The organism is Bradyrhizobium sp. AUGA SZCCT0158 (genome assembly GCF_018130065.1).
Taxonomy (GTDB): Bacteria; Pseudomonadota; Alphaproteobacteria; order Rhizobiales; family Xanthobacteraceae; genus Bradyrhizobium.
Window position 1 is genome coordinate 1 of sequence record NZ_JAFCME010000038.1, and the last position, 50,548, is coordinate 50,548.

Below are 50,548 nucleotides of genomic sequence, written 5' to 3' on the forward strand. Positions count from 1 at the left end.
GCCCCTCGTCATGACGACGGCCGACGCCCCTCTGAATGGGACGGGATGGCTATTGATGTGCAGGTGATTTGGGGTCGAAGGGAAGAGAAATATTTTTGATTTTCGGAAATTTGGGACTTGACACGATTTCCGAAAACAGGAACTGATTTGCCCGTCGGGTTGATTTGTCGCAGGCAAACCCGCAAGATTGCGCTTGCGCCTGAAGCACCCCAATCGGGTTTTGCAATTCATCCGGAAGGAAACTACGGTGGAAGATAATGCAATCAGCCGTGGTCGATTTGGATGAATGTTGTTGGTCGGATCGAAAGCGTTTGGCGCTATCCTGTGAAGAGCATGCGCGGCGAAATGCTGCCGGAAGCCTATGTCAGCTTCTCCGGAGTTTTGGGCGACCGCCTTTACGCGGTCCATAACTCGGCCGCGCCCACGGCATTTCCGTACCTGACGGCACGGGCTCGCCCGGATATGCTGCTGTATCGTCCGTTTTTCCGCGAGCCGGCGCGTTCGGTGCTGCCGAGCAACCTTGCGGAGGCCGAGGCGCGCGGACCTGGCATCACCCCGCTTTTTCCGGGCCTTGAGGATCTCGCCGTCGATGTCGCGGCACCGTCGGGAGAAATTTTTGGGGTTGATGATGACAGATTGCTCGGCGCGCTGACCGACGAATCGTCGCCGGGCACTCTGACGATGCGACGGTCCGATCGCGCGATTACGGATTGCCGGCCGCTGTCGTTGCTTGCGACCCGGACGATCGACGGCATTGGCCGCGCAGTGGGCCTGAGGCTCGACAAGCGCCGCTTTCGCGAAAACCTCTATGTCGATCTCAACTCCGGCGAAAGCTTCGCCGAAGACGCCTTCGTCGGCCGGCGGCTGCGGATCGGTCCGAAACTGACGGTCCACATTCTGGAACGCGACATCCGTTGCCGCATGATCAACATCGATCCGGAGTCGCTCGAAGAGAACTCCGAGATTTTGCAATATGTCGCCAAGAACCATGACAACAGAGCCGGCGTCTACGCCGCTGTGCTGGTGGAGGGTCTGGTTCGACCGGGTGACGAGATCGTTGTTGAGGATTAATCACGGCGTAGTTCTCTTCAACCGCTGATCGATGCGAGATGGCGGATTAAAGGGAATCCGCCCAGTTCCAGCCAATAGGCACGTGGTCTTGATTTCGGCCAAAGAGATGCCGAAGTTTCGCAGGCATCAACGTCTAGGAATGAATCATATGGCCACCCTTTATCCTGATCCCCGGAGGCTGGCAGGGCGGCTGGGTCTACCAACAGGTGGCCGAGATACTTGCCGCGCACGGGCACAAAGCCTTGCCGATCACGCTTTCAGGGCTCGGCGATGCTCCCGCCCCGATGGCGAATCTTGAAACCCACATTGGTGAGGTCGTCAGTGCCGTGAAGTCGCAGCAGGGCGACGTGGTCCTTGTTGGGCAATCCTACGGCGGGATGGTCGTGAGCGGCGCGGCCGATGCTGCGCCATCGCAAATCCGGGCGCTGGTCTATGTGGACGCCTATGTGCCTGACACCGGCGACTCCGTCTGGTCGCTGACGACGCCGCGTTTTCGCGATCTCTTCGTCGCGGGCGCGAGGGCCGACGGACTAAACTGCGCGCTGCCTCCCACCCTTGATCCGCGATGCCGGCCGCATCCGATGGGGACGTTTCTGCAATCCATCAATCTCAGCGGACGCTGGCGCGAAGTGCCGCGCAAGACCTTCGTCGGGGCGCATGGCTGGGAGGGCAGTCCGTTCCTCGACCTTTATCAACGCTTGAGCGGCGAGCCGGAGTGGTCGACCTTTGCCCTCGATTGCGGGCACAATGTAGCGCGGCTGCAGCCCGAGGCTTTGGCCGAGATATTGCTGGCTCAGGTTTGAACGAGCAGTGAGTGCAATCCATCCGAAGCGGATTAAACTCTACGGCCCTGTTGCCGTAATTGGATGTTTTTGGATAGACCAAAAATTGCTTTCACCATAGCTGGCGGCAAGCCGGTGGCGGCCAACCTTTAGGTTGCGCCCCATGTAACTCTTTGCCTAATATCAACCATTAGCCGGGGGGCTTTGTGGCAATGTCTATTTTTCTTTCAGACCTAAGAAGCAAAATTGGAAGTCGGCTTTCCGGATTTAACAGCCCGGTGCGACTAGCGATCATCGCGATCGCCGTTGTAATCGTGTCGATCGTTTTACTGTGGCTTTTCAACCAGCTGTTCTATTACTTGCTGGCGAAGAGCTACACGGAAGAACTTTCACAGGCGTACAATCTCAATAAGGGATTCACCAAAGCACTGGTCTGGGCAAGCTTCGCAGCCATTGTTCTTTTCGCCGGTTGCACTTTCTCATTTTCAAAACACAAACGAAACGTTGGATACGTAGGAATACTTGGATTGCTAATTGGGCATAGCGTCTTGCTGGGAATGCGCGACGCCAATTACGACGGTGATGGCAAAACACAGAAGTGCTACGTGCTGACTCGGGACGGAATTAAGATCCTAAATCACGTCGGCGTTGATCCCGACACCGGTCGCGAATGCAAACTTCTTACTCCGCAGATGACCGAAAAGTATAATGCTTACAGAAATGGCAAGCGCCCGCAGATTGTCACAGACACGAACCCAGCCTTCTTTGATCCTGTTAGCGGGGAGCCAATCGTCTGGTTCGCAAAGGCAGATTCAGGCCGCATCGAATTATTCGATCTGATGGGTTTTCACCCGCAGACCGGCGAGGAATTGAAGCCGGTTGACAAGCCAGTCGTTGACGAATGGCGTAGACAATCGTCAAAGGTCGTTCGAAGGATGCCTAACCGGGTTCCAGACCCCGACAAGTATGGCTTTTTCGATGCACTCAGCGGCAATCCAAAGGTTTGGTTCTGGGCGTCGGAAGCCGGTGAATACGAGTTCTTTGATGGACCCGGTTTCCACCCAAGATCCGGTGAGGAATTTAAGATCGTCACGCGGGACAAAATAGCGGCTTGGCGGCAGTCCATTGAGGCCGCTGCAGAGCGTACGAGAAAAGAGCAGGAACAGCGAGCCCAGGAAGCCCGCGATCGCCAAGCACAGGAACTTGCGGCAAAGCAGGCAGCACTGGACGCCAAGAATCTTGCAGAACGTAAAGCTACCGAGGAATTGCAGAAGCAACAGCAGGCTGGTTTGGATTGCGATCGGCTGGCGGCAAATCCTACCGATATTCGTCGCAAGGCTGAAGGCGCGACCTTTGATGTTCTAAGGGGGCAAGCGGACCAGGCGATCGAAGTTTGCAGCAAGGCAGTCCAGCAATCGCCTTCGGAATTGAGGTATCAATATCAGTTAGGCCGAGCGTACCAGTTCAAGGACAGGCGAAAGGCATTCGACATCTTTGTCACGCTTGTCAGAGCCGATTATCCCGCAGCATTTGATAATCTCGGAGGCATGTACCTCGGGAAGGACAACGAAAAGGCGCTTCAACTTTTCTTGCGCGGGCGCGACCTTGATGACGCGGATTCGATGGTAAGTTTGGGTGATATGATCGACAAAGGCACGTATACAACAGACAATCCGCTTGCGATGAAGCTTGCTCTCTTAAAGCGTGCCGCCGACCTCGGTCATGCGGGCGCTCAGAGGGGGTTCCCTCTTGAACTCGCAAAGGCGCAGCAGGCACAGTCAAATCAAGAAACCCAGCGTCAGATGTTGGAAATCTTCGGGCAAATCGTAGCCGGTGCCATACGCAGATAGGTATCGTCCGAACGTCTCGAATTCCGCTCTAAGCTGCCTGAGCCCACAATGCGAACGACCCAACCGTCCAAAGTGGACGCGCTGGCCTTGCTATGGGGGCCGATCGCCTGTGCGTTTGAGGCTGCCATAACGGAAGGCATCCGGTAGATTCCTGCAGATGCCCGCGGATGTCCCGATGCCGTCCCCCTATCCTTCCTTCACAAGAGGATGGAACGCAACATGCGCGCCTTCGTCGCGAAGAGGCAGGCAGCATCATCGCTCCAAAAAAATCCGCCGGAGAAATCTCCGGCGGATCGTTGTTGTTGCGTAGCCTGAGGCAGTCCTACGCCTTCATGTTCGCCTTCACCGCCTCCGCCGTGATCGGCAGCGCGCGGATGCGGGCGCCGCAGGCGTTGAAGATGGCGTTGCCCAATGCTGGTGCGATCACGGTCACCGCCGGCTCGCCGACGCCGGTCGGCTTTTCGCCGTTGGCGATGACGTTGACGGCGACTTCCGGCACCTGGCTCATCCGCAGCGGCGTGTAGCTATCGAAGTTGGTCTGCTCGATACCGCCATCCTTCAGCGTCGCCTTCTCATACATCGCGAGCGAAAGGCCCCACAGCGCCGCACCCTCGACCTGGGCGCGGATGTTGTCGGGGTGCACCTGCATGCCGACGTCGGTGGCCACGGTCAGTTTCTTGACCTTGACCTCGCCGCTTGGCGAGACCGCGACATGGGCCACACAGGCGGTCCAGCTGGCCGTCGCCCGTTCCTGCGACGACACGCAGGCCACGCCCATGCCTTCTCCCTTGGGGAGTTTGACAGTGCCGTAGCCGGCCATGCCCATCGCCGCGAGCAGGGTGCTGCGCAGACGCTGCGCGCCACCATCGTTCTTGCCTTTGCCGTCGAGCAGGGAGATCCGGTACTCGGCGGGATCCTTGCCGGCGGCGTGGGCGAGTTCGTCGATCATGCTTTCGACCGCCCAGAAGGTCCAGCCCGGTGCGACCGACCGCAGCTGTCCCGACGGGGTGGCGTTATGCGCCATCTCGTTCTTGATGGCGCGCACATTGTGATTGGGCACGGAATAGAAGAAATCCGCGCCGTTCACGGTGAACGCATCCAGCGGCCCCTTCTTGTCGACCGAAGGCGACAGGAAATCGGGGATACCCCAGCGCTGGGTCGGCCACGCGCTGACCACGTCGTGATTGAGCGCGATCAGCTTGCCGTCGCCGTCGAGGCCCGCCTTGACCTTCTGGAAGGTCAGCGGCCGCGAATAGTCCATGGTCATGTCGTTTTCGCGGGAATAGATCACCTTGACCGGCTTGCCGACGGCCTTCGCCGCCTGCACCGCGGGCACCATCATGTCGGCGTCGAGACGCCGGCCGAAGCCGCCGCCCAGCCACATCTGATGCATCACGACGTACTTTGGATCTATACCGGCGGCGCCCGCCGCGATCGCGCCGGAGCGCGTCGCGAACTGGTTGCCGGAATAGATGTTCAGGATGTCGCCCTTGAACTCCGCGGTGGCGTTCATCGGCTCGAGCGGCGCATGGATGTTGATGCTGGTGGTGTACTCCGCCTCCAGCACCTTCGCCGCCGTCCCGAAGGCGGCCGCGGTATCGCCGTCCTTGACGAAGAACTGTCCGGAATCATCCAGTTTCTGCAGCCGCTTCGCCTCATCGAGCAGCGACTCGCTCGACAGCTTGGCGTTCGGACCATTGTCATAGGCGATCTTCAGCGCTCCCGCCGCTTTCTTCGCATTGGCATAGGTATTGGCTACCGCCACCACCCAGCCAGTCGTGCTGCCGGTCTTGTCGTCGAGCGTCACCGCCTTGATGAAGCCCGGCACTTTCTTGGCTGCGGAATCATCGACCGATTTCACCGTGGCGCCAAAGCGCACCGGCGGGGTCACCACAGCGCCGTAGACCATGCCCGGCACATTGACGTCGATGCCGTATTTGGCCGTGCCGTTGCTCTTCGGGGGAATGTCGAGCTGCGGCACGGAAACGCCGACCATGGTGTATTGATCTGGCGTCTTGAGCTTGATCGCCTTGAGCTCATCCGGCGTGAAGGTTCTTGTAATCTTGCCGCTCTTGACGATGTCGGCGAAGCTCATCGACTTCTTCGACTTCGGATGCGACACGGTGGAGTCGCGCACTACCAGTTCGCCGGCGGGAACGCCCATGATCGTGGCCGCCGCCTGCGTCAGCGCGATCCGCCCTGCGGCGCCCGCGCGGCTCATCGCGTCGAAGTTCATCATCGTCGACCAGCTGCCGCCGGTGATCTGCGCGCCCAATACAGGATCGTTGAACTTCGGGTCATTGGAGGCGAGCTGAACCCGCATGTCCTTCCAGGACGAGCCGAGTTCTTCGGAAACGATCTGCGCCATGGTGGAAGCGATGTGCTGGCCCATATCGGCCTTGCCGCACGTCACGGTGACCAGGCCATCAGGCCCGATCGAGTACCAGACGCTGGGATCGAACTTGGCCGGGGCCGCCAGCGCCTGATCGGCGCCGAGCAGGCCGGGGACAGCGGAGTAGCCGAGCGCGAGACCTGCTGCGGCGGTGCCGACGAGGAAGGAGCGGCGGCTGAGGTCGGCCGGTTCGCGGTCCAATTTTTCCTGTGCGATCTTTTTCACGTGCGTATTCATGTGGGCCTCCGCTCGGTGCCGGCGCTGGACGCGGTGCGCATGTCGGCGGCGGCGCGCAGAATCGCCTTCTGGATGCGGGAATAGGTCATGCAGCGGCACAGATTGCCGTCCATATGCGCAACCACTTCTTCCTTGGTCGGATTGGAATTCTTGGACAGCAGCGAAGCCGCCTGCATGATCTGGCCGGACTGGCAGTAGCCGCATTGCGGAACCTGCTCGATGATCCAGGCCTTCTGCAGCGGATGATCGCTCTTGGGGCTGAGGCCTTCGATGGTGGTGATCTTCTTGCCGACGGCCTCGCTGACCGGAGTCTGGCAGGACCTGACGGCTTCGCCGTTGACGTGAATCGTGCAGGCGCCACAGAGGCCGGCGCCGCATCCGAATTTCGTACCGGTCATTTGCAATTGTTCGCGAATGACCCATAGCAGCGGCGTATCGTTCGCCGCCTCGACGGACATATTCCGCCCGTTGATATTCAGATTTGGCATTTGCGCTCCCCTTCCGGTGTTGGAAGCCGCTTACGGCGGCAACTCACTGTTGGGCATTTGCTGACACCCACCGGGTCGATGTCAGTCGGCGCGCAGAATGATACCGATCGGAATTAGAGGCAATGCAATTTGGAATCGTTCGAAGGGAATAAAATTTTGAAAAATCTGGTTGTGCGCTGCGGCAAGGTCTTGCGCGTGCCATAGATTTGGAATGCCCGCGGCGTGGGCACGGTCCGCCATTTCCGCATTTCCCAACCGCTGGCGGATCGCGCTAGGATGCCGAAATTACGCATGATTGTTTTGGGAAAATCGCAATGCCGAAGATCAACCGTGGCGGCGTCGACATCTATCACGAGGTGCATGGCAGCGGCCCACTGCTGCTGTTGACCCACGGTTATTCCTCGACCTCCGGGATGTGGCGGGGCCAGATCGAGGCGCTGTCGAAACATCACAAACTCGTGTTGTGGGACATGCGCGGCCACGGCCAGTCGGATTATCCCGATGATCCCGCAGCCTACAGCGAAGCGCTGACGGTGGCCGACATGGCGGCATTGCTCGACGAAGTCGGCGCCGACAAGGCCATCATCGGCGGGCTGTCGCTTGGCGGCTACATGTCGCTGGCGTTCTATCGCAGCTACCCGGAGCGTGTGCGGGCGCTGCTGATCATCGACACCGGACCCGGCTTCAAGAAGGACGATGCGCGCGAGGTCTGGAACAGGCGCGCCCATGACACCGGCGACCGTTTCGAGCGCGATGGACTGGACGTTCTGAAATCCGCCAGCCGCGAACGCTCCGGCGTCAGCCATCGCGACGCGTCGGGACTGGCACGGGCCGCGCGCGGCATGCTGATCCAGCGCGACGCGCGCGTGATCGAATCGCTGCCCGACATCAAGGTGCCGTCGCTGGTCGTGGTCGGCGCCGACGACACGCCGTTCCTGGCCGCGTCCGATTACATGGCGGCAAAAATTCCCGGCGCGAAGAAGGTGGTGGTTCCGGCCGCCGGCCACGCCGTGAACATCGATCAGCCGCAGGCTTTTATCGAAGCGGTGCTGCCGTTCCTCGGTGGTCTCGATGTAAAGGCGAGCGCGAGGGCCGCGTCATGAAGGCCATTGCCGCGGCTCTGCTTCTCGTCGCCAGCGCCGCACCCGCGCTCGCGCAGAAGCTGCCGCCGTTCGGCGGCCCCTACCCGCCCCCGTTCACCGAAACCCTGTCGAACACCATACCATTGGAGTTCGGCATGGATGCGATGGAAGCCGAACGCGCGCTTGGCACCCCGCTCAATTACGTCAAGGGTCGGCCGGGCAATGAGGTGTTCCTCACGTTCCGCGATCTCGGCGGCAGCGGCTTGTTTCCCAGCAAGCACCGGCTCTATCTGCAATTCCGCAAAGGCCGGCTGGCGGGCTGGAAGGGCGACTGGGGTCACAACTGGATGTGGCAATAACCGCCGCCTTCCCTGCAACAGGCTTCGTGCAACCACTTCAACGAAAAGCAACCCTTCAACAAAAAGGATTGAAACGTGGGACAGGATATTACACTGACGGCTTCGGACGGTTTCAAACTCGGCGGCTATCGCGCCGATCCGGCGGGCGCGCCCAAGGCGGCCATCGTGGTGATCCAGGAGATCTTTGGCGTCAATCACCACATTCGTTCGGTGTGCGATCGCCTCGCAGGCGCCGGCTATGTCGCGATCGCGCCGTCGATCTTCGACCGCATCACACCCAATTTCCAGAGCGGCTATTCGCCGGACGAAGTCGCGAACGCGCGAAAGTTCGTTGCCAATCCGGATTGGGCGGCGATGCTGCTCGACAGCCAGGCCGCGATCGATGCGGTCAAGAGCGTGGGTCCGGTCGGCATCATCGGCTTCTGCCTCGGCGGCAGCATCGCCTTCGCCGCCGCGACCAAACTGACGGGGCTATCGGCCGCGGTCGGCTATTACGGCGGCGCCGTCGTCCGCTTCGCCGACGACATGCCGAAAGTGCCGACGCAATTGCATTTCGGTGAAAAGGACGCCGGCATTCCCTTGACCGACGTCGAGACCATCAGGACCAAGCGGCCCGACGTCGAAGTCTATGTCTATCCCGGCGCGCAGCACGGCTTTCACTGCGACGAGCGGGCCAGCTACGACAAGACCAGCGCCGACATCGCCTGGCCGCGCAGCCTCGATTTCTTTGCCAGGCATTTGAAGTGACGACAAAGGCGTCATACTCCACTGTCGTCCCGGCCTTGAGCGCAGATGCGCAATTGCGCATCGGGGGACCCATAACCACCAGCGGCAATTGGCTTACACGCTGGTCGTTATCTTCCGTTTTCAACAACACGGGCCGCGGCGTATGGGTCCCGGCTCAAGGCCGGGACGACGGATAAATTGTAGCCGCGCTCTCGCCCGTCTTACTCGCCCTTGACGCCGGTGGCTTTCACCACATCCGCCCAGCGCGCGGAGTCGCGGCGCAGGGTGGCTGCGAAGGTTTCCGCCGAACCGCCGACCGGCATCAGGCTGACCGTCTCGAGCCCTGCTACTCCCTCGGGGGATGCGATGATGCGGGCCAATTCCGCGGACAGTTTCGTGACGATGTCCTTGGGCGTTGCAGCGGGCACGAAGACACCGACCCAGCCTTCGGCCTCAAAGCCCGGGAAACCGAGTTCGGCGAGCGTCGGCACGTTCGGCAGCTGGGTCCTGCGCTTTTCGCCGCCGACCGCCAGCGCCCGGACCTTGCCTGCCTGGATTTGCGGGCCGGCCGTGGTCAGGTCGACGAAGCCTGCGGTCACCGTGTTGTTGAGCAGATCGTTCACCAGCGGCGCCGCGCCACGATAGGGAACATGGGTCATGTCGATGCCCGCGTTCTTCTTCAGGAGTTCGCCGTAGAGATGTGACGTCGTCGCGTTGCCGAACGAGCCGTATGGCACCTTGCCGGGGTTCGCCTTGGCGTGATCGATCAGTTCCTTGACCGTCTTGATCGGCTGCGCCTCGGGGACGGTCAGCACGATCGTCGAGAGCCCGACCTGGGTCACCGGCGCGAGATCCTTGAAGACGTCGTAGGGCAGTTTCGCAACCAGGCTCGGCGCCTGGATGATCTGGGTGATGGCGACCAGCACGGTGTAGCCATCGGGCTGCGCCTTGGCGACGTAATCATTGCCGACCACACCGCCGCCGCCCGACTTGTTTTCGACGACGACAGGCTGCTTCCACGCTTCCGACAGTTTGTTGGCCAGGAGGCGCGCCGAAACGTCGGTGGCTCCGCCCGCGGGATACGGCACCACGAAGGTTATGCGCCGCTCCGGATAGGACTGCGCCGCCGCCCGATCGGCGGACACGCACACCGCCGTCATCGCAATGCCTGCGATCATGGCAGCTGAAAGGGCGGTGCGCACGAGCTTGATTGGCAACCGGATGCTCATCTTATCTCCAAGTGATTTTGATAGGTTGATTTCGCTGGATTGCGTTGACGGCGGCTTATGCCGCCGGCCTGTGAGAGGCAAGTTCCGATCCGGCGCCTGACGCCGAATGCGCTGATTCACCACAGCCGGCCATGACAATGCCGCTGCACGGAATTCTCCGACCAGCACCGCCGTTAGATTTGCGGCTAGAACCAGCGCTCGCCGACCAGCACCGTATCGCCCGGGCTGATCGAGGTGCCGGGCGGCACGATGTAGCGCGCGGTTCCCGAAGCGTCGGTGTGCGTGACCGTGACCCGGTCGCGCCGCGCGCGGGGCGAGAAACCGCCGGCAATCGCCACCGCGCTCTCGACGGTCATGTTGGGCACGTAAGGATATTGTCCGGGCGCCGCCACTTCGCCGAGGATGAAGAACGGACGGTAGGCTTCGATCTCGACCGCAACGGAGGGATCACGGATGAAGCCGGCGCGCAGCTTGGCTGCGATCTCGGCCGCGAGACCGGCGGGCGTGCGGCCGCGCGCCGGCACCGAGCCGATCAGCGGTATCGTGATCGAGCCGCCGGCATCGATCGCGTAGGTATTGGTGAGGCCTTCCTGGCCGTAGACCACGACGCGCAGCCTGTCGCCGGCATCGAGATGATACGACGTGTCATAGCGGACCGGTTCGGCATAGGCGACGGGCGCTGCGACAACCACGGGCGCGGGCGCGTAAACCGGACGCGGCGTTCTGGCAAAGGACGCGCGCATCGCGCTGATGGCGCCGCCGCCGCTATTGTCCACGACCGCGACCGGCGCCGGCGCCGCGCCATAGGTCATGGCGTCGAGATCGGCTTGCGGCGCGACCGCGACGGGTCCGGCCGTGCGCATGCACCCCGACAGAGCGAGCGCGGCCATCATCGCAGTGATCGACAATCGAAACGCGCGCGCAACTCGCACCGGAGCATCCCTCAAAGCGAGACAGCTCTAGTCTTGCACCGGTTATGGTTAACAAAACGTTTTTTTGGGTGGGGTCCTCAACGGAACACAGCGAGCAGACCACCGTCATTGCGAGCGCAGCGAAGCAATCCATCGCCGCAAAAAGAAAGAATGGATAGCTTCGCTTCGCTCGCAATGACGGGGCTAGGCGGCGCTCACACCAACGCCGATCGGGCACGAAACGCCGGTGCCGCCCAGCCCGCAATAGCCGGCCGGATTCTTGGCGAGATATTGCTGATGATAGTCTTCGGCAAAATAGAATTCGCCTGACGGCGCGATCTCGGTGGTGATGGCGCCAAGACCCTTGGCTGCCAGCGCCTTCTGGTACGTCGCCTTCGACGCATCGGCGGCTTTGGCTTGCGCATCGCTGCGCGTGTAGATCGCGGAACGATATTGGGTGCCGACATCATTGCCCTGGCGCATGCCCTGCGTCGGGTTGTGATTTTCCCAGAACGTCTTCAGCAGCGCCTCAAAGGAGATCTTCTTCGGATCGAACACGACTAGCACCACTTCGGTGTGACCGGTGCGGCCCGAGCAAACTTCTTCGTAGGTCGGATTGGGCGTGTGGCCACCGGCGTAACCGACGGCGGTCGCAAAGATGCCCTCGCCGAGTTGCCAGAACTTGCGCTCGGCGCCCCAGAAACAGCCGAGCGCGAACACCGCCTGCTCGAGACCGTCAGGATAAGGCGGCTGCAGCTTGCGGCCGTTGACGAAATGGGTTGACGCGGTCGGGATCGGCGTGGCGCGGCCCGGCAGCGCTTCGGCGGCACTCGGCAACGCGGTGGTCTTGCGCATGAACAACATGGATTGCCTCCAGGCGGAACATCGGCTGGCGCGCAAACGGCGGCAGCGGGCTCACTTCTATATAAGGCTTTACGCGGGTTGCCGCAGCCCTGTTACGCAAGCCTCCTTAGATTAAGCCTTGGCAACGCCGGCCTTGCCGAACCAAAGCCTGTCAGTCCCGCGAATAGCCGATCAGCGGCTTGCGGGGCCGGAACAGGATCATCAAGAGAATGCCGAACACGCCCAGCACCGCGAACACCGGCTGGTCCAGCAGGACCTTGATGACGCTGTTCCAGAGCCAGGGCGCGGCACTCTCAACCGAAGTGCGAAACGCCAGCTGGCTGGACTGGTGGATGTCGTTCCAGAACTGCCCGAACCGGGTGAAACGCAGAGTCTGGTCGGCGACATACCGTGCGCCGTCATAGACCATGAAGATGAATCCGCCGGCCAGGAGCAGCAGGCCAATTAGCCGGAAGAAACCGCGGATCATGCGTCACCTTATACCTGTCGGGCCCGGAGGGCCTTCAGCCCAATACCGGGCCCCCCTAATAAATTCAACCTCGTCAGCACCTTATGCGCCATTTCCGGCCGGATTTTCCGGTTTTGGGGGGGCCGGAAAGCGTTGACGGTGCAGAACCAGCCCTCTATAAGACCCCCAATGGCGGCGGGCGCAATCCCGCCGCCGCTGTTCTTTGAGCCGCGCCGCGGTGGGAGCATTTTGGCTCCCGAGCATGGCGACCTCAAGGACACCTTGAAACACACCAGCGCAATTTGAACGGCCGGCGCGCTCAAGCCCGACCACCCGAGCGATGACAGCCGAAGGATAGTTGAGAACATGGCCAATACCACTTCCGCCAAAAAGGCGACCCGCAAGATTGCCCGCCGCACCATCATCAACAAGTCGCGCCGCACCCAGATGCGTGGTGCGGTTCGCACCGTCGAAGAAGCCATCGAGAGCGGCGACCGCGATGCAGCGTTGAAGGCGATGGCGCGCGCGGAACCGGAACTGATGCAAGCCGCGCAGCGCAACATCATTCACAAGAACAACGCGAGCCGGAAGGTGTCACGCCTGACGCACCAGATCGCCAAGCTTGCGAAATGAACTGACGGAAAAAAATATTCGTCAAAAAAGCCCGGCCCTGGCCGGGCTTTTTCTTTTTTCCAATTCGATTGTCCCGTTGCTGCACAGTCGAGCGCGTGTCATATTTCTTCGGCCCCGTAGTTTTACGCGGTGCAGTTTGTTGCAACGGCAATGCTGTGCGCAGACGCGAGATGCACAGCACGTTTTGCTGCGCGAGATTCAAGTTTTGTTGCGCGGGGTTCAAAAAGATTCCCGCGGTTTACCCGCAACAGCCGCGCGAGAGTTACCCTAAAAAAGAATCGCGAAAAACTTCGTCTCGCTAACCACTTATCCACATAGCGACTTCAAGCGGTTTGAAAACCGGTCCGCGCAAGCGCGATTGTAACGGTTTCTTAAAATTTTTCTCGAGTGCGTCGAAAATTGTCACGATGCGCAAGCGCGCGCGATTCTGTTCACGAATCCAAAAACTTGCTTTCGAGTGTCACAATTGCAGCGCGGCCACACAGCCGAAGACTCGGTCACGCACGTCGATTCACGGATTGTCAGAATTTCCGCTTGGTGTACATCTATGGTCGTTCGCGACGCCCACGGCTCTCCAGACCAGCGCGGTTTGAGACCCAAGGGTGGACGTGCAAATCGGCGGCGGTGTGCGCGTTAGCGACGCTTTCCAAGCGATGCTAAGTTGGTAACTCATAGCAATATGAGAATGGTTGTTCTGTGTCTAAATTTCTCAGGCGTGGCGTGCAGGTTTCGCGTGTCGATGACTAGGGAGATAAGGCAGGTGTTGGCAACCGCATCGTTGGGAACGCGTAGCGCGTGAACGTGTTGAAGACGACAGACTGAGGTTACGCGGCGGCGCAGCGCCGGGCATTCGATGTTCGGTAGCGGCAGACTGACTTTGAAAAACACTTTCGACATGACAACTCGCCGCGCGCTTTCGCGGCGAGAGGGGGAGGCACTATGCTTTACGGAATCGCGGCATTAGACGGACGCATTTCACAACAGACCGTATTGGTTTCTCCAGCCTTCTTTTCCAACCATTCCTCGGTGCGAACTCCGGATGGACCGTCGAGTACGCGCTGACCTCACGGGAAACCTTCTTCTCCAACCGACAATCTGACCAGCGGCGGTTCGCGCCGAACGGTCGATCCATGTCCGGAGTTGAAGTCCCGTTTGAGGTCGCGCCTTGCAGCACCCCTGTTGGCAGGAACCCTGCAAGGCGATTTAGCAACGAACATTACTCTTTCAGAGAAGTTATCAGGCAATGACGAATATCGAACAGGATCGCTGGTCGCGGGTGAAGGGTCGGTTGCGGACGACGGTAGGCGAAGACGTCTATACGAGCTGGTTCGCGCGCATGGATCTGGAAGGCGTGCAGGACGAGAACGTCCATCTGTCGGTTCCGACCCGGTTCCTCAAGAGCTGGATCCAGGCGCATTACGCCGATCGCGTTCTCGCCTGCTGGCAGGCCGAGATGCCCGAAGTGCACCGGATCGACCTCACCGTGCGCACGGCGATGCGATGCGCCGCACCCGCGAAGGAAGCTCCCGCGCCGGCCGATCAGCGCCGCGTCGAGCATGCCAACGGCCGTCCCGCGCCCGAGCTGCGCGCCACCGCGACCGCGCCGGTGTCCGCGAGCCATGATGCGCTCGGCGGCTCGCCGCTCGATCCGCGCCTCACCTTTGCAAGTTTCGTGATCGGCCGCTCCAACACGCTGGCGCATGCGGCGGCACGTCAGGTCGCCGAAGGGCGGCGCGGCGATGCCGTGATGTTCAATCCTCTCTATATTCACGCCGGCGTCGGCCTCGGCAAAACCCATCTGCTGCAGGCCGTCACGTGGGCCGGCAATTCCGGCAACGAGCGCAAGGTGCTCTATCTTACCGCCGAGAAGTTCATGTACGGCTTCGTCGCGGCGCTGAAGACGCAGACGGCGCTGGCGTTCAAGGAAGCGCTGCGCGGCATCGACGTGCTCGTGATCGACGATCTGCAATTCCTGCAGGGCAAATCGACCCAGGCCGAGTTCTGCCATACGCTGAACGCGCTGATCGATGCCGGCCGCCAGGTCGTGATCGCGGCCGACCGTCCGCCGTCCGATCTCGAAAGCCTCGATGATCGCGTGCGTTCGCGGCTGGCCGGCGGCCTCGTCGTGGAAATGGGTTCGCTCGGCGAAGAGCTTCGGCTCGGCATCCTCAGATCGCGCGTCGCCGCGGCCCGTGCCCATCATGCGAGCTTCGACGTGCCGGAGCCGGTGCTGGACTATCTGGCGCGCACCATCACCCATAACGGCCGGGATCTCGAAGGCGCCATCAACCGGTTGCTCGCGCACTCCAAGCTCAACGCCCAGCCGGTGACGCTGGAAATGGCCGAGCGCGAAGTCCGCGACCTGATCCGTCCGCAGGAACCGAAGCGGATCAAGATCGAGGACATCCAGCGCGTGGTGGCCCGGCAATATAATGTCAGCCGTTCGGACCTGTTGTCCTCCCGGCGCACCGCCAATGTGGTTCGCCCGCGCCAGGTCGCGATGTACCTGGCCAAGACGCTGACGCTGCGGTCGCTGCCCGAGATCGGCCGCCGGTTCGGCGGACGCGACCACACCACGGTGCTGCACGCCGTGCGCAAGATCGAGGCACTGGTGTCCCGGGATACCGCGCTGTCGGAAGAGGTGGAATCGCTGAAGCGCCAATTGCAGGAATGAACGCAGCCGTTCCGGCCTAGTGCGCAATAGCGCACGGGGCGCCGGAACCCATACTCCGCGGCCGGGCGTTTGGGCACCCTGGCCGACGGCTTATGCAAGCCACACGCCTGTGGTTATGGGTCCCCCGATGCGCAATTGCGCATCTGAGCCTGCGCCGGGACGACGGTGAATTTGCCCGCAAACCGTGGGAAACGGCGTCGCTATCCCTTGCGCTTGGGCTCTATCCGCGCCACCTTGCGGTCCCCCCGAAGGTTTGATCAAGTCCCATCTTGATCCGGCTTTCGGGTTTCAATGGCCGCGGCGCGCCTTCAGGGCCGCCCGGCTTTTCCATCTTAGGGATCAGGCGGGTATTGCAATGAAGGTCACCGTCGAACGCGCGCAACTCCTGAAATCGCTGGGCCACGTCCATCGCGTGGTCGAGCGCCGCAACACCATCCCGATCCTCGGCAACGTGCTGATCCGTGCCGAAAACGCCAAGCTGTCGCTGAAGGCCACCGACCTCGACCTCGAGGTGACGGAAACCCTGGCGGCGGAAACCGGAACCGCCGGCTCGACCACCGTGCCGGCGCATATGTTCTACGACATCGTCCGCAAGCTGCCCGATGGCGCGCAGATCGTACTGGAGGCCGACGGCGACCGTTCGGTGCTGGCGATCCGTGCCGGCCGTTCGCGCTTCACGCTGCAGACCCTCCCCGAAAGCGATTTTCCCGATCTGGCCGCCGGCGACATGACGCATTCGTTCTCGCTGGCCGCCGCCGACGTCAAGCGCCTGATCGACCGCACCCAATTTGCGATCTCGACCGAAGAGACCCGCTATTACCTCAACGGCATCTACCTGCACTCGGCCGGCAGCGCCAAGGCTGCGACCCTGCGCGGGGTGGCGACCGACGGACACCGGCTGGCGCAGATCGATCTGGTTCTCCCGAAGGGCGCTGTCGGCATGCCCGGCGTGATCGTGCCGCGCAAGACCGTCGGCGAGGTGCAGCGGCTGATCGAGGACAATGAAGCCGAAGTCTCGATCGAATTGTCGCAGGGCAAGATCCGCTTCACCCTCGGCAATGTGGTGCTGACCTCGAAACTGATCGACGGCACCTTCCCGGATTACGGCCGCGTCATTCCGCAGAACAACGACAAGGAACTGATCGTCGACAAAAAGGATTTCGAGGCTGCGGTCGACCGCGTCTCGACCATTTCGAGCGAACGCGGCCGCGCGGTGAAACTGGCATTGTCGGCCGGCAAGCTGGTGCTATCGGTGACCAACCCGGATTCCGGCAGCGCCACCGAAGAACTCGAAGTCGAATACGCCTCCGACGCGCTCGATATCGGATTCAACTCACGCTATCTGCTTGACATCGCCGCCCAGATCGAAGGCGAGGTCGCGGTGCTGCGGCTGGCCGATCCCGGCTCCCCGACCCTGGTGCAGGACAAGGACAACAAAGGCGCGCTCTACGTGCTGATGCCGATGCGGGTGTGAGGAATTAGCTGTCATTGCCGGGCTTGACCCGGCAATCCATCACCTTCGAAAATGACCTATTGGGTATACATTCTCGCAAGTAAGCCCGGTGGAACGCTATATGTTGGCGTGACAAACAATCTGGTGCGGCGCGTCTACGAGCATCGAGAGGGTTTGGCAGACGGCTTCACCAAGAAGTACGGCATCAAGACATTGGTATATTTTGAGCCGCACGAAGCAATCGCCACGGCACTTCAACGCGAGAAGAACATCAAACATTGGTCGCGCGAGTGGAAAATCGACCTGATTATCGCGAGCAATCCCGACTGGCGAGATTTGTACGAAGAGATTGTCCGCTAGCGCGGACGATGGATTGCCGGGTCAAGCCCGGCAATGACAACCTGATATGACCCCTTCCCGCATCCACAAGCTGACGCTGACGCATTTTCGCAATTATCGGGCGGGGAGCGTGCAGACGCGCGGCGACGTCGTGGTGCTGGTGGGACCGAACGGCGCCGGCAAGACCAATTGTCTCGAGGCGATCTCGTTTCTGTCGCCGGGACGGGGCTTGCGGCGCGCGACGCTGGAAGATGTCGCGGACAATCAGGGCGACGGTTCCTGGGCCGTCTCCGCCGAAGTCGAGGGCGCGCTGGGGCTTGCGACGGTGGGCACCGGTATCGATGCGCCGGCAAATGAAAACAGTTCCACTGGCCGGCGCTGCCGGATCGATCGCGAGCCGGTGAGTTCGGCAACGGCGTTCGGCGATCATTTGCGCATGGTGTGGCTGACACCGGCGATGGACGGGCTGTTTCTTGGCGCCGCCTCGGAACGGCGGCGCTTCTTCGACCGGCTGGTGCTGGCGATCGACAGCGAGCATTCCAGCCGCGTGTCGGCGCTGGAGCGTTCGCTGCGCTCGCGCAACCGGCTGCTCGAAGTGCGCAATTACGATGACCATTGGTGCGACGCGATCGAGCGCGAAACCGCCGAGCTTGCGGTCGCGGTTGCCGCCACCCGCGGCCAGACCGTGACAAAACTCGCAGCGATGCTGCGCGAGCGCGGTGCGGCTTCCGCGTTTCCGTCGGCGCAGATCATGCTCGACGGCTGGATGGAGAATGCGCTGGTGAGCGAACCTGCGACGGCCGTGGAGGATCGTTACCGCGAGATCCTGCGCGCTAGCCGGCCACGCGACGCCGCGGCCGGCCGTACGCTGGACGGTCCGCATTTGACCGACCTGCAGGTGGTCTACGCGCCGAAGAACATGCCGGCGCGCGATGCCTCCACCGGCGAACAGAAGGCGCTGCTGATCGGGCTGGTGCTTGCCCATGCCACGCTGGTCGCCGAGATGACCGGCATCGTGCCGCTGTTGCTGCTCGACGAGGTCATCGCACATCTCGATCCGGGCCGGCGGAAAGCACTGTTCAATGAGCTGGCAAAACTCGGCGCGCAGGTCTGGATGACCGGCGCCGATCCGGCGGCATTCGCCGATATCGGCGCATCCGGCGAGGTTTTCGACGTCGATTCCGGCCAAGTCGCCCGTCGCCCCTGAGCAACAGGCGCCCGGTTGAACCTCAACGCCCACCCGCGCGACTAGACTCCAGTAATCGCGCCATCGATGCGCGGCCATCGCTGCTGCGCCAGGCATCGGCAATATCCGGAGATACCCATGTTTGGAACGACGCGCGGGACGCTGGTCCCGGCACGAAAACACCTGTTTGCTCTCACCCTCGCGGTGATCGCCAGCGTGCCGGTTGCCGCCAGCGCCGATTACACCGCTGACACCATGGTCGATGTCCGCACCCTGCCGCGGCCCGAAGGCGCCGTGGAAAAAACGGCCGAGACCAAAACCCATCACGGCAAAACCTATCGATTGACCTACGACATTCCGGCTTCCGTCGCGGCCACGGCCGCGGCGACGAAGAAATCGCTGGCCGCCGACGGCTGGGTGGAATATGTGCGCCCGCTCGAAAACACCTCCTCGTCGGCTTTCAAGAGAGGACGGCAAGGACTGAATATGAGCGTCTGGCTGGGCAAGCAATCCACCCTGTCCTATAATAGCTACATCCCAATTTATGCGAACGTGCCGTTCCCGCCAGGTGCCGTCGACATCCTCTACGACGAGCGGCGGCCCTATCTTGGCTGCATCGCCCCGACCGGGTTCGACGCAACGCTCGACTTCTTCCGCAAGGAGATGGAAGCGATCGGCTGGAGGCCGCTCGAAGCCGCGGAGGCGGCGGCGCGCTGGCCGAACGCGCAGCTCAGCGAGACGATCGAGCCCGGCGTGCGCGCCTATTACAGCCATGATGCCAAGAATGGCCCTCATCAGCAGCGGCCGGTGATGCTGACGCTGCAGCGCCGCGACGACGGACGGACCGGCGTGGAGATCCGGGTTGCGCCATTTGCGATGCCGGAAAAGCTCGAAGCCGCTGACGACGTGTCCGGCCTGCCGATACCGAAGACAACCCAGAGCCTGCGCGGTTCCGGTGATTCCAATTCGGTCGACCGCAGCCTGGACATCGGCGTCGTTGCCGAGCTTCCCGCAACGCTGGCGTTTTATCGCCGCGAGTTTGCGGCGCGGAGCTGGACGGAAGAGACGCGCGGCGCCGTCGTCACCCCGGACAACGTCACGCTGAATTTTTCCTCGGCCGAGCAAACCGCCACGCTGAAGCTCAGCCGCCGATATGACATGACGATGGTCAATGTCGCGACTCACATGAAGGAAGCCGCCCTCGCCGCGCGCGCCAAGGCCAAGAAGGAAGCCGACGCGAAGTTTCTCAGCGATGCGGCGGCCATGGCAAAGGAGATCATCGCAGCCGACGAAGTGCGGCGGGTGGCCCAGGCCGCCAAGCTGTCGGACGCGCCGCTGCGCGCCCTTGCCGACAATTCGAAACCCGTACCGCTGCCCGAGAACGCCGAAGAGGTGAAGTTCGAAGCCGCCGATGGCCGCCTCGATTTCTATTCCCCCTCGACCGTGAGAGCGGTCGCGGCGTTCTATAGCGGCGCGCTGAAGGCTCAGGGCTGGAAAGAGAAGCCCTCGCCCATCAACCATGCCGCCATGGCCGTGATGGAGTTCTCCAAAGGCGGCAAGGCGATGTCGCTCACGATCATGCAGATGGGCCCGAGGGCGAAGATCAGCGGCTACGGATCGGCGCTGGTGGTGGCCGATGCGAAGATGGCCGCCAAGCCCGGTGCAGCAGACGCCACTCAGGCGTCCAGCGGCGCCAAAGCGGCGGTGCAGGTTCTCGAAGCCGACCCCGAAACCGATGCCGACGCGCCGTTTCCGATGCCCAAGCAGCGTGGTTCGACTGTCTCCCGCGGAAGTGGAAAGCTGCCTGGCAGCAACGCTCCGCTCCGCCGGGAACTCGAAATCAGCGTCCCTGCGGATCTCGCTTCCGTGCTCGCCTTCTATCGCACCGAGCTTGGCAAACGCGGCTGGAAGGAATCCGCGGAGCGCGCCGTCGTGCAGGCAGACCGCGTGCAACTGGCATTTGCGTCGCCCGATGGGCCCGCACAGCTAAAACTCGGCCGCGCCAAGGACGAGACCACCGTCAGCCTCGCACAGAAATATACCGAGGTCGCCGCAAAGGCCGGCGTGATCCCGAAGCCGGGTCAGGCCAGGCTGGTGTTCGGCAACATGGGCGGCGGTGAAGCCGCGGTCACGATCAACAAGCAGACGATCAAGCTCGCTGCCGGTGCCGGCGGGCCGCAATCGGCGAAGCCTCCGATGCTCGACCTGCCGCCGGGCAAATACGCCTATTCCGTGAAGGTCGCGGGCCGTCCGGCACGAAACGATACGGTCGAAGTGACCGCTGACGACGCCTGGGGCCTGATCATTGCGCCGAGCGGAGATGCGTTGTCGCTGCAGATGTATTGAGGGGCCTGGCGCGGCTTGCTCGCGGGCGCTTGCGTCCCGGGCACGCGGGTGGTTGCACCGTTCTCCGGCAGCTCCGTTGCGGCCTGCCATTTTCTGCCGCAACGGCATCTGAAAAACAGGCACTTGAAGGCCCGGAATCATCCCTCGAATCGTCCTTTTCAGAGGCCGCCGAATCGCCCTTTGAGCGCCTTGAAAGAGCGCCAAAAAATACTATTTATTCAATAGCTTGAAGACGGAGACTTTGCGCTAGGCGCATGGCCTCTTTCATGGCACAAATAGATCAATCAGCGCCTCATATTGCGCAGCTGATTCGGGACACCTCGAAGGCCTTACATGACAGAACCTGCCCGGCAGACACCTGCCGACACTGAGCATCCCATTCCGATTGAATATGGCGCGGAATCGATCCGGGTGTTGAAGGGCCTCGACGCCGTGCGCAAGCGGCCGGGCATGTATATCGGCGACACCGATGACGGATCCGGCCTGCACCACATGGTGTACGAGGTCGTCGACAATGCGATCGACGAAGCGCTTGCCGGTCACGCCAGCGCGGTCGAAGTCGTGCTCAATGCCGACGGCTCGGTGACGGTGCGCGACGATGGCCGCGGCATTCCGGTCGACATCCACAAGGGCGAAGGCATTTCCGCGGCCGAAGTCATCATGACCCAGCTGCACGCCGGCGGAAAATTCGACCAGAACTCCTACAAGGTCTCCGGCGGCCTGCACGGCGTCGGCGTCTCCGTCGTCAACGCGCTGTCGAGCAAGCTGCAGCTTCGGGTCTGGCGCGACGGCAAGGAGCATTACATCGAGTTCGCCCACGGCGATTCCGTTGCCCCGCTCAAGGTGGTAGGTGAAGCCAATGGCAAGCGCGGCACCGAGGTGACGTTCTTTGCGTCGTCCGAAACCTTCACCAATGTCGAGTATGATTTCGCGACGCTGGAGCATCGCCTGCGCGAGCTCGCGTTCCTGAATTCCGGCGTCAATATCGTGCTGTCCGACATGCGCCATGCGGTCGAAAAGCGCGAGGTGATGCAATACGCCGGCGGCGTCGAGGAATTCGTCAAATATCTCGACCGCAACAAGAAGGCGATCGTGCCCGCCGCGATCATGGTGCGGGCGGAATTGAACGACATCGGCGTCGAGGCCGCGCTGTGGTGGAACGACAGCTACCACGAGAACGTGCTGTGCTTCACCAACAACATCCCGCAGCGTGACGGCGGCACCCATCTGGCCGGCTTCCGCGGCGCGCTGACGCGCCAGGTCAACGGCTATGCCGAGGCCAACGCGAAAAAGGAAAAGATCGCGCTGACCGGCGACGATTGCCGCGAAGGCCTCACCGCGGTGCTTTCGGTAAAAGTGCCGGATCCGAAATTCTCGTCGCAGACCAAGGACAAGCTGGTCTCCTCGGAAGTGCGCCCGGTGGTCGAGAACGTGCTCAACGAAGCGCTGGCGGCATGGTTCGAGGAACATCCGTCAGAAGCCAAGGTCATTGTCGGCAAGGTGATCCAGGCCGCCGCCGCGCGCGAAGCCGCCCGCAAGGCGCGCGAACTGACCCGGAAGAGTCCGCTTGGTAGCTCCTCGCTGCCCGGCAAGCTCTCGGATTGCCAGGAAAAAGATCCCGCCAAATCCGAACTGTTCATCGTCGAAGGTGACTCCGCAGGCGGCAGCGCCAAGATGGGCCGCAACCGCGAATTCCAGGCGGTCTTGCCGCTGCGCGGAAAGATCCTCAACGTCGAGCGCGTTCGCATGGACAAGATGTTGTCCAGCGAGCAGATCGGGATACTGATCGCAGCGCTCGGCACCGGCATCAGCGACGATTTCAGCGCGGACAAGCTGCGCTACCACAAGATCATCCTGATGACGGACGCCGACGTCGACGGCTCGCATATCCGCACGCTGCTGCTGACCTTCTTCTATCGGCAGATGCGCGAATTGATCGACCGCGGCCATCTCTTCATCGCCCAGCCGCCGCTCTACAAGGTGACGCGCGGCAAGTCCGAGCAGTACCTGAAGGACGAGCGCGCGCTGGAGGATTACCTGATCGCAGCCGGCCTCGACGATTGCGTGTTCAAGCCGGCCACGGGCTCGGAGCGTGGCGGCCGTGACCTGCTGTCACTGGTGGAGGACGCCCGCGTCATCCGCGGCATCCTGCATAATCTGCACAGCCGCTATAACCGCATGGTGGTCGAGCAGGCCGCGATCGCCGGCGTTTTGAGCCCGAAGATCACAAGCGATATCGGCAACGCCAATGCCGCCGCCGATTACATCGCCAAGCGGCTCGATGCCCTGGCCGACGAAGTCGAGCGCGGCTGGAGCGGGCGCTTCACGGAGGGTGAAGGCTTCCTGTTCGAACGCACCGTCCGCGGCGTCAAGGATGCCGCCATCATCGACGACGCGCTGCTCGGCTCCGCCGACGCCCGCAAGCTCGACGATTACGCGGCGAAGCTGCAGGAGGCCTATCCGAAGCCGGGCCTGTTGCGCCGCAAGGATGCCGAGATCGCGATTCACGGGCCGGTCAGCCTGTTCGAAGCGGTGACCGACGCCGGCCGCAAGGGCGTGGCGCTGCAGCGCTACAAAGGTCTCGGCGAGATGAATCCGGAGCAGCTCTGGGAAACCACGCTCGATACCAACGAGCGCTCGCTGCTGCAGGTGAAGATCAAGGAGGTCGACGAGGCCGACGACATCTTCACCAAGCTGATGGGCGACGTGGTCGAGCCGCGCCGCGAATTCATCCAGGATAACTCGCTCAGCGCCAATGTCGACGTGTGATGCACGGAGTTCCAGTGGCGCCCATCCAGTACATCGTTGAAGGCGGCCACCGGCTTGCGGGCACCATCGAGCCGTCGGGCAACAAGAACGCGGCGCTGCCGATCATCGCGGCGGCGCTGCTGACCGATCACCCGGTCACGCTCGAAAACGTTCCCCGGATTCGCGATACCGAGACGCTGGTCGAACTGATCCGCTCGGTCGGCGCCGCGGCCGAGTGGGAGCAGCGCAACACGCTGAAAATCCACGCCAAGGAAATTCGCGCCGCTGATCTCGATCCCGAACTCTGCGCGCGCATCCGCGCCTCGATCCTGCTGGCGGGGCCGCTGCTGGCCCGCTGCGGCGAGGTGGCGCTGCCGCCGCCCGGCGGCGACGTGATCGGCCGCCGCCGCCTCGATACGCATTTTCTGGCCTTCGAACAGCTTGGCGCCACCGTCACGGCGACGCACCGGCTGGAGTTCCGCGCCTCGCGACTGAAGGGCGCCGACGTTTTCCTCGACGAGCCCAGCGTCACCGCCACCGAAAACGCGCTGGTCGCCGCGGTCGCCGCCCACGGCACGACGTATCTGCGCAACGCCGCCTCCGAGCCGCATGTGCAGGACCTCGCCAACTTCCTCGTCGCGCTCGGCGCCAAGATCGAGGGCATCGGCACCAACACCATCGTCATCCACGGGCCGGCGACGCTGGGCGGGACCAGCTACGCGATCCAGCCCGACCATATCGAGGTCGGCTCGCTGATCGGGCTCGCCGCGGTGACGCGCTCGCCGCTGCGCATCGCGCGCGCCGGCGTCGAGCATCTGCGCTCGGTCCGGATGGGCTTTGAGCGGCTCGGCATCGTCTGCGGCGTCGAAGGCGACGATCTCGTGGTGCCGTCCGGCCAGACCATGAAGATCCAGGACGATTTCGGCGGCCATGTGCCGAAGCTCGAAGACCAGCCCTGGCCGGCCTTTCCCGCCGACCTGATGTCGATCGCCATCGTCACCGCCACGCAATGCGACGGCGTCATCCTGATGTTCGAGAAGATGTTCGAATCGCGGATGTTCTTCGTCGACAAGCTGATCTCGATGGGCGCCCGCATCGTGCTGTGCGACCCGCACCGGGCCATCGTGGCGGGCCCGAGCCGGCTGCGCGGGGCATTGATGACGTCGCCCGATATCCGCGCCGGCATGGCGATGCTGCTGGCGGCGGTGGCCGCGGGAGGCACTTCCACCATCAACAATGCCGACCAGATCGAACGCGGCTATGAGCGGATCGAGGAACGGCTCAATGCACTCGGCGCCAGGATTACGCGGGTGCCGGCTCGAGACGGCGGTTAGGTCGCAGCCACCGTCACTTTTTCGGCCCGTCGCCGTGTTAGTCCTGATCCATGACCTCGCTCGACAAAATCGACGCAACCTCGCTCGCGCCTGTCCCGGCGGCGCGGACGCGCGGCCATCTGGCTGAGGAGTTCGCCGAAACGCTGAAGCTCGCGGTGCCGCTGGCGCTGACCCAGCTCGGGCAGATCGCGATGATGACGACCGATCTGGCGTTCATCGGCCGGCTCGGCGGCGAAGCGGTTGCCGCCGCAGCCCTCGCGCATACGGTCTTCTTCGTGATCTTCACGTTCGGCCTTGGCCTGGTGTCTGCCGTGGCGCCGCTGGCGGCGCAAGCTTTCGGCGCGTGCGACCCGCGCATGGTGCGCCGCGCGCTGCGCGTCGGCCTGTGGGCGGCGGTGTTGATCTCGGCGCCGCTGATGATACTGCCGTTCCGCGGCGAGGCGATCCTGATCGCGCTCGGCCAGGCGCCGGCTGCCGCAAAGCTTGCGCAACAATATCTGTTCGGCCTCGCCTGGGGTATCCTGCCGGCGCTGTGGTTTATCGCGATACGCGGCTTCATGAGCGCCGTGAACCGGCCCGAGCCGGTGCTGTGGATCACGCTGGCCGCGATCCCGGCCAATGCGCTGCTGGTCTATCCGCTGCTCTACGGCAAATGGGGCCTGCCTGAGCTTGGGCTGTTCGGCGCGGGCCTTGCGACCAGCATCGTCAATCTCGGAACGTTCCTCGCCGGGCTGTGGTTCACCGCGCGCCGCCGGCCGTTCCGCAAATATCACGTGCTCGGCCGCATCTGGCGGATCGACTGGCCGTTGATGGGCAAGCTCGTCGTCATCGGCGCGCCGATCTCGATGGCGTTTATGCTCGAATACGGATTGTTCGGCGCGGCCGGCCTGCTGATGGGCCTGATCTCAACCACCGCGCTCGCCGCGCACCAGATCGCCCTGCAGATCGCGGCCATCCTCTACATGGTGCCGTTCGGGATCAGCATGGCGGCCACCGTCAGGGTCGGACATGCGGTCGGGCGCCGCGACCGCGACGCCGTCAGGCGCGCTGGCTATGTCGCGATCCTGCTCGGGACGGTGTTCATGGCGACGATGACGCTTGCCGTGATCCTGGGACGGTTCACGATCGCCGAACTGTTCCTCGGCGAAGCCGTCGACGCCACGGCGACGCTGACGGCAACGCTGCTGCTGGTCGGAACCACCTTTTTCATCACCGACGGGATTCAGACCGTCGCCAACGGCGCGCTGCGCGGCATGAACGACACGCGCATCCCCCTGTTGTTCGCGACCTTCAGCTACTGGCTGGTCGGCTTTACCTGCGCCTGGGCGCTCGGATTTCGGACATCGCTTGGCGCCGGTGGCGTCTGGGTCGGGTTGTCTGTCGGCACCGTCGTGTTTGCTATTCTGCTGATCTTGCGCTTCCGCCTGCTGTCGAACAGACTGGCGTTGCAATGACCGTTCGTGAAGTCACACCCGCCATCGACCCGAACACACTGCCCGGCGCGCAGTTTGCCGACGCTTTCCGTATCGAAATCGGCGATCGCGCCCTCAATGCGCGGCAGGCAGCCGAGTGCATGATGGCGCGGCAGCCGCGATGGGCCGAAGCGCTGCTGACCCTGCGCAACATTTTGGTGACGCCGTTTGGCCTCAAGACGTCAGGCGCCGGTTCTAAACCCAGAGAGATGGTCGGGATATTCCCGATCGTCAGCGAGCAGCCAGACCGGCTGGTCGCCGGCTTCAATGACAAGCATCTGGATTTTCGCATCGTCGTCGACGTCGCGACATCAGGCGCCGCCCGGGAGGTCACGGCAACCACGCTGGTGCTGACGCACAACTGGCTGGGGCGGACCTATCTGGCCGTCATCATGCCGTTTCACCGGCTGATCGTCCGCACCCTGCTGCGCCAGGTTGCGGCCTGAATCGGGCACATAAGCGGGCCTCACGGGCCTGTTGCCCGGCGTGAACCTGTTGTTCCGAACCTGCGACTGAAACCGGGAGACCGTGGCTGACGGCCGTGGTCGCACGACCTTTTTTTGCGTCGGCGGCAGCTTCTGCCTGCAGCCTTGCGCCCCCGCGTTCGGAGACCCTCATGCGTCTGGTAAAGTTCTTCCACCGCCCACCGGGCGATGATGATCGCGGTCTGCTGTTCATGCCCGGCGACGAGCCGACAGTCATCGGCAAGTATATGAACGAGGCGCCGGGTGCGCGGAAAAAAGACGAGTTCCTGCGCAAGGCATATTCCAAACCCAAGACCGCCGTCGCCACGTTCCGCCGGCAAGCCGCCGAACTCACCGCAGCCGGCTATGTCGAAACCACGCACACGGATTACATGCTGCGCAATCTGCTGCCGGATCCAGAGCCCAAGCCCGACTGGCAAAAAGGCCTCGACGATCTGATGCTGGCAGCGCTGGGCGAACCGCTTGACGTGCAGGCCAAATATCTTGCCGCGCTTCGGGATACGCCCGCGGCAAGCCAGCCGCTCTATCTCTGGCTCGCCGCCCATCACGGCTACGCCGACGAAGAGGATAACAACCAGATCATTGCGCTTGCCGAACGCGGCCGCGACACCATCACCGCCCACCGCGTCGCCAGGACGCCGCACTATTTCTGGTCGATGGAGGATCGCGACCTCGAGGCCCGGATATTGGAGGTTCTGAGCTGGGCGCATCTGCGCGCCGATAACCCAAAGGCCGCGCTGGAGGCGATCGAAGAGGCCTGTCGGGTCGACCCAAGCCAGGACCGCGGCGTGCAGCGCGCGACAATTCTGGTCGAGCACTTTCCGGAGCGGCAGGAAGAGGCTTTCGATGACGCCTACAAATATCACGAGTTTGGCGGCTACGAAGACATCATCGCGCTGCCGGCCTATGCCGACTATGTCAAACAGAGAAAACGCAAATCGAAATCCGACAAGGGCTGGCGTTGGCACACGAAGAAGCCGGCAAGCCAAAGCGACGTGCTGCAGGCCGAGAAAGAGCTCGGCGCCAACCTGCCGAAGGATTATCGGGAGTTCCTCACGACATACGGCTCGACCGAATTGCAGGTCCGGCTGCCGGAAGAATCGGCCGAACTGTGCTTCTACCGGCCGACGGAACTGGCTGCCCAGCGCACCAATCTGTTCAACTACATCACGCGCTTCGAGAAGGATCCGGAAAAGGTCGACGCTTACTTCCGCGAGCAGTACGGCGTGGCCGCGCGCGATCTGCTGCCGGTCGCCGCACCCTCGCAGCACAGCCGCTGCCTGGTGATCAACCTTGGGCAGGGCGAACGCTTTGGCTGGTGTTTCGAGTGGGACCATGACGGCAGTTGGGAACTCACACAGGCCGCGCCCAGCTTCGACGTCGCGCTGAAGGCGCTGACCTCCGGCATCGAGAAGCGCGATGCCGCCATGCTCGGTTTTCTCGGCATATATCTCGACTGACCACCAGCGGCGCTACGCCCGCGTTCGGAGATCCCCATGTATCTGGCAAAATTCTTTCACCGCCCACCGGGGGACGATGACAGGGAATTGCTGTTAATTCCCGGCGGCGATCCGATCATTCTGGGCATCCTGATGCGTGAGGACCTCGAACCCGGAGAAGACCAGTATTTGCGCGAGCAGTTTTCCGACATGGGCACCGCCGTCGCGGCGTTCCGCCGGCTTGCCGCCGAACTCGTCGCATCCGGCTACATGGAAACCACGCACACGGATTACGTGCTACGCAATCTGCTGCCGGACCCAGAGCCCAAGCCCGACTGGCAAAAAGGCCTCGACGAGTTGATGCTGGCGGCGCTGGGCGAACCGCTTGACGAGCAGGCAAAACATCTTGCCGCGCTTCGGGACACGCCGGCGGCAAATGAACCGCTTTATCTCCTGCTCGCCGCCAACCACGGTTATTTCGACGGTCAGGACGATGACCGGATCATCAAGCTTGCCGAACGCGGGCGCGACACCATCGCGGCCCGCCGTGCGGCCAAGACGCCGTATTACGCCTGGTCAATCAGGGTAACCGAGCTCGAGGCCCGCACGCTTGAGGTCCTGAGCTGGGCGCATCTGAGCGCCGACGATCCGAAAGCCGCGCTCGAGGCAATCGAAGAGGCCTGCAGGGTCGACGCAAGCCAGGATCGCGGCGCGCAGCGCGCGATGATTCTGGTCAGGCACTTTCCGGAACGGCAGGAAGAAGCCTTCGATTACGCCTACAAATAATCTCTCATTTGGCGGCTACGAAGAGATCATCGAGCTGCCGGCCTATGCCGACTATGTCGCGCGGCGGAAAGGCATATCGAAATCCGACAAGGGTTGGCGCTGGTACACCAAGAAGGCGGTGAGTGAAAGCGACCTGCTTCAGGCCGAGGAGGAACTCGGCGCCAGGCTGCCGAAGGATTATCGCGAATTCCTCGCGCAGCATGGCGAGGGCGAATTGCAGGTCCGGCTGGCGGACGATTCGGCCGAATTGTGCTTCTACCGCCCGACGGACCTGGCGACCCAGCGCAGCAACCTGTTCAACTTCATCGCGCTCACCGAGGACGATCCGGAGAATATCGACGCCTACTTCCGCGAGCAATATGGCGTGGCGGCGCGCGATCTGCTGCCGGTCGCCGAACCCGCCCATCACAGCCGCTGCCTGGTGATCAATCTCGGGCAGGGCGAGCGCTTCGGCTGGTGCTTCCTGTGGGACCATGACGGCGCCTTCGAACTGGAGCAGGCCGCGCCCAGCTTCGACGCCGCATTGAAAGCCCTCACCGACGGCATCGCGAAACGCGATGCCACCACACTCAGCTTTCTGGGCGTTTATCTGGACTAGATTCTTATTCTAACGCGTTTTCTTAACGCGAACCGGAGTCCACCCCGGATCGGGTCCGGGGCAGGCTTTCGCTGGAAAACGCTTTAGCCGGCGGCTTTGTAGACCACTCCGCGACGCAGCGATCGAGATCGCCGATGTTTTGGCGCATCTGTTCCAGCGAGAATCCGAGCGCGAAGAAGCGCTCGGCGACGTCGCCCGGCAGGCCACGGATCAGACCATCGCGGCGGACCGAGGCGACTTCCTCCGCGTAGCCCTGCAGCGCAAATTGCACCGGGTCGATCACCGGCGGATTGGCGCCGCTGCGCAATGCGGCCGCCGACGCGCGCAGATGGGCGTCAATCGCCTCACGCACGCCGGACAAGGGCGTATCCAGCCGCGCCTGCACGTTCGCAGGCAATGCGACCAGACACTCCCGTCCGACCATCACGACGTCATGACGCAGCCGCAGGATGGTCCGCAGCAGCGGACCGGTGTCCGGCCCTGATGACAGACGCGCCGCGCGCTCGCGCTCGGCTTCCTGCCCCATCGCATGCAATGCGGTCACAGCAGCACCGATGCCCTCCTGGATCCGGTGCGGGGCTTCATTGTCGAGGCCATGCGTCAGGCCAACGAGCAATTCAGAGAATGCGCCCGCGATCAGTTCGATCACGCGCGCCGCACTGGCGCGGATCTGGCGATGCGCCCGCGACGGCAGCACGAGAAAGGAAGCCGCAAGCCCGGTGGACGCGCCGACGGTGACCTCGATCAGGCGATCGATGACGGAATCGAGCGGACTGGTGTGGTGCATCTCCGGGATCAACAAGACGATGACACCTGTCACCGTGGCCGCGGTCAAACTGGGGTTGAGCGATCCGAGATAGGCCAGCGGCGCTACCGTGAGCACCAGCAACGCCAGCAGCGCCGCTTCGCTCGAATGCGGAATCAGCACCGCAAGCGCTCCGCCGTAGATCGCGCCGCCGATCGTCCCCAGCATGTAGTCGGTGGTCGCCTTCAGCGACCGCCCGACGCTCATCTGGGTGACGATGAGGGAGGTCAGAACAGCCCATAGCGGCAGCGTCAGATGCAAGGCGTTCGCGATGGTGTAGGCCACAACCGCCGCCACCGTCACCCGTATAGCCAGCGCCAGTTGCGTCCGCCGCGACCGCAAACGATCGGCCACGCGCTTCAGAAAGCCGACCATGCGCCCCATTCCGCAACTTGCAGGCGATCCCGCCGGTAAATGAGCTTTAGCATAGCTGGTGCCCGCGACCCGGAGACGGCTTGAAAGGTGGATTCAGCCCGCCTACCCTGCGGGCCAAAACGAGGAAACACGATGGCCAACGAAACCGCAACGCTCGCCTCCTACGTCGCCAATCTGAAATTCGAGGATATTCCGCCGGAGGTATTGGCGCGCGCCAAGGTGCTGACGCTGGATTTCCTCGGCAGCACGATCCGGGCGCGGCGCGATGCGGAATCCACCGCCTCGCTGCTGAAGATGCTGGAAGCCTTGGCGCTGGACGGCAAGGGCGAATCCACCGTGTTCGGCGATGCCAAGACCTGGACGCCTGCGGTCGCCGCCTTGCTCAACGGCGCGCTCGGCCATTCGCTTGACTTCGACGACACGCATGCCGATTCCTCGCTGCATCCGAGCGCGCCCGTGGTGCCGGCGGCGTTCGCGGTCGGCGAGATGGTCGGCGCCTCGGGCCGCGACGTGCTCACCGCCATCGTCGCGGGCTATGAAGTGTGCTGCCGGCTCGGCAACGCGCTCGATCCCACCTCGCATTATGCGCGCGGCTTCCACCCCACAGCGACCGCAGGAACCTATGGCGCGGCCGCCGCCGCCGGAAAGCTGTTCGGCCTGTCGCAAGACCAGATTGTCTCGGCGTTCGGCGTTTCCGGCAGCCAGGCCGCCGGCTCGCTGCAATTTTTGGTCAATGGCGCCTGGAACAAGCGCTATCAGGTCGGCGCCGCCGCGATGAACGGCGTGATCGCGGCGACCCTGGCGCGCAACGACTTTGTCGGTTCGAGCGAATCGGTCGAAGGCAAGCACGGCTTGCTGGTCGGCTACAGCGACAACGCGCATCCGGACAAGGCGACCGCCGGTCTCGGCAAGACCTATGAGACGCTTCGAATTGGCGTAAAGCCCTATCCGAGCTGCCGCTACACCCACGCGGCGCTCGATGCGCTGATCGCGATGCGCCGGGAGCACAATCTGACGCCGGACCAGATCAAGAAGGTCGAGATCGGCCTGCACCGCAACGGCATCACGCTGACCGGCGATGCCGCCACCAAGCGTCATCCGACCTCGATCGTCGGCGGGCAATTCTCGATGTTCTTCACCGGCGCGCTGGCGCTCGACCAGGGCCGCTTCGGCTGGGACGATTACGAGCGGCTCGGCGACGCCGCCGTGAACGCGCTGGCCGACAAGTTCGACGTGGTGCAGGACGATCGCCTCGAGATCGGCCGCACCCATCCCTTTGGCGCACGCGTCTCCATCACGACAGATGATGCCGTGCATGAGCGACTCTATGCCGACCCTTCCGGCGAGCCGGATTCATTTCCGGACGCGCAGGCGATGCAGCAGAAGTTCCTCACCCTCGCCCGCCCGGTGCTGAACGGCCGCGCGGACCAGCTTGCGGACGCGATCCTCTCGCTCGAGCGATTCGATCGCGTCGCGAAGGCCACGCAGTTGGGACGGCAGTAGAGGCAGAGCTATCGCCAGATCGGCGGTATTCCCCTCTCCCCTTGTGGGAGAGGGTGGCTTCGCGAAGCGAAGACGGGTGAGGGGTTGTCTCCTCACGGCACAGCTCGCGTTGCGGATAGAACCCCTCATCCGGCGCTTCGCGCCACCTTCTCCCACAAGGGGAGAAGGAAGAGTCTCCGGATCGCATTCAATTCGTGCCCGCTACCTTCTTGTCGCCCACCGCGCTCGGTCAGCCGCGCGCAGTTAACTTAATGCAGATTCAATTTTGGCTCGCCCAGGATTTGCAGTGCGTTGTCCGAGGAGCCCAAACGACGACGCGATCCAGACCTGGTTGCCGCTCGATGGATTGCTTCGCTTCGCTCGCAATGACGTGAGGCGCAATCCCGTCATTGTTGCTATAGTCAGCGCAAAATCCAAAGGAGTTTCTCATGAGCTGGCAACCTTCCAAGGACCCCGTGCTCGGCGATCCCAAGACCTGCGACGCACTTGACCTCATCATCGTGCCGCGCACCCGCGATCTCGGCGATGGATTCGTGGTGCGGCGCGCGCTGCCGCATGGCAAGCGGCAGATGGTCGGTCCCTTCATCTTCTTCGATCATTTCGGGCCGATGCAGTTCATCGCCGGCAACGGCATGGACGTGCGCCCGCATCCGCATATCGGGCTTGCCACCGTCACCTATCTGTTTGACGGCAGCATCATGCACCGCGACAGCGAGGGCAACATTCAGGAGATCCAGCCCGGCGCGATGAATCTGATGACCGCCGGCCGCGGCATCGCGCATTCCGAACGCACGCCCGACGTGCAGCGCCGCGATGGCCAGAAGATGCTGGGCCTGCAAAGCTGGATTGCGCTGCCGGCAGGCTCGGAGGAAATCGCGCCATCGTTCCAGCACTACGCCGCCGACAGCCTGCCGACCGTCAAGGACGGCGGCTTCACCGCGCGCATCATCGCGGGCAGCGGCTTCGGCGTGAAGTCGCCGGTCACGATGGTATCGCCGTGGTTCTATACCGAGGTGACGGCCACCGCCGGCACCAGCGTGCCGCTCGATCCTGACCACGAGGAGCGCGCCATCTATCTGGTCGACGGCGAAGTCGAGATCGCCAACGAGCGCTACGAGGCGCCGCGCTTGCTAATCTTCCGGCCCGGCGACCGCATCACGGTGAAGGCGATCCAGCCGACGCGGATGATGTTCCTCGGCGGCGACGCGCTGGAGGGCCCGCGCCATATCTGGTGGAATTTTGTCTCCTCCAGCAAGGAGCGGATCGAACAGGCCAAACAGGACTGGAAAACCGGCCGTTTTGCCCATGTTCCCCAGGAACACGAGTTCATTCCGCTGCCGGAGTGAGCTATCCCTCGGCAACCAAAGCTCCGCTGCCCGCGCTTCACCCGCGGGCGCGCTTCTTGAAAGCATGACACCATGAACGCGATGCTCGCCAGCGATTTGCCCCTGCCACGGATCGGGCGCGGCAAGGTCCGCGATATCTATGCCGTCGGCGACGACCGCGTGCTGCTGCTGACCACCGACCGCATCAGCGCGTTCGATGTCGTGATGGCCGAAACCATCCCGATGAAGGGCGCGGTGCTGACCCAGATCAGCGCCTGGTGGTTCCGCCAGCTCGCAGACGTCGTGCCGCATCATATGATCAGCGCCGATGCCGACGAGATCATCGCGCAGGTGCCCGTGCTGAAGGCGCACCGCGCCGACATCGCAGGGCGCGCGATGCTGTGTCGGCGCACCACCGTCTTCCCGGTTGAGTGCGTGATCCGCGGCTACATCTCGGGATCGGCCTGGAAGGAATATGCCGCATCGGGCACGCTGGCCGGCGAGAAGCTCAAAGCGGGTCTGGTCGAGAGCGAGAAGCTGGAGCCTTCGATCTTCAGTCCGGCGACCAAGGCCGAGACCGGGCATGACGAGAACATCACGGTGTCGCGCGTGCGCGAGCTCCTTGGCGACGAGGTCGCCGCCACGCTGGAGCGTATGGCACGCACCATCTACGAATACGGCGAGAACACCGCCCGCAAGCAAGGCATCATCATCGCCGACACCAAATTCGAATTCGGCCGCGACGCTGACGGCCGCATCATCCTGATCGACGAGGTGATGACACCAGACTCTTCACGGTTCTGGGCGGTCGACGTCTACAAGCCCGGCCAGGGACAGCCGAGCTTCGACAAGCAGCCGCTGCGCGACTATCTCGACAGCGAGCGCCGTGCCGGCCGCTGGAACGGTGACGCCCCGCCCCCGCCGCTCCCGGCCAGTGTGGTGGATGCCACCAGCAAGCGCTATCTGGAAGCGTATCGCCGGGTGACGGGGACTGAGCTGAAGATTTGAGGCCGCCGCACGGTGAGATTGCCACAGCACCGCGCCTCTCAAACGGTGTCGTCCCGGCGAAGGCTCAGATGCGCAATTGCGCATCTGAGATCGCGCTCGCTTTGCTCGCTTGTCCGGGACGACAGTGGTGATGGCGGTGCTCACCGCCTCACGCTAGGCTCCTCCCAAAATCGACAATTGGGAGGCAAGCATGTCCGAAGAAAATTCCGTGCTGGTCGAGCGCGATGGCCCCGTGACCATCGTTTCCATCAACCGTCCGCATTGCCGCAACGCTGTCGACGGCGCGACTGCGCGCAAGCTCTACGATGCGCTTCTGGCGTTCGACGCCGATGAAGCAGCATCCGTCGCAGTGTTCACCGGCACCGGCGGCTATTTCTGCGCCGGCGCCGACCTCAAGGCGGTGGCGGCGGGCGATCCCAACAAGAAGCGCGAGATCGGCGGCCATGACTCGATTGCGCCGATGGGGCCGAGCCGGCTGCGGCTGTCAAAACCCGTGATCGCCGCGGTCGAGGGCTTTGCTGTCGCCGGCGGCATGGAACTCGCGCTCTGGGCGGACATGCGGGTCGTCGCCGAGGACGCCACCTTCGGCATCTTCTGCCGCAGGTTTGGCGTGCCGCTGATCGATCTCGGCACCATCCGCCTGCCGCGGCTGATCGGCCATTCCCAGGCCATCGACCTGATCCTGACCGGGCGCCCGGTCGGCGGGCCGGAGGCGTTGCGCATGGGCCTGGCCAATCGCCTGGTGCGAAGAGGCAAAGCCGTTGCACAGGCCATTGCGCTGGCCAGGGAAATCGCGGCCTTCCCGCAGACCTGCATGCGCGCCGACCGGCTCTCGGCGCTGCGGCAATGGGACCTCGCGGAGGAAGACGCCATCGCCAACGAAATGCGCGGCGGGCTGAAGATGATCGCCTCGGGCGAGACACTCTCAGGCGCTGCACGATTCGCCTCCGGCGTCGGCCGCCATGGCGCGTTCGGCGGAGACGCAGGAACGACTGACGGCGCCGTCACACGTCCCCTGTCACAAGAATAACGTTGTGATCTGTGTCTGCGGTCTCTACCACTGGCAGGGGTGCCGGGGGCAAGTGGGGCGTGGTCAGTCGATCTCTTAAAGGCGAGCCGGAGTTCATTCGGAAGACCTTCAATGACATTCTCGGCGGCAGCGCCGCCAGTGTCCTGACGATTACATTTGGCCTGTCCTACGCGCTTCTGATTTTTACCGGCCCGCTGACGCCATATCTCTCCTACGGACTGGCCGCGACCTTCATCTCCTCGGCCATTCTCGCCGCGGTCATCGCCTGGGGAAGCTCCTTCCCGTTCGCGATTGCGGCGCCCGAGAGTTCCACGGCGGCGATGACCGGAATTCTGGCTGCGTCGCTGGTCGAGCACGTCATCGCAAGCGATCCCTCGGCATCGCCGCTGGCCCCGGCACTGATGACGCTTGGCCTTTCCGCCATCGTCACCGGCATCGTACTGTGCGGCTTCGGGGTGACGCGGATGGGCCGCGCGATCCGCTACGTGCCCTATCCCGTCGTGGGCGGGTTCCTCGGCGCCACCGCCTGCCTGATCATTTTGGGAGCGATCCGCGTCATCACCGGCCATCGTCTCCAATTCTCGACGCTCGATCAATTCGCCAACATCCTGACCCTGTCCGAGTTGGCGGCCGCCTGCGCGATGGCGCTGGCACTCTATCTGACCTGGCATCGCACCCGCACCTCGTTTGGCCTGCCGGCCATGCTGGTCGGAGGCGTGGTCGTTGGACATATCGCTTTTTGGTTGGCGGGCTTCACCTCGGCAGAAGCGCAGGCCTCGGGATGGACGTTTCAACCGCCGCCCAGCGTCAGCATCATGCTGCCGTGGAGCACGGCCGAGATGGCCCGCTATCCCTGGCATGCCGTGCCGGATCTGCTCGGCAATCTGGTCGCCGTCATTTTCGTCACGGCGTCGAGCACGCTGTTCAACACCGCGGGCATCGAAGTTGCGGCGCACCGTGAAGCCAACCTCGAGCGGGAATTGAACGTCACCGGCCTTGCCAACATCCTGTCGGGTGCGTTTGGCGGCTACACCGGCTGCATCTCGGTCAGCCGCACCATCCTCAACTTCAGCAGCGGCGGGACCGGCCGGCTCGCCGGCCTGACGGTGGCCGCGATCTCGGTGCTGATGCTGGCGGTTGCTCCTGTTCTGCTCGGCTATATGCCGAAATTCGTGCTCGGGGGTCTGCTGATCTATCTGGGCGCCGATCAGCTGCACAAATGGATCATCGAATCGCGGCGGCGCCTGACCAAGACCGAATATGTCTCCCTGCTGGCGATCATCATAATCATCCTGCAGTGGGGCTTTGTCGCCGGGGTGCTGATCGGCGTCGTGATCGGCTGCGCGACATTCGCGTTCACGGCCGCACGGATCGATCCAATCAAGTTCAGCTTTGACGGCTCCGAATATCGCAGTTCGCTGGATCGTTCGCGCGACGACCAGACGGTTCTGACGGCCCATGGCGGACAAATCCAGGGCCTTAATCTGCAAAGCTATCTGTTCTTCGGTTCCGCCAACCGGCTCTACCAGCACGTCAAGGCGCTGCTCGCGCAGCGTCCGGAATGTCGCTATCTGGTGTTCGACTTCAAGCTGGTTACCGGATTCGATTCATCGGCAGCCTACAGTTTTGCCCAGATCAAGCGCAGCGCCGACGAACGTCACATCGAACTGGTGCTGGTTCATTTGCCAAAACTCGCCGAGAAAGCGCTGCGGTCCAGCGGTTTCATCTCCGGCCGGGTTCGTATCGTGCCTGAGCTCGATCATGCGCTGGAGCAATGCGAGAACGAGATCATTGCGAAGCATCAAGGCCACGAGCAGGAGGAGGCCAATCTGCGTGACTGGTTCACCCAGATTCTTGGAACCCCGCGCGACGCGGTGGCGCTGATGCATCGCTGCGAGCGTGTCGAGATCGACGCCGGAGAGATCATTGTCAGTGCCGGCGACGCCGCCGATTCCATGCATTTCATCCTGGACGGCCGCGTTGGCGTCATGGTGCCGGCTGCGGAAGGCCGCACCACGCGGGTGCGAAGCCTCGGCCGCTACACGACGATCGGCGAGATGGGTCTTGTATCGCAGGCGCATCGCAGCGCGACGATTCAAGCCGAGGTCGCGAGTATCCTGTACGTCCTGAGTGCGCATCAGTTTGAAGCGCTCAAGATCGATGACCCCCCGCTCAGCCAGAAACTGCTGACCTATTTCGTATCGGTCATGGCCGAACGACTTACTTTTGCCAATCGCACCATCGCAGTGTTACGGCGGTAGGACGTTGCATTTTGCAGCCATCCTTCTCCGGGGTTAGAGCATATGACCGCACAAGCTGACACCAGGGCCTTTTCCACCACCAACTATCGCCTGCAAAGCGGCGTCGTGATGCCCAAAGTGACGATCACCTTTGCGACGCTCGGCACGCTGGCGCCCGATCGCAGCAATGCTGTGCTGGTCACGCATGGCAACACCAGCGGCCCGCAGATCATCGATCCCGGTGGCACGACGGGCGAAGGCAGCTGGAGTGAGATCGTCGGCCCCGGCAAGGCCGTCGACACCAATCGCTATTTTGCGATCTGCCCGAACATGCTGGGCTCCTCCTACGGATCGACCAATGCCCAGAGTATCGACCCCGCAACCGGCAAGCCCTACGGGCCGCGATTCCCCGACATCAATGTCAGCGACATCGTCGGCACGCAGCGGCTGCTGCTCGATCATCTCGGCATCGACAAACTGGTTGCGATCGTCGGCCCGTCCTATGGCGGATTCCAGGCGTTGCAATGGGCCGTCAACTATCCCGACGCGATGAAGGGGATCGCCGCCGTCGTCACCTCGCCGCTGGTGCCTCGCGAACGATCCGAGGGCAATGTCGCGCGCCTGCTCGGAGCGCTCTCGAAGGACCCGAACTGGAATGGCGGCGATTATTACGATCGCGGCGGGGTCGTGGAGACCATGACCGAGATCCGCATGGCGACGCTGAAGACCTACGGCATCGAGACCCGCCTGAAAGCGACGATGTCCGATCCTGCGGAGATCGAAGCCGCGATCCGCGACGAGGCGGCGCGGTGGGCAGAGGGATTCGATGCCAATTCGCTGATCATTCTTGCCAAAGCGCTGCGCGGCTTCGACGTGACCGGGCAATTCGGCCAGATCAAATCGAAGGTCCTGTTTGTGCTGTCGCGGACGGACAAATTGTTTCCGCCTGACATCGCGCCCGGCGTGATGCAGGGATTGAAGGCCGCCGGCGTCGATGCCGATTATTTCCTGCTCGACAGCGAACTCGGCCACTCCGCCTCCGGCCTCGACGCCCACAAATGGGCGCCGCGGCTGAAGCGGTTTATGGATGAGATCTGAACGTCACGTATCTAACCACCGTCGTCCCGGCCTTGAGCTCAGATGTGCAATTGCACATCGGGGGACCCATACGCCGTGCCGTCAATGGCCACGGGAAGTGCGAGTGGTCTCGTTGAAGCATGTCGCTCCTGTAACAGACGACCGGGGTTATGGGCCCCGGCGTTCGCCGGGGCGACGCGATCAAATCCCCGCCATCATCACGTATTTGATCTCGACATATTCTTCCATGCCGTGATGCGAGCCTTCGCGGCCGAGGCCAGACTCCTTGACGCCGCCGAAGGGTGCGACTTCGGTGGTGATCAGCCCGGTGTTGACGCCGACCATGCCGGACTCCAGCGCTTCGGCGACCCGCCAGACCCGGCCGAGATCGCGTGAATAGAAGTAGGACGCGAGCCCGAACGGCGAGGCGTTGCACATCGCGATCACGTCGGCCTCGTCCTTGAAGCGGAACACCGGCGCCAGCGGCCCGAAGGTCTCTTCATGCGCGACCAGCGCGTCCGGCTTGACGTTCGACAACACCGTCGGTTCGAAGAAGCTGCCGCCGAGCGCATGGCGCTTGCCGCCGGTGACGATTTTCGCACCGCCCTTAACCGCATCCGCGATGTGCTTCTCGACCTTGTCGACCGCTTCCATGTTGATCAGCGGGCCCTGCACCACGCCGGCTTCCGTGCCGTCGCCGATCTTCATCGCCGCGACCTTGGCCGAGAGCTTTTCGACAAACTGGTCGTAGATCTTGTCCTGGGCGTAGATGCGGTTGGCGCAGACGCAGGTCTGGCCCATGTTGCGATACTTGGAAACGATGGCGCCTTCGACGGCGGCATCGATATCGGCGTCGTCGAACACCACGAACGGTGCGTTGCCGCCGAGTTCGAGGCCGAGCTTCTTCACGCCGACGGCGGCCTGCTGGTACAGGATCTTGCCGACTTCGGTCGAGCCGGTGAAGCCGACGAAGCGCACCGCCGGGTGCTCGCACAGCACCTTGCCGATCGCCGAGGAATTGCCGGTCAGGATGTTGAACACGCCCTTCGGCACGCCGGCCTTTTCGGCGAGCGCCACCAGCGCCAGCGCGGTCAGCGGCGTTTCATTGGCGGGCTTGAGCACGACCGTGCAACCCGCGGCCAGCGCGGGCGAGACTTTGCGGGTGATCATCGAGCAGGGAAAATTCCACGGCGTGATCGCGCCGCAGACGCCTATCGGCTGCTTGATGGCGAGCAACCGCGCATCGGCGCGCTGGGTCGGAATGGTTTCGCCATAGACGCGGCGCGCTTCCTCGGCGAAAAATTCGACATAGGCGCCGCCGATATCGACTTCGCCGAGCGCTTCCGTCAGCGGCTTGCCCTGCTCCGAAGTCAGGATCAGCGCGATGTCTTCGCGGTTGGCGATGATCAGGTCGAACCATTTGCGCAGGATGTTGGAGCGCGCCTTGGCGGTCAGTTTGGCCCACGCCGGGAACGCGCGCTCGGCGGCTTCGACCGCTTGCGTCGTCTCCGCGGTGCTCATGACCGGAATTTTGGCCAGCTCGACGCCATTGACCGGATTGGTCACCGGCTTTGACGCCTTCCCGGTCCAGGCGCCGTCGATGTAGCACTGCTCACGCAGCAGCGAGGGATCCTTCAGGCGGTCGCGCAGGGAGGGGGCGGATTGCGAAGCGCGTGCGGCGACGGGCGGGTTCATGGCGTAACTCCTCGGAGTTTTCTTGGGATTTTTTGGGGTATTGATCCGAGTATAGGCCTATTCAGCCGGCAATGCATCGGCCGCAAACGCGCGGCTGATTCAAGCTATCTTGAGGGCTCTCACGCCGCGCCGCCCATATAGGTTTCGCGGCGGCCGATCATGCGTTCGGCGGCGGCCTTGGCGTCGGCCCGCGAGGAGGTCGCACAGGTGCGGTATTCCAGATCGGGCAGCTTTGCCGTTGCGCGGCGCGAGAACCAGGATCTGGAACCGACTTGCAATTGCGCCAGCGCCACGGCGACATTGTCGACCGCCTCGAACGAGTGCAGCGCGCCGGTGCCGGCAACACGGACCTCGTAGAGGCCCGGAGAGATCGGCGCCTCGATGTTCTCACTGCGTCCGGGGCGGGGGTATCGTTTCCACTCACTCCAGGTCGAGATCATCGCGGCATCCTCGCAATGGGAAAAACTACAACCATTTTCATCGAATCATTCAGTTCGGCGGCAGCGTTTCTGCTGGAATCTTAATGTCTTACTGCAAAGAATCAGCGCCGGAAATCGTTATGGAATCAACTTATCGTTTGTGCCCGAAGCGGTCATCGATATTGCCGTTCGTCCACCGCGAATTGTGGCGGAGTGTTGCAGTTTTGTGTCGCCCGCCTGCCCATCACGAGATCGCGACGTCAGCGGCAAGGCGCCGCGAGCGCTTGCGGGATCGCGATGTCGGGGGGAAGATCGCGGCACTCCATAACAACAAACGGGAGGTGACCCATGCAAAGCAAAGCTCAGATCGATCAGGTTCTGCGTCAGAAATGCGAGGCCAAGGAGATTCCCGGCGTGGTCGCCGTCGCGGCAACCGGCAGCGAGGTGATCTACCAGGGCGCGTTCGGCAAACGCGACCTCTCCAAGGACGATCCGATGACCGCCGACAGCGTGTTCTGGATCGCCTCGATGACCAAGGCGATCACGTGCGCCGCCGGCATGCAGCTCGTCGAGCAAGGCAAGCTCTCGCTGGACGAGCCGATCGGCAAGCTGCTGCCTGATCTGGCCTCCCCGCAGGTGCTGGAAGGTTTTGACGCCAAGGGCGAGCCAAAACTGCGCCCGGCGAAGAATCCGATCACGCTGCGCCATCTCATGACCCACACCGCCGGGTACTGCTACGACGTGTGGAACGCCGACATGGGGAAATACCAGGATAAGACCGGAACCCCGAACATCTTCTCCTGCCTGAACGCCGCGCTGAAGGGGCCGATCATGTCCGATCCCGGCACGCGCTGGGAATATGGCATCAACATCGATTTCGTCGGCAAGGCGGTGGAAGCTGCGAGCGGCCAGCGTCTCGACGCTTACCTGCGCGATTATATGTTCGCACCGCTCGGCATGAACGACACCGGCTTCAAGATCACGGATTCCCAGCGCCAACGCCTGGTCGGCATGCATGCGCGCGGCGAGGATGGCTCGCTGGCGTCGATCCCGTTCGAGCTCGAACAGAATCCGGAATTTCATATGGGCGGCGGTGGCCTCTACAGCACGGCCGCTGACTACATCAAGTTCACCCAGATGATCCTCAATAAAGGCAAGGGCAACGGCAACCAGCTGCTGAAGCCGGAGACCGTGGCGTTGATGGGCCAGAACCACATCGGCGATCTCACCATAGGCAAGATGCCCACCATGGCGCCGATGTACACCAACGATGTCGATCTCTATCCGGACATGGTGAAAAAATGGGGGCTGAGCTTCCTGATCAACACCGCCAAGACGCCGGAGGGCCGCAGCCCGGGCAGCCTCGCCTGGGCTGGCCTCGCCAACACCTATTTCTGGATCGATCCGGCGCGTAACGTCGCCGGCGTGATCCTGATGCAGTTGTTGCCGTTCGTGGACGCGAAATGCCTGGAGGCCTTTGCGGGCTTCGAGCGTGGCATCTATGCCGGGCTCGACGCAGGGAGTGGCCAGAGGGCGGCTTGAACGCGAACTGTCGAGACGCGGTCCGACCCCGCCCCACCCACAAATCGTCATCCCCCGCCTTGTGCGCAATTGCGCACTGGAGCGGGGGAGCCAGTACGCCGCGGCCTCTCGGTGCTATAATTGACGCCACTGGGAAACTGGATCCCCTGCATGCGCGGGGGGGATGACAACCTTGGGTGTGGCACGATGACCGAACCAACCGCCAGCTACGTTTGCGGCACAGCCGATGCACCTCTGCTGGGCGACACCATCGGGCAAAGCCTCGATCACGCGGTGCGGCGCTGGGGCGACCGCGAGGCGCTGGTTTCGCCGAGCCACAATGTCCGCTGGACCTGGAAGGAATTTTGCGAACGCGTCGATGCGCTGGCGGCCGGCTTTCTGGCGCTCGGGCTCGAACGCGGCGCGCGGATCGGCGTCTGGTCGCTCAACCGGCCGGAATGGACGCTGACGCAGTTTGCCGCCGCGAAAGCCGGCATCATCCTCGTCACCATCAATCCGGCCTATCGCCTCAGCGAACTCGAATTCGCCCTGGCAAAGGTCGGCTGCGCCGCGATCGTGACCGCTACCGCGTTCAAGACCTCGAATTACATGGAGATGCTGAACACGCTGCTGCCCGAGCTGGCCACATCGACGCCCGGCGAGTTGCAGGCGGCGCGGCTGCCGAAGCTGCGCGCGGTGATCCAGATCGGTGGGCCGGCATCGCCCGGCACCATCGCATTCGAAGACGTGACGCAGATGGGCAGCGCGCGGCACCGCGAGACGCTGGCGGAGCTGGCCAAAACGCTGCAGTTCGACGATCCCGTCAATATCCAGTTCACCAGCGGCACCACAGGCTCGCCGAAGGGCGTTACGCTGACGCACCACAATATTCTCAACAACGGCTATTTCGTCGGCCGCGCCATGCGCCTGACCGAACAGGACCGCATCTGCATTCCGGTGCCGCTGTATCACTGCTTCGGCATGGTGATGGGCAATCTCGCCGCGGTGACGCTCGGCGCCACCATGGTTTATCCCGGCGAGGGTTTTGATCCGCTGGCGACGTTGCAGACCATCGAGAAGGAACGATGCACCGCGCTCTATGGCGTGCCGACGATGTTCATCGCCGAACTCGATCACCCCGAATTTGCGCGCTTCGACCTGAAATCGCTGCGTACCGGCATCATGGCCGGCGCGCCCTGCCCGGTCGAGGTGATGAAGCGCGTCAACAACGAGATGAACATGGGCGAAGTCACGATCGCCTACGGCATGACCGAAACCAGCCCTGTCAGTTTCCAGAGTTCGACGGACGAGCCGCTGGAACGCCGCGTCTCCACGGTGGGGCGCATCCACCCGCATGTCGAGGTCAAGGTAGTCGATCTCGAGGGCCGCATCGTGCCGCGCGGGATGCGCGGCGAACTCTGCACCCGCGGCTACAGCATCATGCTGGGTTACTGGGACGAGGCCGAGAAGACATCCGACGTGCTCGACGCCAATGGCTGGATGCACACCGGCGACATCGCGATCATCGACGCCGAGGGCTATTGCAACATCGTCGGCCGCATCAAGGACATGGTGATCCGCGGCGGCGAGAACCTTTATCCGCGCGAGATCGAGGAATTCCTCTATCGCCATCCCAAGATCCAGGACGTGCAGATTTTTGGCGTCGCCGACGAGCGCTATGGCGAGGAACTGTGCGCCTGGGTTCGCGTCAGACCCGGCGAAACGCTGACCGCTGACGAGGTTCGCGCCTTCTGTCACGGCCAGATCGCGCACAACAAGATTCCGCGCTATGTCGAGTTCGTCGAGGAATTTCCGATGACGGTGACGGGGAAGATTCAGAAGTTTTTGATGCGGGACGCGGTCGAGGCGCGGCTTGGATTGAAGGCGGCGAAGACGGCGTGAGTTTGACTGCCGGCAATGTATTTGCCGGACGCGTTGCCACGCCACACTCAACTGTCGTCACCCGCGCAGGCGGGTGATCCAGTACGCCGCGGCTTCTCGGTTCGATCATTGACGCCTCTGGAATACTGGGTCGCCCGGTCAAGCCGGGCGATGACAGTTGGGGTGTGGCGATCATTGCCGGAGGCCCCCGCAAATCACAAACACGTCCCGCTGCCGGCCATGTCGCCGCAGGGGACGCGCTTGGAAAGCTGCTGAGCTTTTTTCTTCGCATTGGCCTGCGCGTTGGTTTCGAACACGCTCCGCGGCACGAGCTCGGTCGCACGGCGATAATCGGCGGCGGCTTTTTCGGAATCGTTCTGCGCCTCGTAAACCTGCGCCCGCGCAACGTAGCTCTCGATGGTTTCGCGGCGTTCGACCGCCTCGTTGAGGTCCTTCAGGGCCTTCGGATAGTCGCGCAGCGCCGAGAAGACGCTGCCGCGCAGCGTCAGCGCCGACGCATCCGAAGGCCGCGCCTTGAGGACGAGATCAAGGTCCGCCAGCGCGCTGCGCGTCTCGCCCTTGCCGAGATAGGCGCGGGCGCGAAGCGTGCGCGCCATGCTGTCATCCGCCGCCTTTCCCACCACGGTATCGAGGGCGACGATCGCGCGATCGAACTGGCCCGAATTGACCAGGGCAAGTCCGCGGCCGAAGACGGCGGTCTGGTTGGAAGGATTTCGCTCGAGCACGGCGTTGATATCGGCCAGCCCCTCGGCCGAGTTGCCCTTCATCAGCAGCACCACGCCGCGGGCGGCCTTGGCCAGATCGTACACCCGCGCCAGGGCCAGCGCCTGGTCGAAATCGGTCAAGGCCTTGTCGAGCTGATTGAGCGACATCTGGGTGATGCCGCGCTCATAGAAGGCGGGGCTCATCCTGGGGTCGATCGCGATCGCGCGATCGAAATCGGCAAGCGCGGCCGGGACTTTCCCCAACTGCCGATGCACAATGCCGCGGCTGTAATGGGCCTGCGCGCTGTTGGGGTTGATCTTCAGTGCCGCTTCGACGTCGACCATGCCCTGGTCGGGCTGTCGCATGGCAGCCGACGTCACCCCGCGCAGCGCCAGCGCCGTCGCGTCATTCGGCCGGAGCTTGATCAGTTCATCGAGGTCGGCGCGGGCCTCGGCGAGTTGTCCGAGCCTGGTGCGCGCGCTGGAGCGGAGCTGCAGCGCGGCCTCATCGCGCGGATCGGCTGTCAGCACCTGGTTCAGGAGCCCGACCGCATCGGCGTACTTGGCCTGGACGATGAGCTGCCGCGCCCGGTCGAGCAACGGCTTGCCGGCAGCATTGCCTGATGCCGCGGCTTGCGGCAGTGGAGCGATCTGGCCGGCCATCTCGGATGTCGACGGCGATGCCGGCAGCGCCTTCGGCTTGTCGTTGCCCTTGTCGCCGCCTTGAGCCTTCGCCAGTTCCGTCTGCATCGCGAGCGTCGACTGGCGCAGTTGCTTGGCCGCTGCACTGTCGGGCGCCACCGCCAGGACCGCGTCGAGATCGGCCAGCGCGCGGGTGTAATCGCCCTTGGAACTGTAGAGCTGGGCGCGCGCGTAATAGGGCGCCATGTCGTTTTTCGGGCCCTGCGCGATGGCGCGCGAAAAATCCTCGATGGCGCGATCGATATCGCCCTTGCGGCGGAAGGTCTGCCCGCGCCAGTAGAACGCCGCCGGCACATTGACGTTGATCGCAATGGCGGCGTTCAGGTCGCTGAGCGCCTTGTCGAGTTGACTGCTTTCCGAATAGGCGCGGCCGCGGCTGACATAGGCTTGCGCAAAATCCTGACGCGCCGCGATGGCCGCGTCGAAATCGCCGATCGCTTCCGGCCAATTCCGCTGCTGAGAACGAAGATTGCCGCGCGACAGCAGCGCGAGCGCATTCTTCGGTTCGATCTCCAGCGCGCGATCGAAATCGGCCTTCGCCAGATCCAGTTTGCCGGTTCGCTGATAGGCGACGCCCCGCTGCAGCAGCGCCTGAACGGAATTGGAATCGAGTTTCAGCGCCGCTTCGGCATCCGCCAGGGCCAGATCGATCTTCGCCGAATTGAGATAGAGCCGCGACCGGCCGAGATAGGCCTTGATGCGGTCGTCCGTCGGGCGCGCCGTATCATTGATGATGGAAGCACACGCCGCTTCCACTTTCGCCGGCGGCCCGCTGTTGCAATCCGCCAGATCATCCGCAACTGCCGGGGCCAGTGGCTGGCACAGCGCGGCGGCCGCGATGGCCGCGAGAAACCAGATGCGGGAAGCGACTTGCATTTGTTTGGGAGGAACCAGAGCCGACCTCCGTGCCGCAATATCAATGGGTGAACAAAATATCGAGATGGGGATGGAAAGGCAATTCAGCGTTGTGGCAGATCCGGCGAGCGAAGCGAAGCAATCCATAGGGAGGCGTAACGGATGGATGGATTGCGTCGTCGCTTCGCTCCTCGCAATGACGCGGATATAGCGTCACGTTCCCGCGGCGCGATGCGCCCGAGTTGTACCTTTAGTTTCACGCCCTGGAAAACAGAGGGCGCGGGGAATGCCGGATGCGCGCTGCACCCGCGGCCTCGTGTGCGAATAGTGCAAAAAAGCTGCACACGAGCATACAGGGCAGCGGAGAGCATCCGACATTCCCTGCGCAGTGGCTTTACGACTTATGACGCGCTCTCCCCGGTGAGACGGCCTCTATTGCCACCGTCACCCCTCCGAAGCGTTAGCTTCTTCAGAGCTTGACGCCGTTACGGGCGCCAGGACCACACGCTTTCGCCGTACGCCTTTGCCGCGACCGTCAATCGCAACATCAGCGTCCACCGCAACCCGTCCCTCGTTGTGACGATGGCCAACGCCCCTTGTGTCCAGAAAGTCTGGCAGAATGTGCGAACGGGCGGTTGCCGACCAACCGCCCGTTGCTGGAACTGAGCCCGTACGCCCCCAAGGTGATGAGCCTGTCTCAGAGCGAGGGACAGTTCCGGTTTCTTCCTCAACCCGAACAGTTGCAAGGGCTTCGAGCCCGTACCGCGCAAGGAAGGGAATGGATGATGGCACAGAATGATCAGATTGTCGTCGGCATCGATGTGGCTAAAGACAAGGTGGATGCGTGCATTCGCATGCTATCGCAGCGGCTCGCCTTTCCAAACACCGCACAAGGTCACCGCAAGATCATTGCCTGGCTTCACAAGCACAAGGTGAGCAAGGCAGTCATGGAGGCGAGCGGCGGCTATGAGCGGGACTGGGCCAGGGTGCTGCGCCGGGCCGGCATCGAGGTGCGGATTGTCGACCCCAAGCGGGTCCGCAGCTTCGCGCTGTCGGCCGGACGGCTAGCCAAGAACGATACGATCGACGCAGAGATGATCGCCTGGTTTGCCGAGACGTTTAGCGCGGCGCCGGGCCAGATCTACGATGCCGCGCATGAGGCGTTGGTGGCACTGGTGAAAGCCCGCAAACATCTGCTCGATCTGCAGACGCGGCTGAAAACGCAAAACGAACATGCTGCACCGGAGGCGATTCAGAAGGCCCATGCCCGCGTCTTGAAGAGCCTAGCCACCGAAATTACCAGGCTAGAGGCTGCAATCTCCGCCAAGGTCAAGGCCACACCGGAGTTTGCCGATCGCGCCGAGATCATCGAGAGTGTTCCGGGCTTCGCCGAAACGGCATCGGCGACCCTCATTGCAGGCATGCCGGAACTCGGAACGGTGAGCAAGCAGATCGCCGCTGCGTTATTGGGTGCCGCCCCTTATGACGACGATAGCGGCAAACGGCGCGGCGAGCGCCACATCAAGGGCGGTCGCCGCTGGGTCCGCAACGCCATCTACATGCCTTGTCTCGGCGCTGCCACGCAGAACAACCCGGTGCTCAAGGCCTTCTATCAGCGTCTCATTGCCAAGGGAAAAGAGCCAAAGGTTGCGCTCATCGCCTGCATGCGCAAGCTGATCATTATCCTCAACACCATGATCGCACGCCGGCAGAAATGGGATCCCAGCCGTCACGCACTGAACTGAGCGAGCGCACCTCACCGCGCTCGGTCCTCGACCGAGCGCATGCCAAGCCAACAAACCGCAGAGCGGACGGGGTCAAGGCCGTAAGCCGCCGAAGGCGGGGGCGCGCCCCGCGCCAGCCTTGAGGCCGGCCGATCGCCGGTTTACTTCAGCACAGTTGCTCTGAGTGGGACGGGATGGCGATAGATATGCCCTGAATATTTTTGATTTTTGGGATTGACACGATTTCCGTAAATCGGAACTGATTTGTCCGACGGGTTGATTTGTCGCACGCGGATCGCAAGATTTCCCTTGCGCGCCAGGCGACGCAGTTCTCAAGGCACAGCTGGATTGCGGCGTGAACCCATGCGTTCAAGCGATCACGGGACGTCCGCTTTATCGTGCACTACGGACCCGATTCAGGCATCGCGTGATGTCCGAAAGATAGCATGACATCGGCTCCTTATTCGATCATCTCGTCGGCGCCGGCGAGCAGTGTCTGCGGCACAGCGAGGCCGAGCGTCTTGGCGGTCTTGAGATTGATCGCCAGCTCGTACTTGGTCGGTGCCTGTACCGGGAGCTCGGCGGGCTTCTCGCCTTTGAGGATGCGGTCGACATAGCCGGCCGCCCGGCGATACATGTCGATCTGATCAGGCCCATAGGAGAGCAACCCACCGGCGGCGACGAAGAGGCGTTCGAAGTAGATCGCGGGCAGTTTGTGCCGGGCCGCCAGCGCGACGATCAGATCGCGATGACGCTGCACCAACGGGCTCGCCGTCACGATCAGCCCGCCGTTCGGAGCACGCGCGAAGACGGCGACGGCGCGCTCGACCTCGCCGGCGTCGCGCACGTTGACCGGGTTCACCTCCACGCTGAGCGTCGGCGCCACGGCCTGGATGGCGGCGAACTGGCCTGGGCCGGAGGCTGTGGCGGCATTCCGAAGGACTGCTACTCGTGTCAGGCCGGGCGCGATCTGTTTGAGCAGTTCCAGCCATTTGCCCGCCAGGCTGTATTCGTAGTTCATGAAACCGGTAGCGTTGCCGCCCGGCCGCGCCAGGCTGTCGACGAAGCCGGCGCCGACCGGATCGACGACGGCCGGGAACACGACCGGTACGGTGCGGGTCGCCTGCAGCAACGGCCCCACGGTCGTGGCGGCATGGGCCAGGATGACGTCGGGCGCAAGCGCGGCCAATTCCGCCGCGTGCCTGCGAATCTCAGCGGCATCGGTCGTGGCCCAGCGGGTGTCGATGCGCACGTTGCGGCCGATGGTCCAGCCCGATTGCTCCAGGCCCTGATGAAATGCCGCGATTCGGGCCTGCATTCCCGCATCGTCCGCGGCTGCGGGCAGCAACACGCCGATGTGCCGCACGCGCTCTTGTGCATGCGCCGCAAGCGGCCACGATGCAGCCGCAGCGCCAATGATCGTAATGAACTCGCGTCGTTTCATTTCGATGTCCTCGCCGGATCCGGCATCATGCGTGCGGACGAATTAAGATCCGGCAGAGTGCCGCGCGCGCCGCCGGTATCACTCCCAAATTGTCGAAATTCCACGCCCCCGGGGACACTGCCCCGTTCAATCGTCGCAGGCGAAAGCCTAACACGCTTCGAAATCACGATGCCGCCCTGAAAGGCACTTTTCTCGCGTATGTCCGTTTTCGGTCTTGGCCGTGTAAAAACACCCTTCCAAGGAAGTCGGTGAGAAGCCAGGACCGGTTCGGTCTCACGCCGCGATCG

General features: G+C 63.0%; 40 protein-coding genes. 28 read left to right on the forward strand and 12 right to left on the reverse strand.

Annotated elements, in window-relative coordinates; genetic code table 11:
* Window positions 1-282 precede the first annotated feature (282 nt).
* From JQ574_RS31900 to JQ574_RS31910, 3 genes are all read left to right on the forward strand, one after another.
* Window positions 283-1,071: an MOSC domain-containing protein gene (locus tag JQ574_RS31900; RefSeq protein ID WP_212209909.1), complete on the forward strand. Its 789-nt coding sequence runs from the start codon at window positions 283-285 to the stop codon at window positions 1,069-1,071.
* Window positions 1,072-1,235: 164 nt separating this feature from the next.
* Window positions 1,236-1,874 (forward strand): alpha/beta fold hydrolase, encoded by a 639-nt coding sequence (locus JQ574_RS31905; protein ID WP_249119737.1) that lies wholly within the window; start codon window positions 1,236-1,238, stop codon window positions 1,872-1,874.
* Between the two features lie 191 nt (window positions 1,875-2,065).
* Window positions 2,066-3,703, forward strand: a complete 1,638-nt coding sequence (locus JQ574_RS31910; protein WP_212209910.1) for a tetratricopeptide repeat protein — start codon at window positions 2,066-2,068, stop codon at window positions 3,701-3,703.
* 322 nt (window positions 3,704-4,025) lie between these two features.
* Here the strand turns inward: JQ574_RS31910 and JQ574_RS31915 are convergent, their stop codons facing one another.
* The 3 genes from JQ574_RS31915 to JQ574_RS31925 form a co-directional block, all read right to left on the reverse strand.
* A complete protein-coding gene (locus tag JQ574_RS31915) occupies window positions 4,026-6,332 on the reverse strand; it encodes a molybdopterin cofactor-binding domain-containing protein (RefSeq protein WP_212209911.1) in 2,307 nt (768 codons plus the stop codon).
* Complete coding sequence (locus JQ574_RS31920) at window positions 6,329-6,820, reverse strand: (2Fe-2S)-binding protein (RefSeq protein WP_212209912.1); 492 nt, start codon at window positions 6,818-6,820, stop codon at window positions 6,329-6,331. The genes JQ574_RS31915 and JQ574_RS31920 overlap by 4 nt, the downstream gene beginning before the upstream one ends.
* Window positions 6,821-6,901: 81 nt before the next feature.
* Window positions 6,902-7,060 (reverse strand): hypothetical protein, encoded by a 159-nt coding sequence (locus JQ574_RS31925; RefSeq protein WP_212384164.1) that lies wholly within the window; start codon window positions 7,058-7,060, stop codon window positions 6,902-6,904.
* A 74-nt stretch (window positions 7,061-7,134) separates the two neighbouring features.
* Between JQ574_RS31925 and JQ574_RS31930 the strand changes: the two genes are divergently transcribed.
* From JQ574_RS31930 to JQ574_RS31940, 3 genes are all read left to right on the forward strand, one after another.
* Complete coding sequence (locus tag JQ574_RS31930) at window positions 7,135-7,923, forward strand: alpha/beta fold hydrolase (protein WP_212384165.1); 789 nt, start codon at window positions 7,135-7,137, stop codon at window positions 7,921-7,923.
* A complete protein-coding gene (locus tag JQ574_RS31935; protein ID WP_212209915.1) occupies window positions 7,920-8,261 on the forward strand; it encodes a hypothetical protein in 342 nt (113 codons plus the stop codon). The genes JQ574_RS31930 and JQ574_RS31935 overlap by 4 nt, the downstream gene beginning before the upstream one ends.
* A gap of 75 nt (window positions 8,262-8,336) precedes the next feature.
* Complete coding sequence (locus JQ574_RS31940) at window positions 8,337-9,008, forward strand: dienelactone hydrolase family protein (RefSeq protein WP_212209916.1); 672 nt, start codon at window positions 8,337-8,339, stop codon at window positions 9,006-9,008.
* A 200-nt stretch (window positions 9,009-9,208) separates the two neighbouring features.
* Here the strand turns inward: JQ574_RS31940 and JQ574_RS31945 are convergent, their stop codons facing one another.
* From JQ574_RS31945 to JQ574_RS31960, 4 genes are all read right to left on the reverse strand, one after another.
* The gene (locus JQ574_RS31945; RefSeq protein ID WP_212209917.1) at window positions 9,209-10,216 is read right to left on the reverse strand and encodes a tripartite tricarboxylate transporter substrate binding protein; all 1,008 of its coding nucleotides are present in this window, start codon (window positions 10,214-10,216) and stop codon (window positions 9,209-9,211) included.
* 185 nt (window positions 10,217-10,401) lie between these two features.
* Window positions 10,402-11,148, reverse strand: a complete 747-nt coding sequence (locus tag JQ574_RS31950) for a polysaccharide biosynthesis/export family protein (protein WP_312014721.1) — start codon at window positions 11,146-11,148, stop codon at window positions 10,402-10,404.
* A 183-nt stretch (window positions 11,149-11,331) separates the two neighbouring features.
* Window positions 11,332-11,991 carry a peptide-methionine (S)-S-oxide reductase MsrA gene (gene msrA, locus JQ574_RS31955; RefSeq protein ID WP_212209918.1) on the reverse strand — a complete coding sequence of 220 codons (660 nt, stop codon included), beginning with the start codon at window positions 11,989-11,991 and terminating at the stop codon, window positions 11,332-11,334.
* Window positions 11,992-12,142: 151 nt separating this feature from the next.
* On the reverse strand, window positions 12,143-12,460 hold the full coding sequence (locus tag JQ574_RS31960; protein WP_212209919.1) for a hypothetical protein: 318 nt from the start codon (window positions 12,458-12,460) through the stop codon (window positions 12,143-12,145).
* A 345-nt stretch (window positions 12,461-12,805) separates the two neighbouring features.
* Here JQ574_RS31960 and rpsT point away from each other — a divergent pair, with 345 nt between their 5' ends.
* From rpsT to JQ574_RS35370, 13 genes are all read left to right on the forward strand, one after another.
* Window positions 12,806-13,072, forward strand: coding sequence for a 30S ribosomal protein S20 (gene rpsT, locus JQ574_RS31965; RefSeq protein ID WP_212209920.1), 267 nt, complete (start codon window positions 12,806-12,808; stop codon window positions 13,070-13,072).
* A gap of 1,243 nt (window positions 13,073-14,315) precedes the next feature.
* Window positions 14,316-15,746, forward strand: a complete 1,431-nt coding sequence (gene dnaA, locus JQ574_RS31970; protein ID WP_212209922.1) for a chromosomal replication initiator protein DnaA — start codon at window positions 14,316-14,318, stop codon at window positions 15,744-15,746.
* Window positions 15,747-16,101: 355 nt separating this feature from the next.
* The gene (gene dnaN / locus JQ574_RS31975; protein ID WP_192736315.1) at window positions 16,102-17,220 is read left to right on the forward strand and encodes a DNA polymerase III subunit beta; all 1,119 of its coding nucleotides are present in this window, start codon (window positions 16,102-16,104) and stop codon (window positions 17,218-17,220) included.
* 51 nt (window positions 17,221-17,271) lie between these two features.
* Complete coding sequence (locus tag JQ574_RS31980) at window positions 17,272-17,559, forward strand: GIY-YIG nuclease family protein (RefSeq protein ID WP_212209923.1); 288 nt, start codon at window positions 17,272-17,274, stop codon at window positions 17,557-17,559.
* 46 nt (window positions 17,560-17,605) lie between these two features.
* Entirely contained in the window at window positions 17,606-18,745 is a 1,140-nt protein-coding gene (recF, locus tag JQ574_RS31985) for a DNA replication/repair protein RecF (RefSeq protein ID WP_212209924.1), read from the forward strand.
* Between the two features lie 117 nt (window positions 18,746-18,862).
* Window positions 18,863-21,070 (forward strand): hypothetical protein, encoded by a 2,208-nt coding sequence (locus JQ574_RS31990; protein WP_212209925.1) that lies wholly within the window; start codon window positions 18,863-18,865, stop codon window positions 21,068-21,070.
* 333 nt (window positions 21,071-21,403) lie between these two features.
* Complete coding sequence (gene gyrB, locus JQ574_RS31995) at window positions 21,404-23,839, forward strand: DNA topoisomerase (ATP-hydrolyzing) subunit B (RefSeq protein ID WP_212209927.1); 2,436 nt, start codon at window positions 21,404-21,406, stop codon at window positions 23,837-23,839.
* A 14-nt stretch (window positions 23,840-23,853) separates the two neighbouring features.
* Window positions 23,854-25,152 (forward strand): UDP-N-acetylglucosamine 1-carboxyvinyltransferase, encoded by a 1,299-nt coding sequence (gene murA / locus JQ574_RS32000; RefSeq protein WP_212384166.1) that lies wholly within the window; start codon window positions 23,854-23,856, stop codon window positions 25,150-25,152.
* 50 nt (window positions 25,153-25,202) lie between these two features.
* Window positions 25,203-26,606 carry an MATE family efflux transporter gene (locus JQ574_RS32005; RefSeq protein WP_212209935.1) on the forward strand — a complete coding sequence of 468 codons (1,404 nt, stop codon included), beginning with the start codon at window positions 25,203-25,205 and terminating at the stop codon, window positions 26,604-26,606.
* A complete protein-coding gene (locus JQ574_RS32010; protein ID WP_212209937.1) occupies window positions 26,603-27,070 on the forward strand; it encodes a DUF2867 domain-containing protein in 468 nt (155 codons plus the stop codon). Before JQ574_RS32005 ends, JQ574_RS32010 begins: the two co-directional genes overlap by 4 nt.
* A 170-nt stretch (window positions 27,071-27,240) precedes the next feature.
* On the forward strand, window positions 27,241-28,569 hold the full coding sequence (locus tag JQ574_RS32015) for an SMI1/KNR4 family protein (protein WP_212209938.1): 1,329 nt from the start codon (window positions 27,241-27,243) through the stop codon (window positions 28,567-28,569).
* 36 nt (window positions 28,570-28,605) lie between these two features.
* The gene (locus JQ574_RS35365) at window positions 28,606-29,334 is read left to right on the forward strand and encodes a hypothetical protein (protein WP_249119734.1); all 729 of its coding nucleotides are present in this window, start codon (window positions 28,606-28,608) and stop codon (window positions 29,332-29,334) included.
* Window positions 29,335-29,452: 118 nt separating this feature from the next.
* Window positions 29,453-29,932: an SMI1/KNR4 family protein gene (locus JQ574_RS35370; protein ID WP_312014720.1), complete on the forward strand. Its 480-nt coding sequence runs from the start codon at window positions 29,453-29,455 to the stop codon at window positions 29,930-29,932.
* Window positions 29,933-29,954: 22 nt separating this feature from the next.
* Here the strand turns inward: JQ574_RS35370 and JQ574_RS32025 are convergent, their stop codons facing one another.
* Window positions 29,955-31,112: an FUSC family protein gene (locus tag JQ574_RS32025; protein WP_212384167.1), complete on the reverse strand. Its 1,158-nt coding sequence runs from the start codon at window positions 31,110-31,112 to the stop codon at window positions 29,955-29,957.
* A 132-nt stretch (window positions 31,113-31,244) separates the two neighbouring features.
* On the opposite strand from JQ574_RS32025, the gene JQ574_RS32030 reads away from it, so the two are divergent.
* The 6 genes from JQ574_RS32030 to JQ574_RS32055 all read left to right on the forward strand — a co-directional run bounded on the left by JQ574_RS32030 (window position 31,245) and on the right by JQ574_RS32055 (window position 39,316).
* Window positions 31,245-32,615: an MmgE/PrpD family protein gene (locus tag JQ574_RS32030; RefSeq protein ID WP_212209942.1), complete on the forward strand. Its 1,371-nt coding sequence runs from the start codon at window positions 31,245-31,247 to the stop codon at window positions 32,613-32,615.
* A gap of 428 nt (window positions 32,616-33,043) precedes the next feature.
* Window positions 33,044-33,961, forward strand: a complete 918-nt coding sequence (locus JQ574_RS32035; RefSeq protein ID WP_212384168.1) for a pirin family protein — start codon at window positions 33,044-33,046, stop codon at window positions 33,959-33,961.
* Window positions 33,962-34,033: 72 nt separating this feature from the next.
* Window positions 34,034-34,948, forward strand: a complete 915-nt coding sequence (locus JQ574_RS32040; protein WP_212209945.1) for a phosphoribosylaminoimidazolesuccinocarboxamide synthase — start codon at window positions 34,034-34,036, stop codon at window positions 34,946-34,948.
* A 190-nt stretch (window positions 34,949-35,138) separates the two neighbouring features.
* Complete coding sequence (locus JQ574_RS32045; RefSeq protein ID WP_212209947.1) at window positions 35,139-35,978, forward strand: crotonase/enoyl-CoA hydratase family protein; 840 nt, start codon at window positions 35,139-35,141, stop codon at window positions 35,976-35,978.
* A gap of 59 nt (window positions 35,979-36,037) precedes the next feature.
* A complete protein-coding gene (locus JQ574_RS32050) occupies window positions 36,038-38,239 on the forward strand; it encodes a SulP family inorganic anion transporter (RefSeq protein WP_212384169.1) in 2,202 nt (733 codons plus the stop codon).
* Window positions 38,240-38,281: 42 nt separating this feature from the next.
* A complete protein-coding gene (locus JQ574_RS32055) occupies window positions 38,282-39,316 on the forward strand; it encodes an alpha/beta fold hydrolase (protein WP_212384170.1) in 1,035 nt (344 codons plus the stop codon).
* Between the two features lie 180 nt (window positions 39,317-39,496).
* Here the strand turns inward: JQ574_RS32055 and JQ574_RS32060 are convergent, their stop codons facing one another.
* Complete coding sequence (locus tag JQ574_RS32060) at window positions 39,497-40,990, reverse strand: NAD-dependent succinate-semialdehyde dehydrogenase (protein WP_212209951.1); 1,494 nt, start codon at window positions 40,988-40,990, stop codon at window positions 39,497-39,499.
* Between the two features lie 119 nt (window positions 40,991-41,109).
* Window positions 41,110-41,430 (reverse strand): hypothetical protein, encoded by a 321-nt coding sequence (locus JQ574_RS32065; RefSeq protein ID WP_212209952.1) that lies wholly within the window; start codon window positions 41,428-41,430, stop codon window positions 41,110-41,112.
* A 327-nt stretch (window positions 41,431-41,757) separates the two neighbouring features.
* Between JQ574_RS32065 and JQ574_RS32070 the strand changes: the two genes are divergently transcribed.
* On the forward strand, window positions 41,758-42,951 hold the full coding sequence (locus tag JQ574_RS32070) for a serine hydrolase (protein WP_212209953.1): 1,194 nt from the start codon (window positions 41,758-41,760) through the stop codon (window positions 42,949-42,951).
* A gap of 186 nt (window positions 42,952-43,137) precedes the next feature.
* Window positions 43,138-44,832, forward strand: a complete 1,695-nt coding sequence (locus tag JQ574_RS32075) for an AMP-binding protein (protein ID WP_212209954.1) — start codon at window positions 43,138-43,140, stop codon at window positions 44,830-44,832.
* A 194-nt stretch (window positions 44,833-45,026) separates the two neighbouring features.
* On the opposite strand, the gene JQ574_RS32080 is transcribed toward JQ574_RS32075, so the two are convergent.
* Window positions 45,027-47,114, reverse strand: a complete 2,088-nt coding sequence (locus tag JQ574_RS32080) for a tetratricopeptide repeat protein (protein ID WP_212384171.1) — start codon at window positions 47,112-47,114, stop codon at window positions 45,027-45,029.
* Window positions 47,115-47,728: 614 nt separating this feature from the next.
* On the opposite strand from JQ574_RS32080, the gene JQ574_RS32085 reads away from it, so the two are divergent.
* Window positions 47,729-48,838: an IS110 family transposase gene (locus JQ574_RS32085; RefSeq protein WP_249119735.1), complete on the forward strand. Its 1,110-nt coding sequence runs from the start codon at window positions 47,729-47,731 to the stop codon at window positions 48,836-48,838.
* A 439-nt stretch (window positions 48,839-49,277) separates the two neighbouring features.
* On the opposite strand, the gene JQ574_RS32090 is transcribed toward JQ574_RS32085, so the two are convergent.
* Complete coding sequence (locus JQ574_RS32090; protein ID WP_212204465.1) at window positions 49,278-50,261, reverse strand: ABC transporter substrate-binding protein; 984 nt, start codon at window positions 50,259-50,261, stop codon at window positions 49,278-49,280.
* Between the last annotated feature and the right edge of the window lie 287 nt (window positions 50,262-50,548).

Bases quoted from the DNA above. Each gene is read 5' to 3' on its own strand.
- JQ574_RS31960 (WP_212209919.1), bottom strand. From the start codon at position 12,460: ATGATCCGCGGTTTCTTCCGGCTAATTGGCCTGCTGCTCCTGGCCGGC.
- JQ574_RS32030 (WP_212209942.1), top strand. From the start codon at position 31,245: ATGGCCAACGAAACCGCAACGCTCGCCTCCTACGTCGCCAATCTGAAA.
- JQ574_RS32080 (WP_212384171.1), bottom strand. From the start codon at position 47,114: ATGCAAGTCGCTTCCCGCATCTGGTTTCTCGCGGCCATCGCGGCCGCC.
- JQ574_RS32035 (WP_212384168.1), top strand. From the start codon at position 33,044: ATGAGCTGGCAACCTTCCAAGGACCCCGTGCTCGGCGATCCCAAGACC.
- JQ574_RS31920 (WP_212209912.1), bottom strand. From the start codon at position 6,820: ATGCCAAATCTGAATATCAACGGGCGGAATATGTCCGTCGAGGCGGCG.
- JQ574_RS31925 (WP_212384164.1), bottom strand. From the start codon at position 7,060: ATGGCGGACCGTGCCCACGCCGCGGGCATTCCAAATCTATGGCACGCG.
- dnaA (WP_212209922.1), top strand. From the start codon at position 14,316: ATGACGAATATCGAACAGGATCGCTGGTCGCGGGTGAAGGGTCGGTTG.
- rpsT (WP_212209920.1), top strand. From the start codon at position 12,806: ATGGCCAATACCACTTCCGCCAAAAAGGCGACCCGCAAGATTGCCCGC.
- JQ574_RS32065 (WP_212209952.1), bottom strand. From the start codon at position 41,430: ATGATCTCGACCTGGAGTGAGTGGAAACGATACCCCCGCCCCGGACGC.
- JQ574_RS32005 (WP_212209935.1), top strand. From the start codon at position 25,203: ATGACCTCGCTCGACAAAATCGACGCAACCTCGCTCGCGCCTGTCCCG.
- JQ574_RS32015 (WP_212209938.1), top strand. From the start codon at position 27,241: ATGCGTCTGGTAAAGTTCTTCCACCGCCCACCGGGCGATGATGATCGC.
- JQ574_RS32055 (WP_212384170.1), top strand. From the start codon at position 38,282: ATGACCGCACAAGCTGACACCAGGGCCTTTTCCACCACCAACTATCGC.
- JQ574_RS32025 (WP_212384167.1), bottom strand. From the start codon at position 31,112: ATGGTCGGCTTTCTGAAGCGCGTGGCCGATCGTTTGCGGTCGCGGCGG.
- JQ574_RS31930 (WP_212384165.1), top strand. From the start codon at position 7,135: ATGCCGAAGATCAACCGTGGCGGCGTCGACATCTATCACGAGGTGCAT.
- JQ574_RS32040 (WP_212209945.1), top strand. From the start codon at position 34,034: ATGAACGCGATGCTCGCCAGCGATTTGCCCCTGCCACGGATCGGGCGC.
- JQ574_RS31935 (WP_212209915.1), top strand. From the start codon at position 7,920: ATGAAGGCCATTGCCGCGGCTCTGCTTCTCGTCGCCAGCGCCGCACCC.
- JQ574_RS31910 (WP_212209910.1), top strand. From the start codon at position 2,066: ATGTCTATTTTTCTTTCAGACCTAAGAAGCAAAATTGGAAGTCGGCTT.
- JQ574_RS32060 (WP_212209951.1), bottom strand. From the start codon at position 40,990: ATGAACCCGCCCGTCGCCGCACGCGCTTCGCAATCCGCCCCCTCCCTG.
- JQ574_RS32070 (WP_212209953.1), top strand. From the start codon at position 41,758: ATGCAAAGCAAAGCTCAGATCGATCAGGTTCTGCGTCAGAAATGCGAG.
- JQ574_RS35365 (WP_249119734.1), top strand. From the start codon at position 28,606: ATGTATCTGGCAAAATTCTTTCACCGCCCACCGGGGGACGATGACAGG.
- gyrB (WP_212209927.1), top strand. From the start codon at position 21,404: ATGACAGAACCTGCCCGGCAGACACCTGCCGACACTGAGCATCCCATT.
- JQ574_RS32090 (WP_212204465.1), bottom strand. From the start codon at position 50,261: ATGAAACGACGCGAGTTCATTACGATCATTGGCGCTGCGGCTGCATCG.
- JQ574_RS31990 (WP_212209925.1), top strand. From the start codon at position 18,863: ATGTTTGGAACGACGCGCGGGACGCTGGTCCCGGCACGAAAACACCTG.
- JQ574_RS32075 (WP_212209954.1), top strand. From the start codon at position 43,138: ATGACCGAACCAACCGCCAGCTACGTTTGCGGCACAGCCGATGCACCT.
- JQ574_RS31900 (WP_212209909.1), top strand. From the start codon at position 283: ATGAATGTTGTTGGTCGGATCGAAAGCGTTTGGCGCTATCCTGTGAAG.
- recF (WP_212209924.1), top strand. From the start codon at position 17,606: ATGACCCCTTCCCGCATCCACAAGCTGACGCTGACGCATTTTCGCAAT.
- JQ574_RS32010 (WP_212209937.1), top strand. From the start codon at position 26,603: ATGACCGTTCGTGAAGTCACACCCGCCATCGACCCGAACACACTGCCC.
- dnaN (WP_192736315.1), top strand. From the start codon at position 16,102: ATGAAGGTCACCGTCGAACGCGCGCAACTCCTGAAATCGCTGGGCCAC.
- msrA (WP_212209918.1), bottom strand. From the start codon at position 11,991: ATGTTGTTCATGCGCAAGACCACCGCGTTGCCGAGTGCCGCCGAAGCG.
- JQ574_RS31980 (WP_212209923.1), top strand. From the start codon at position 17,272: ATGACCTATTGGGTATACATTCTCGCAAGTAAGCCCGGTGGAACGCTA.
- JQ574_RS32045 (WP_212209947.1), top strand. From the start codon at position 35,139: ATGTCCGAAGAAAATTCCGTGCTGGTCGAGCGCGATGGCCCCGTGACC.
- JQ574_RS31945 (WP_212209917.1), bottom strand. From the start codon at position 10,216: ATGAGCATCCGGTTGCCAATCAAGCTCGTGCGCACCGCCCTTTCAGCT.
- JQ574_RS31915 (WP_212209911.1), bottom strand. From the start codon at position 6,332: ATGAATACGCACGTGAAAAAGATCGCACAGGAAAAATTGGACCGCGAA.